Source organism: uncultured Turicibacter sp. (assembly GCF_938044715.1).
Taxonomy (GTDB): Bacteria; Bacillota_I; Bacilli_A; order MOL361; family Turicibacteraceae; genus Turicibacter; species Turicibacter sanguinis.
Map to the genome: position 1 here is coordinate 1 of NZ_CALIOS010000028.1, position 57671 is coordinate 57671.

Annotated in this window: 52 protein-coding genes and 1 pseudogene (1 of these 53 running past the window's edge); 44 read left to right on the forward strand and 9 right to left on the reverse strand. The window is 34.3% G+C overall.

All coding sequences use genetic code 11. The annotated features are described in order from the left end of the window. Window positions 1-113 precede the first annotated feature (113 nt). Window positions 114-746, forward strand: a complete 633-nt coding sequence (locus QWC74_RS02830; RefSeq protein ID WP_006783293.1) for an HAD-IA family hydrolase — start codon at window positions 114-116, stop codon at window positions 744-746. Window positions 747-792: 46 nt separating this feature from the next. Here QWC74_RS02830 and QWC74_RS02835 read toward each other — a convergent pair whose 3' ends face one another. The 4 genes from QWC74_RS02835 to QWC74_RS02850 form a co-directional block, all read right to left on the reverse strand. Beyond that, a complete protein-coding gene (locus tag QWC74_RS02835) occupies window positions 793-2826 on the reverse strand; it encodes a beta-galactosidase (protein WP_132942559.1) in 2034 nt (677 codons plus the stop codon). Window positions 2827-3050: 224 nt separating this feature from the next. Then, window positions 3051-3857, reverse strand: coding sequence for a carbohydrate ABC transporter permease (locus tag QWC74_RS02840; protein WP_006783290.1), 807 nt, complete (start codon window positions 3855-3857; stop codon window positions 3051-3053). Next, window positions 3850-4734, reverse strand: a complete 885-nt coding sequence (locus QWC74_RS02845) for a carbohydrate ABC transporter permease (protein WP_006783289.1) — start codon at window positions 4732-4734, stop codon at window positions 3850-3852. The genes QWC74_RS02840 and QWC74_RS02845 overlap by 8 nt, the downstream gene beginning before the upstream one ends. 93 nt (window positions 4735-4827) lie before the next feature. Then, window positions 4828-6132, reverse strand: coding sequence for an ABC transporter substrate-binding protein (locus tag QWC74_RS02850; RefSeq protein ID WP_006783288.1), 1305 nt, complete (start codon window positions 6130-6132; stop codon window positions 4828-4830). A 201-nt stretch (window positions 6133-6333) separates the two neighbouring features. On the opposite strand from QWC74_RS02850, the gene QWC74_RS02855 reads away from it, so the two are divergent. Together QWC74_RS02855 and QWC74_RS02860 are read left to right on the forward strand one after the other, a co-directional pair. Beyond that, window positions 6334-7887: a response regulator transcription factor gene (locus QWC74_RS02855; RefSeq protein WP_006783287.1), complete on the forward strand. Its 1554-nt coding sequence runs from the start codon at window positions 6334-6336 to the stop codon at window positions 7885-7887. Continuing rightward, the gene (locus tag QWC74_RS02860; RefSeq protein WP_155062200.1) at window positions 7884-9650 is read left to right on the forward strand and encodes a sensor histidine kinase; all 1767 of its coding nucleotides are present in this window, start codon (window positions 7884-7886) and stop codon (window positions 9648-9650) included. The genes QWC74_RS02855 and QWC74_RS02860 overlap by 4 nt, the downstream gene beginning before the upstream one ends. 33 nt (window positions 9651-9683) lie before the next feature. Here QWC74_RS02860 and QWC74_RS02865 read toward each other — a convergent pair whose 3' ends face one another. After that, window positions 9684-11651 carry a glycosyl hydrolase 53 family protein gene (locus tag QWC74_RS02865; protein ID WP_288993907.1) on the reverse strand — a complete coding sequence of 656 codons (1968 nt, stop codon included), beginning with the start codon at window positions 11649-11651 and terminating at the stop codon, window positions 9684-9686. A 217-nt stretch (window positions 11652-11868) separates the two neighbouring features. Between QWC74_RS02865 and QWC74_RS02870 the strand changes: the two genes are divergently transcribed. The 5 genes from QWC74_RS02870 (at window position 11869) to QWC74_RS02890 (ending at window position 16804) form a co-directional block, all read left to right on the forward strand. Continuing rightward, the gene (locus tag QWC74_RS02870; protein WP_009607640.1) at window positions 11869-12636 is read left to right on the forward strand and encodes a DeoR/GlpR family DNA-binding transcription regulator; all 768 of its coding nucleotides are present in this window, start codon (window positions 11869-11871) and stop codon (window positions 12634-12636) included. A 10-nt stretch (window positions 12637-12646) separates the two neighbouring features. After that, window positions 12647-13438, forward strand: coding sequence for an HAD family hydrolase (locus tag QWC74_RS02875; protein WP_006783283.1), 792 nt, complete (start codon window positions 12647-12649; stop codon window positions 13436-13438). A gap of 180 nt (window positions 13439-13618) precedes the next feature. Next, window positions 13619-14911 (forward strand): biotin/lipoyl-binding protein, encoded by a 1293-nt coding sequence (locus QWC74_RS02880; RefSeq protein WP_155222829.1) that lies wholly within the window; start codon window positions 13619-13621, stop codon window positions 14909-14911. Further along, a complete protein-coding gene (locus QWC74_RS02885) occupies window positions 14904-15590 on the forward strand; it encodes an ABC transporter ATP-binding protein (protein ID WP_006783281.1) in 687 nt (228 codons plus the stop codon). Before QWC74_RS02880 ends, QWC74_RS02885 begins: the two co-directional genes overlap by 8 nt. Beyond that, window positions 15587-16804, forward strand: a complete 1218-nt coding sequence (locus QWC74_RS02890) for an ABC transporter permease (RefSeq protein WP_006783280.1) — start codon at window positions 15587-15589, stop codon at window positions 16802-16804. The genes QWC74_RS02885 and QWC74_RS02890 overlap by 4 nt, the downstream gene beginning before the upstream one ends. Window positions 16805-16837: 33 nt before the next feature. Here QWC74_RS02890 and QWC74_RS02895 read toward each other — a convergent pair whose 3' ends face one another. Continuing rightward, on the reverse strand, window positions 16838-17338 hold the full coding sequence (locus QWC74_RS02895; RefSeq protein WP_006783279.1) for a hypothetical protein: 501 nt from the start codon (window positions 17336-17338) through the stop codon (window positions 16838-16840). Between the two features lie 291 nt (window positions 17339-17629). Here QWC74_RS02895 and QWC74_RS02900 point away from each other — a divergent pair, with 291 nt between their 5' ends. The 8 genes from QWC74_RS02900 (at window position 17630) to QWC74_RS02935 (ending at window position 24411) form a co-directional block, all read left to right on the forward strand. Further along, the gene (locus QWC74_RS02900) at window positions 17630-17851 is read left to right on the forward strand and encodes a DUF2164 domain-containing protein (RefSeq protein ID WP_006783278.1); all 222 of its coding nucleotides are present in this window, start codon (window positions 17630-17632) and stop codon (window positions 17849-17851) included. A 272-nt stretch (window positions 17852-18123) separates the two neighbouring features. Beyond that, window positions 18124-18342 (forward strand): DUF1653 domain-containing protein, encoded by a 219-nt coding sequence (locus QWC74_RS02905; protein ID WP_055163793.1) that lies wholly within the window; start codon window positions 18124-18126, stop codon window positions 18340-18342. A 356-nt stretch (window positions 18343-18698) separates the two neighbouring features. Continuing rightward, window positions 18699-19397, forward strand: coding sequence for a YoaK family protein (locus tag QWC74_RS02910; RefSeq protein ID WP_006784162.1), 699 nt, complete (start codon window positions 18699-18701; stop codon window positions 19395-19397). Window positions 19398-19492: 95 nt separating this feature from the next. Beyond that, window positions 19493-20374 (forward strand): ABC transporter ATP-binding protein, encoded by an 882-nt coding sequence (locus QWC74_RS02915; protein WP_006784161.1) that lies wholly within the window; start codon window positions 19493-19495, stop codon window positions 20372-20374. Between the two features lie 3 nt (window positions 20375-20377). After that, complete coding sequence (locus tag QWC74_RS02920) at window positions 20378-21178, forward strand: ABC transporter permease subunit (protein WP_006784160.1); 801 nt, start codon at window positions 20378-20380, stop codon at window positions 21176-21178. A gap of 97 nt (window positions 21179-21275) precedes the next feature. Continuing rightward, window positions 21276-22826: a nitrite/sulfite reductase gene (locus QWC74_RS02925; RefSeq protein ID WP_006784159.1), complete on the forward strand. Its 1551-nt coding sequence runs from the start codon at window positions 21276-21278 to the stop codon at window positions 22824-22826. Window positions 22827-22841: 15 nt separating this feature from the next. After that, window positions 22842-23390, forward strand: coding sequence for a DUF6512 family protein (locus tag QWC74_RS02930; RefSeq protein WP_006784158.1), 549 nt, complete (start codon window positions 22842-22844; stop codon window positions 23388-23390). Window positions 23391-23676: 286 nt separating this feature from the next. Continuing rightward, a complete protein-coding gene (locus QWC74_RS02935; RefSeq protein WP_006784157.1) occupies window positions 23677-24411 on the forward strand; it encodes a YoaK family protein in 735 nt (244 codons plus the stop codon). 55 nt (window positions 24412-24466) lie between these two features. Here QWC74_RS02935 and QWC74_RS02940 read toward each other — a convergent pair whose 3' ends face one another. Next, window positions 24467-25129, reverse strand: coding sequence for a putative ABC transporter permease (locus QWC74_RS02940; RefSeq protein ID WP_006784156.1), 663 nt, complete (start codon window positions 25127-25129; stop codon window positions 24467-24469). Between the two features lie 134 nt (window positions 25130-25263). Here QWC74_RS02940 and tpx point away from each other — a divergent pair, with 134 nt between their 5' ends. After that, window positions 25264-25752: a thiol peroxidase gene (gene tpx / locus QWC74_RS02945; RefSeq protein WP_006784155.1), complete on the forward strand. Its 489-nt coding sequence runs from the start codon at window positions 25264-25266 to the stop codon at window positions 25750-25752. 52 nt (window positions 25753-25804) lie between these two features. Here the strand turns inward: tpx and QWC74_RS02950 are convergent, their stop codons facing one another. Continuing rightward, window positions 25805-26458, reverse strand: coding sequence for a helix-turn-helix transcriptional regulator (locus QWC74_RS02950; RefSeq protein WP_237701264.1), 654 nt, complete (start codon window positions 26456-26458; stop codon window positions 25805-25807). Window positions 26459-26949: 491 nt separating this feature from the next. Between QWC74_RS02950 and QWC74_RS02955 the strand changes: the two genes are divergently transcribed. The 11 genes and pseudogenes from QWC74_RS02955 to QWC74_RS03005 all read left to right on the forward strand — a co-directional run bounded on the left by QWC74_RS02955 (window position 26950) and on the right by QWC74_RS03005 (window position 43299). Further along, on the forward strand, window positions 26950-28863 hold the full coding sequence (locus QWC74_RS02955) for an FAD-dependent oxidoreductase (RefSeq protein WP_006784153.1): 1914 nt from the start codon (window positions 26950-26952) through the stop codon (window positions 28861-28863). Between the two features lie 212 nt (window positions 28864-29075). Continuing rightward, entirely contained in the window at window positions 29076-33368 is a 4293-nt protein-coding gene (locus tag QWC74_RS02960; protein ID WP_006784230.1) for a 2-hydroxyacyl-CoA dehydratase, read from the forward strand. 120 nt (window positions 33369-33488) lie between these two features. Next, window positions 33489-33893 carry an alpha/beta hydrolase gene (locus tag QWC74_RS02965; RefSeq protein WP_006784231.1) on the forward strand — a complete coding sequence of 135 codons (405 nt, stop codon included), beginning with the start codon at window positions 33489-33491 and terminating at the stop codon, window positions 33891-33893. A gap of 15 nt (window positions 33894-33908) precedes the next feature. Further along, window positions 33909-34538: pseudogene (locus QWC74_RS02970) on the forward strand (alpha/beta hydrolase); the annotation flags it as partial. A 289-nt stretch (window positions 34539-34827) separates the two neighbouring features. Beyond that, a complete protein-coding gene (gene treP, locus QWC74_RS02975; RefSeq protein ID WP_006784233.1) occupies window positions 34828-36237 on the forward strand; it encodes a PTS system trehalose-specific EIIBC component in 1410 nt (469 codons plus the stop codon). A gap of 161 nt (window positions 36238-36398) precedes the next feature. Further along, a complete protein-coding gene (treC, locus tag QWC74_RS02980) occupies window positions 36399-38054 on the forward strand; it encodes an alpha,alpha-phosphotrehalase (protein ID WP_006784234.1) in 1656 nt (551 codons plus the stop codon). A gap of 145 nt (window positions 38055-38199) precedes the next feature. Continuing rightward, complete coding sequence (gene treR / locus QWC74_RS02985) at window positions 38200-38907, forward strand: trehalose operon repressor (RefSeq protein ID WP_006784235.1); 708 nt, start codon at window positions 38200-38202, stop codon at window positions 38905-38907. Between the two features lie 198 nt (window positions 38908-39105). After that, the gene (locus tag QWC74_RS02990; RefSeq protein ID WP_006784236.1) at window positions 39106-40401 is read left to right on the forward strand and encodes a TrkH family potassium uptake protein; all 1296 of its coding nucleotides are present in this window, start codon (window positions 39106-39108) and stop codon (window positions 40399-40401) included. A gap of 467 nt (window positions 40402-40868) precedes the next feature. Next, complete coding sequence (gene fucO, locus QWC74_RS02995; protein ID WP_006784237.1) at window positions 40869-42017, forward strand: lactaldehyde reductase; 1149 nt, start codon at window positions 40869-40871, stop codon at window positions 42015-42017. Between the two features lie 243 nt (window positions 42018-42260). Then, a complete protein-coding gene (locus QWC74_RS03000; protein WP_006784238.1) occupies window positions 42261-42836 on the forward strand; it encodes a putative ABC transporter permease in 576 nt (191 codons plus the stop codon). Beyond that, window positions 42811-43299, forward strand: coding sequence for a DNA-deoxyinosine glycosylase (locus QWC74_RS03005; RefSeq protein WP_155222830.1), 489 nt, complete (start codon window positions 42811-42813; stop codon window positions 43297-43299). The genes QWC74_RS03000 and QWC74_RS03005 overlap by 26 nt, the downstream gene beginning before the upstream one ends. A 44-nt stretch (window positions 43300-43343) precedes the next feature. Here the strand turns inward: QWC74_RS03005 and cls are convergent, their stop codons facing one another. After that, window positions 43344-44879 carry a cardiolipin synthase gene (gene cls / locus QWC74_RS03010; protein ID WP_006784240.1) on the reverse strand — a complete coding sequence of 512 codons (1536 nt, stop codon included), beginning with the start codon at window positions 44877-44879 and terminating at the stop codon, window positions 43344-43346. Window positions 44880-45045: 166 nt separating this feature from the next. On the opposite strand from cls, the gene QWC74_RS03015 reads away from it, so the two are divergent. From QWC74_RS03015 to nrdD, 16 genes are all read left to right on the forward strand, one after another. Continuing rightward, window positions 45046-45912, forward strand: a complete 867-nt coding sequence (locus tag QWC74_RS03015) for a MurR/RpiR family transcriptional regulator (protein WP_006784241.1) — start codon at window positions 45046-45048, stop codon at window positions 45910-45912. 132 nt (window positions 45913-46044) lie between these two features. Further along, window positions 46045-47460, forward strand: a complete 1416-nt coding sequence (locus QWC74_RS03020) for a glycoside hydrolase family 1 protein (RefSeq protein WP_006784242.1) — start codon at window positions 46045-46047, stop codon at window positions 47458-47460. 83 nt (window positions 47461-47543) lie between these two features. Beyond that, a complete protein-coding gene (locus QWC74_RS03025; RefSeq protein ID WP_006784243.1) occupies window positions 47544-47936 on the forward strand; it encodes a hypothetical protein in 393 nt (130 codons plus the stop codon). A 235-nt stretch (window positions 47937-48171) separates the two neighbouring features. Beyond that, window positions 48172-49146: a metal ABC transporter substrate-binding protein gene (locus QWC74_RS03030; RefSeq protein ID WP_006784244.1), complete on the forward strand. Its 975-nt coding sequence runs from the start codon at window positions 48172-48174 to the stop codon at window positions 49144-49146. A 1-nt stretch (window position 49147) separates the two neighbouring features. Beyond that, the gene (locus QWC74_RS03035) at window positions 49148-49858 is read left to right on the forward strand and encodes a metal ABC transporter ATP-binding protein (RefSeq protein WP_006784245.1); all 711 of its coding nucleotides are present in this window, start codon (window positions 49148-49150) and stop codon (window positions 49856-49858) included. Further along, window positions 49851-50672 carry a metal ABC transporter permease gene (locus QWC74_RS03040; RefSeq protein WP_006784246.1) on the forward strand — a complete coding sequence of 274 codons (822 nt, stop codon included), beginning with the start codon at window positions 49851-49853 and terminating at the stop codon, window positions 50670-50672. Before QWC74_RS03035 ends, QWC74_RS03040 begins: the two co-directional genes overlap by 8 nt. Before the next feature lie 391 nt (window positions 50673-51063). Beyond that, window positions 51064-51702, forward strand: coding sequence for a metal ABC transporter ATP-binding protein (locus QWC74_RS03045; protein WP_006784247.1), 639 nt, complete (start codon window positions 51064-51066; stop codon window positions 51700-51702). Further along, window positions 51703-52530: a metal ABC transporter permease gene (locus tag QWC74_RS03050; RefSeq protein ID WP_006784248.1), complete on the forward strand. Its 828-nt coding sequence runs from the start codon at window positions 51703-51705 to the stop codon at window positions 52528-52530. A 22-nt stretch (window positions 52531-52552) separates the two neighbouring features. Beyond that, window positions 52553-53023: a hypothetical protein gene (locus tag QWC74_RS03055; RefSeq protein WP_006784249.1), complete on the forward strand. Its 471-nt coding sequence runs from the start codon at window positions 52553-52555 to the stop codon at window positions 53021-53023. A gap of 55 nt (window positions 53024-53078) precedes the next feature. Then, window positions 53079-53732 carry a Crp/Fnr family transcriptional regulator gene (locus tag QWC74_RS03060; protein WP_006784250.1) on the forward strand — a complete coding sequence of 218 codons (654 nt, stop codon included), beginning with the start codon at window positions 53079-53081 and terminating at the stop codon, window positions 53730-53732. Window positions 53733-53792: 60 nt separating this feature from the next. Beyond that, complete coding sequence (locus QWC74_RS03065; RefSeq protein WP_006784251.1) at window positions 53793-54053, forward strand: hypothetical protein; 261 nt, start codon at window positions 53793-53795, stop codon at window positions 54051-54053. 45 nt (window positions 54054-54098) lie between these two features. After that, complete coding sequence (locus tag QWC74_RS03070) at window positions 54099-54320, forward strand: YeeE/YedE thiosulfate transporter family protein (RefSeq protein ID WP_006784252.1); 222 nt, start codon at window positions 54099-54101, stop codon at window positions 54318-54320. Between the two features lies 1 nt (window position 54321). Beyond that, on the forward strand, window positions 54322-54888 hold the full coding sequence (locus tag QWC74_RS03075) for a YeeE/YedE thiosulfate transporter family protein (RefSeq protein ID WP_006784253.1): 567 nt from the start codon (window positions 54322-54324) through the stop codon (window positions 54886-54888). 476 nt (window positions 54889-55364) lie between these two features. Beyond that, window positions 55365-56222: an anaerobic ribonucleoside-triphosphate reductase gene (locus QWC74_RS03080; RefSeq protein ID WP_006784254.1), complete on the forward strand. Its 858-nt coding sequence runs from the start codon at window positions 55365-55367 to the stop codon at window positions 56220-56222. A gap of 85 nt (window positions 56223-56307) precedes the next feature. Next, window positions 56308-57108: a GIY-YIG nuclease family protein gene (locus QWC74_RS03085; protein ID WP_157753420.1), complete on the forward strand. Its 801-nt coding sequence runs from the start codon at window positions 56308-56310 to the stop codon at window positions 57106-57108. Window positions 57109-57401: 293 nt separating this feature from the next. After that, on the forward strand, window positions 57402-57671 hold the 5' portion of the coding sequence (gene nrdD / locus QWC74_RS03090; protein ID WP_006784256.1) for an anaerobic ribonucleoside-triphosphate reductase. The gene runs 90 nt beyond the window's last position; only the first 270 of its 360 coding nucleotides appear in the window; the start codon lies at window positions 57402-57404; its stop codon lies off the right edge, out of view.

The following is a 57671-nucleotide window of genomic DNA, read 5'->3' on the forward strand; positions in this document are numbered from 1 at the left end:
AGATCCTGAATTAAAAGAAAAAATTAATGTGATTGTGGAGCGTAAGGATGTTAAATATAAATTAGATTTAGATCATATTGAATTAATTTAAGGATAAATGAGTAGGGACCGTGATGATGATTAAACATATTATTTGGGATTTTGACGGCACACTATTTGATTCCTATCCGGGAATGGTCAATGCCTTTTTAAGAGCATTAAAAAAGTATGAAGTTGAAGCTGAGTATGATGAGGTTTTAAAGCTATTTTTGAATTCTGAAAAAACAGCCGTTCAATATTATCAAAATCAGTTTTTATTAGGTGAAGAATTAACTGAGGTATATCAAGATGAAAAAAGTCACATTGATTTATCAAACATGTTACCATTTCCATATGCTAAAGAGGTTTGTCAAAGAATTAAAGAGGCGGGAAGATATAATTACATTTTGACGCATCGAGGGAGTACTACTTACGACATTTTAAGAAAGAATGGAATGGTCGAATTATTCACAGAGATCGTGACAAAAGATAATCAATTTGCGCGAAAACCAGATCCTGAGGCAATATATTACTTACTAGACAAGTATCAGATTCATCCAAAGGAAGCGATGATTGTTGGAGATAGAGAAATTGAAATTCTTCTAGGACAAAAGGCCAAGGTTAAAACGTGTTTTTATGAAAGTGGAAATAGAGAACCTGAATTGCAAGCAGATTATCGTGTGAAATCTCTTGAAGAGGTATTAACTATTTTAAATATTGAAAGTTAATCAAAAGGCTAGTTACCACAGGGATAGGTAACTAGCCTTTTGATATTTAGCCTTTTACAATTAAAACTTCAAATGGTTTTAAAATAAAGTTTTGGTGGATATCTTTATCAGTATCTACGACAGTGTAATGAGTTGGTAAAGCCTCCGCTTCTACTTCATGATTGTTAAAGTTTTGGATGAATCGATAGTTATCACGCGTTGAAACGATAACTCCTTTAGGAACATTGAAATCAGGGATCGTTGATAATTCAAGTTCCTGTACTAATTGAGAGTAGAAGTCATGGTAGAATGATTCTTCAAAACGAGTTGCGATATAGAACGCTTGTCCTTTACCGAAATGATTTAAGGTTAGGGCAGGCATTCCTTTGTAGAAGTCTTCATTGTATTTCATTAACGTTTGTGCGGTACTTGGGATGACTAAGTCACAAAGTTCTGATGAGGTGTAGCAGTCTTTTTCTGTTAACCAATGAGATGAGATAGAAGAAGCACTGTTGGTTTCTCCATCAAATAATCCATCAATTTCTTCACTGCGAAGACCCACAACCTCCATTAAACCGTGAGGGGTTCCTTCAAGGAAGCAAAGATCAGTTTCATTCACGATGCCACTCCAGTAAGTAGTCACGAGTGTTCCACCATTTGCAACGAATTCTTTAATTTTATTTTCAAATCCATATTTAAGCATGTACATCATCGGAGCGACAAATACTTTATATTTTGAGATATCACAGCTCATATCCACGAAATCAACTGGAATTCCCATTTCATAGAATGCCTTATAGTGTTCTTGAACCGTTTCTTTATAGTGCATTCCGATATTACGAGGTCCTTGCATATCATCGATTGCCCAGCGATTATCCCAATCGAATAAAATGGCAACCTCAGGATGAGTATTGGTTTTTAAAATATCTGATAATCCTTTTAGACGGGCCCCTAGCTCTTTGACGTCATTGAATACTCGTGTATCACTTTTTCCATAATGGTCGACTACCGCACCATGGAATTTTTCCGATGATCCACGGCTCTTACGCCACTGGAAGTATTGAACAGAGTTTGAACCGTGAGCAACAGCTTGCATAGAAGAAAGCATATGCATACCAGGTTTTTTTAGTTTCGCGACATTTTGCCAGTTTGTCATACTTGGCGTGCTTTCCATTAATAAGAAAGGTTCATTTTTAATTGAGCGCATAATATCATGCATCATGGCTGTATCGCAACTGATATTTAAATCACTTGATGTTGCTTTATGCCAAACCGGGTAGCTATCCCAAGAAACGATATCAATTTCATCTTTTAAATCGAAGTAATTAATTCCAAAGAAATAATACATCATGTTGATGGTTGTTGGTAATTTTGGATTAAATGGTTTAACACTATCACGCTCGTGACGAATAAAATCGATTGTTTGATCGCTAACGAAACGATTCCAATCTAAGTTTAAACCATGAACCATCATTTCACCATGTGGTGCGGGACTTTCGATTTGATCCCAAGATGTATAACGATGACTCCAGAATGTTGTCCACCAGGCATCATTAATAGCATCTAATGTTTTATATTTTTCTTTTAACCAATTTCTGAATGCTTCCTGGCAAAGTGGACAATGACATTCACCACCGTATTCATTTGATAAGTGCCATAAAATAACACCCGGATGATTGGCAAAACGTTTTGCTAACTCTCCATTAATTTGTGCCACTTTATCACGGTAAATAGGTGAAGTGTAACAGTGATTATGACGAAGTCCAAATAAGTTACGGACACGATTTTTTTCAACACGTAAAACTTCTGGATATTTTTGTGCTAACCAGTTAGGTCGTGCTCCACTTGGTGTAGATAAAATTGTATAAATTCCATTTTCATATAAACGATCAATGACATTAGCCATCCAATCGAAGTTATAAACACCTTCAACTGGCTCTAGCATTGCCCAAGAGAACATCCCGATACTAACGACATTACAGTTCGCTTCTTTCATTAATTCAATATCTTTAGCTAAGATATCAGGACGGTCTAGCCATTGTTCGGGATTATAATCTGCTCCGTGTAAGAAGCTAGCAACATTCATTTTATTTGATTCCATTTTTAAGTCTCCCCTTAAATGTTAACCTAACATCCTCATATTATCAGATGAAAGCGATTAAATAAAGTAAAATTGAGTAAAAAAATATTTTTTTTAGTAGATAAAAAAATAACGCTTGAAGATTTATTGACTACAGAAAATTGAATAATAAAAGATTAAAAATAATAAATATGAGATGAAAAAATTGCATGAAAGTAAGATGGAATTTTAACTTAAAGTGAATTTTACTTAACTGCTCCAACCATTCCTTCAACGAAATGTTTTTGCATTAAGAAGAAGATAAGTAGCGTTGGAATTGTTGTTATAACGATAGCGACCATAATCATTCCATAATCAGGACTGTAGGCAGATGCAAGAGAAGAGATAATTAGGGGCATTGTTTTATTGTCTTGAGTTTGTAATACAATTAAAGGCCATAAGTAACTATTCCAATAACTCATAAAGGTAATAATAGCTGCGGCTGCATAAGTTGATTTCATCGTTGGCATAAAGATGTAAAAGAATGCTTGAAACTCATTTAGGCCATCAACGCGTGCAGATTGTAATAAGTCAGTTGGAAATGATTTCGTGTTTTGTAAGAAGAAGAAAATCATAAAGACTGTTGCGACAGATGGTAAAACAACTGCAATTGCTGTATTCATTAAGTTTAGTCCGCTAAACATTTTAAAGAGTGGAACCATTAATGCTGCGAAAGGCATCATCATTGAAAGCATTAATAAAGCCATTAATCGAGATTTAAATTTTGACTTATAGATTTCAAATGCATATCCCGCCATTGAACAAAGTAAGAGTGTTGAAAATGTCCCACAAACGGAAATTTTAATAGAGGTCCATAAGACACTACCTAGATTTACTGAAGATAAAAAATTTGAAATATTAGTGATAAGTTCACTTCCGAATGTTAATTTACCTTTAACTATATCGGTTGAAGAGTTCGTCATTCCGACAATCATCCAAAAGAATGGGAAGATTGAAATAAAAGAAGCAATTGAAAGAAATACATGTGTGCAAACTGTTCTGATTTTATTCATTTTTACCACCCGCCAATTTAAATTGAATAATAGCTAATATCGCCACCATAAATACAATGGCGTAAGAGACTGTTGCAGCATAACCAAAGTTTGGTGTATAGACAAAGGATAAGTTATAAATATATTGAGAAATTGTCATGGTTGAATTACCTGGTCCACCATTGGTAATATTCATGGCTTCATCAAATAATTGAAGGGTCCCATTTGTCGACATAATCGTTGTTAGTAAAATAATTGGTTTCAATAAAGGAATTGTAATTTTGGTGAATTGTTGAAACTTTGATGCACCATCAATTTCAGCAGCTTCATAAACACTTGAATCAATATTTTGCATAGAAGCTAAATAAAAAATCATATTATACCCTGTCCATCGCCATGTGATGGCAATGATAATAACAACTTTTGCCCAAATAGGATCTAGAAGCCAAGCAATGGGTTCATCGATGACATGAATAAATAGTAAGAAGTTATTAATCACGCCATCTAATGCAAAGATACTTTTAAATAGGATAGAGTAGGCAACGAGTGATGTCACACATGGTAAGAAAATAGCTGTACGGTAAAAGCTACGACATTTTAATTTAGGAGAGTTTAATAGATTTGCAATCACTAATCCAAGAATTAGCATGATTGGAACTTGAATAATTAAGTATAGGAATGTATTTGATACGGCTTGTAAAAACATTGGATCTGAGAACAATCGAATGTAGTTATTAATTCCAACAAAACTTGTTACTAATCCCTTTCCCGAATAAAAAGATAAAATAAATGATTGAATCATTGGATAAAACGAAAAAATGAAAATCAATAGTGTTGGAATGATGATAAATAGCCATCCCGTTAAATTATTACTAAATTTAGAATTCTTTAATTTCATCATAATCACCTTAAGCTTTCTATTTAACTTAAAGAAAAACTGCTTTAAGCTGTCTTTGCGACTCACTCAAAGCAGTCTTTCTACAATGTAAAACTATTGAACTTGCTGTGTGAATAATTTTTGAGTATTTTCTAGAGAATCACTAATTGATGAACCATTAATAATGCTAGGTAATTCATTTTTTAGTGCATCTTTAGCTTCTTGTGTGTAAGTTCCAAAAGAAATACTAGGTACTTCAGTTAACCAATTAGAGAATAAGCTATAGATTTGTTGTCCACCAAAGAATTCTACTTGTTGAGCAAAAACATCGCTTTCAAATGCTGGCAAGTATGATGCCACACCACCACATTCTGTTAAAAATTGTTCGTAAAGTTCAGTATTGTTTCCAAAAGTTGAAGATAAGAAATCAATGGCAATTTCTTTATTTGCAGCATTATCTAAAACAAACCAACTTGATCCACCTTCATTTGAAGCATTTGTTGCCCCAGCGACATCGAGGCTTGGAATCGGTGCAACTCCCCATTTACCACTTTGATCTGTACCATCCATAATTGTTGCAATTTGCCATACTCCAGAAATAACCGTTGCTACATCTCCATTGTTGAAGCTATTTACAAATTCACTCCAACCTGTAACAGGTTTTACAATACCGGATGAAGCTAACTCATAATAAACTTGTAATGATTCATCCATAACAGGGTTGTCTGTGAAGTTTCCTTTATTTTCACCGGTAATAAACCAAGAACCTGCTGACTGAAGCATAATTGAAATTAATGTTTCATCATTAGGATTAATTGTACATAAGTATTTTCCTGTTTTTTCATAGACTACTTTTCCAATTTCAATAAAGCGATCCCATGTGATGTTTTGTAAGTCTTCAGCACTAAATCCTGCTTCTTCTAAATAATCTGTACGATAGAATAATCCAGCAACCCCAACATCAAATGGAACTCCGTATACTTTGTCTTCAACTGTTACACTTGCTACTTTATATGGAACGAAGTTAGAATAGTCAACAGCGTTTGTTAAGTCAGCAAATGTATTTGGATATGATTCAACATATTTTTGAGCATTTGTATCGTTAACAAGAATGATATCTGGTAATGAATTCGTTATACCTGAAGCTAGGTTAGTTGTTAATTTTTGTTCTAAGTCAGTTTTTGAAAGATCGATGATTTCTAATTCAAAATCTGGATGATCTTTTTGATAAATCTCCTCGGCAAATGATAAAGCTTTTCCGTTAAAAGATTGATCCCAACACCAAACCGTTACTTTATTTGAATTCAATGAGGTGGTTGTATCAGATGTATTATTTGAAGAACTACAACCCGCAGTGGTTGATAATAACACGACTGAAAATAAAGTAGTTAATGAAGTAAATAATTTCTTTCTATTCATTGATAAGTCCCCCTATATGATAATTAACTTATACTTGTATACTATCAGAATGAAGAAAGCGTTTATAGTAAAAAATTTACCAATAATAGGATTATATTTGGAAGCGATTTCTGATAGAATTAGAAATAGAGTAATAATTTTATAAAGTATAAAATATTAGTGATTAGATGCAATTTTAATAAATAGAGGTGGGGGATGACAATGAAAGATTTGTTCAAATTGCTTATTGTCGATGATGAATTGATTTTAAGAAATGGATTTAAATATTTATGTGATTGGAACAGCTATGGTTTTAATATAGTAGGGGAAGCAGCTAATGGGGAAGAAGCTTTGGTGCTAATTGAAGAATTAAATCCTCATATTGTGATTGTGGATATTGTGATGCCACTCATGAATGGAATAGATTTTACGAAAGTGGTACAGGAGCGATATCCGCACATTAAAGTCATTATTTTAAGTAGTTTCAGTGAATTTGATTACGTCAGAGAAGCTTTTAAATATGGTGCAGTAGACTATTTGTTAAAGCCTCAGTTAAAAAGTGAACAGTTGATTAATTTATTAACGAAAATTAGTACTGAATTAAGAGAACATGATCTTTCCCAACGACTTCCATTTAATCCATCACAATTGTTGAAATCTATTTTGATTGATAAAAACAACTCGCATGGGGATCTTGAAGAGTTATCAAGTTATATGGATCAATCTATCTTTATATTGATAAAGAGTTCACTACAAAATATCCCACAGCAAGAAAAAGAAAATGTTAAAGATAAGTTATCGAAGATAGTGGAGGCTCATTTAAATAGGTATCAGTATATTGAGGTTTGTAGTGATCGTGAATACTATCTATTAGTTAATATCTCACCCACTGTAGAAGATGATCTTTATGCTTCACTTAGCATATTAAATGATGCCCTTAACAAGGAGTTAAATTCAATTAAATTTATTGTGAGTTCAACGTTTAAAACAGTTCAGGAATTAGAAAAAATAAATGAACAACTGACTAGTAAAATAGGACGATTATTTTATTTTTGGAATGAATCTGTTGTTTTTGAAAAAACGGTTAAAATTAACGATGGTATTCAGGGAGAATTTGAATTTGATATGTCACAACTCATCAAATTAATTAAAGGAGTTCATATGGATGAGGCGAAGAAATATATTGAATATTATTTTGAGAATATTAAATTTAGAAGATTATACGATGAATATGATTTTAAACGATTAGTTCAAAATATTATTTATAATATTATCAACACAAGCAGTACATTAGGGTTTGATGTTAGTCACATTAATAGGGGAAAAATTAAATTATTTAAAGAAATTGATCAATGTCACGATGTTAATAACATCCTAAATAAAATTAATGTTTTATTAAATGAAATATCAGACCTGATGAATCAGCAAATTGAAAGAAAAAATTCTATTATTTTAGAAAAAGTTATCCAGTATGTCGAAGAACATTACAACGAGGATATTACCTTATCTGATATTGCAGATAAATTACATATCAATTATTATTATTTATCCACCTATTTTAAAAATCAAACAAGTGAAAATCTAACGACTTATATTAACCGAATTAAAATTGAGAAAGCTCAGAAACTTTTAAGAGATAGCCAAGATACGATTGCAGAAATTAGTAAAATTGTTGGATTTTCAGATCATAATTACTTTTCAAAGGTATTTAAAAAGCATGTCGGCATGACCCCATCGATGTATCGTAGAAAAGAATTAGGTTTGTTTAAAAAATGAAAAAGCATAACACGATTTTTTTAAGAATTCTATGTATTATGCTACCTGCTATTTTTGTATCTCTAATTACAATTGGGTTTAGTTGTTTATTTATTTCAAAACATGTCTTGTTAGATGAAGTCATTAGTATCGCTAAGCGGAATTTTACACAAGCTCAAAAAGGTTTATTAGATTATAACTCAAAGATTGCGATAGCAATTAGTAAAATTTCAAGTAGTAATGAATTTAAAAATTATATCTTAGCATCCGAACCATCTACGTTAGAGTCATTTAATTTAGTGACGGATATAGGACATTTTAGAGATGATTACGAGGAGTATATAACACCAGAATCATCTTATTATATTGTGTCGAGTGCATTGGGTAACGAGGGGCGTTATTATACGAGCAATCCATCAAAATGGGATACGATTCCTAATCATTTTTTTGAAAAATATCTAATGAAAGACGGAAAAGTTATTAATCAGATAGTTTATCATTCGCAAAAGGGGTTATTTGAAGAGTCATCCCCATATTTGAATAATATAATGGTTACCAAACCATTGTATAATCCAAAAGATCAGTTGATAGGTTATATAGTTGTTATTGTTGATGAAGCATATGTGGCATCAACCTATGAAGATTATGTAACAGATGGAATGACAATTTCTTTAATTACACAAGGTGGAGTTGTTCTCTCGAGCAGTGATAAGTCGCAATTATATTTGAATAAATTAGAGCTATTTGAAACCATAGATGAGATCGATGAAACTGAAACAAGTCCTATTAAGGTATTGAAAACCGTAGATAAGACAATCATTGGTTTGTATCTTCCATTTTATGATGCTTATTTAATTGGAGAAATATATCCTGAAATTGTATTTTCATCATTAGAATATTTGAGAGATTATATTATTTTAATTATTTTTATAACATTAATTTTGACTGGAATTTTTGTTTTTATTTTTTCTAGATATATTACGAATCCGTTGCGACATTTAGCTAAACACATGACTTTTACTGAAACACATGATTTTAAGAGCTATATTTTAGATAATAAAGGAAGTGAGGAAATTCAGCTCATTACAGAAGCATATAATACGATGTTAGATAATATTAATAAACATGTAACGAATCTCATCTCAGAGCAAGAACAGCGTCGTAAAGCTGAATTAACCGCATTGCAAATGCAAATTAATCCTCATTTTTTATATAATACATTGAGTTCAATTAAATATTTAGCGAAGCAGCAACGAATCGACGAGGTTGATGAAACCATTCATTCACTCATTTCTATCTTACAAAATGTGATTGGAACAGCTGATGAGATGACAACGGTTCGCGATGAAATCAAAAATTTAGGGTATTTTGTTTATATTAATCAAGTTCGATATGGGGATGGCATTAAGGTTAATTACCAAATTTCAGAGGACTGTAAAGAATTTATGATTCCTAAATTAATTATTCAGCCGTTTATTGAAAATTCCTTTTTCCATGGCTTTGCTGGTTTAGACAGTGGGACAATAACGGTATATATTAATCAGTATAATGGAGTATTGAATATTGAAATTATTGATAATGGAATTGGGATGGAATGCTCAGATACAGTGATGGGACGAAAAAAATATCATTTTACTGGTATTGGAATCAATAATGTCGATGAAAGAATTAAATTGTTATATGGGGATGACTTTGGAATTAAAATTCAAAGCGAAGTTGGAATAGGGACAAGCATTTTGATAAATCTTCCGTCAATTCAAAAAAATGAAACCCACCAAACTTAAAATTTGGTGGGTTTCATTTTTTTGAAGAATTAGTTATTTTTTCTTTTTTAATTGAACGAAAATCGTCCCTAAAATAGCAAGAACTAAAACGATACCGCCAATCACAATTGGAATAATTCCTGACGATGCTTCAAGCGATAACTCAATCGTTGTTGTTTCACTTGGGAGGACATCAACTGCTGTAATGACGGACTTGAATCCAGATTTACTTACTTTTACTTCTGAAGTTTTTGAAGATTCTACATTTGTTAAGAAGAAGCGTCCATACTTGTCAGTTGAGCGAGTGACTTTCTCTTTTCCAACGGTTAGGATAACGGTCGCATCCGTTAAAATATTACCTTCTTCATCATAGACAATACCTGAAATCATCCCTTCTGTACTTCCTTCAGATGTATCCTTAAATGATTTTAGAGCAGGCAGTGCTTTTCCTTCAAAATCAAATAAAGTCGTGTTTGAAACAACGTTGTTTAAAGCCATGTCCTGGCTTCCATCTTCTGCGGCACCGCGAATCATTGCCCAGCCAACACCCTCATGATTAATCATCACTGGGTCCCAGTATAAATCTCCAATCACCCAGTTATTTTCAATGTTTCGAATTCCATTAAATAATTCATCTAAAAATTCTTTTTGTCCTTGTGGTGAGGCATCATGACTTTCAGGTCCATTTGTAATTAATTGTCCTGGTTTTTTATCGGCCGTAACAGGGTACCATTTATATCCTGTCTCCATAATCACAATTTTCTTTTGATACTTTTCACCGAGCATCTCAAACCAAGGCATCACATCTTCAACCGTTACCTCTGACCAAAATGGGTAGTATGATGAACCAATAATATCATAGTTCACCCCATATTTTTCACACTCATCAAAGAAATAAAAATAGCGATCGTCATCTCCTGCCTCGTCTAAGTGGAGAATGACTTGTGTATTTGTCGAGACTTCTTTAACAGCTTTATAGCCGGCATTTAGAAAGCGCGCTAGATTTTGAAAATTCACAACATTCCCATACGGATATAAAATTCCATATTGCATCTCATTTCCAAGTGAAATATATTCAGGCGTCGTCCCTTGATCCGCTAACGCTTGCATCACTTCTTTTGTATAGTCATAAACTAACGTCTCTAATTTATCAACCGCTTCTTTATCTGACATTCCTTCAATCGCTTCACGCCAATCGGCAGGAATTTCTTGATTTGCAGCATTTGGCCACCAGTCACTGTAATTTAATGTCACTTCAATTGCCATACCAACGTCTTTTGCACGCTTTGCACTTTTTAATAAATCTTCAGTATTTTGATACCCATCTGGTAGATAGTATCTAGGACTTGATTGTGATAAAAAATCACGTCCGACATTATTATGAGTACGGAGCCTGGCGAAGTTAAATCCATTCTCAGCTAAAATATGAAAAACATCCCGTGCATTTCCATCTTCATCAAAGTATTCTCCTCCGAGATCTTCAATAAAGTTAACCATTGTCAGGTCTCCGCCTTTTAACATGCGATACTCAGTATCCTTTTTCTGTAGGGATACCTCATCATAGTTTGACCAAGTGCCTGGTAGACCATTTGAGTAAATTCCAATGGTTGCTTCATTATTTAAAACTTCAAAATCTAATATAACTTTAATAAAGTCATCAGAGACAGGAATGCTTGTTCGTGCACCATTATTGGCGTAAACATAGTGTTCTTCTTGACCACCACTACTTGAAGAATAAAGTTCTAAACGATAAAATCCATTTTCAAGTCCAGTGATTGTTTGTTCGGTGCGAACTTCATAATCCTGATTTGAGAAATAATTTAGACTTGATGAGTCGTTGTATCCCCATGCGTTGCTAATACTAGCAGCCGTAGAATCCCCCTCGATTTGCCAGTTGTTCAAAGCATCATTGAAGCTTGAATTGCTAACTAAATCATTTTCTGCTAAGGCTGTTATACCAAAAATAGATGTACTACAGATTGCAGCTAGCATTACTTTTTTACTCTTATTTAGTAAGTACACTTGATTTCCCCCTCTTACATTTTAAAAACGCTATCATCTTTAATTTACCATATATAGCTAAGTTTATCTACTAAAATAAATTCGTAATATTACTAAATAAATAGGTTGATATTATTAAATTTATTTTCAATATTAGGACTTGTATCAACAGATAAGATATTTTATAATAATAATCGATAATAAATGATATGAAATGGGAATGAAAGCGGGTGAGATAGTGTTTTTACAAGAGCGATTAGATAAAATTGAGGAACTATTATTGATTGAGGGAAAAGTTTTAGTTCGAGATTTAAGTGAACAATTTAAGGTTTCAGAAAGCATGATTCGAAAAGATTTGCAAATGCTTGAAAAACAGGGGCGTTTAAAGCGAACATACGGAGGTGCTATTAGCATCCGTCCACTCGTTCACGATCAGGGAGTTAATACTCGAATGCATCATGATTTAGATAAAAAAGAGCTAATTGCTAAACGTGCGATTCCATTTATTAATGAAGGAGAAGTTATTTTTTTAGATATTTCAAGTACAAACTTTGCTCTCGCTAAACAATTATCTAAATTAAATAAACGTTTAACGATTGTGACAAATATGATTGAAATCCCCCCTTTATTTTCAGCTAACATATTTGTTGAAGTTATTATGGTTGGTGGTCAATATAATGCGACACTTGGTGGGATGATTGGGGCTCTTGCCAATGAGCAAATTGCGATGTGTAAATTCGATAAAAGCTTTATCGGTGTTGGTGGAATTAATGTGGATGAGAACTTTATTAGCAATTTTAATGCGGAAGAATCGATAACGAAGAAAACCATTATTAAATCATCTAAGGAAGTTTTCGTCCTAATAGAAAATGAAAAGTTTAACCGTGATGGATCTTATCAATTTGCCACGTTACAAGATATTACGCATCTCATGACGGATGCTAAGTTAGAAGGGCGTATTAAAGAAAAGTTAGAACAAACAGGTCTTAACATTAGCTGTGAATAGGAGAGGGATTATGATTAAATTTATTGCGACTGATATGGATGGGACTTTATTAAATAGTCAAAATGAAATTCACCCATCATTTTATGAAACATTTAAAAAGTTAAAGGAAAAAGATATTATTTTTGCGATTGCAAGTGGACGCCAATACTATAACCTAGCCAAACGTTTTGAAGAATTAAAGGATGATTTAATGTTTATCGCAGAGAATGGAACGTTTGTGATGTATAAAGGTGAAGAGGTATTAATTAACGCTTTAGACAAACAAGTCGCCAAAGAATTAATTGAAGTGGGACGTCAAATTGATAATGCTTATATTATTGTCTGCGGAAAAAAGGCAGCCTATATTGAGAATACAGATGAAAGATTTGTGGAACAAGTTCAAAAATATTATGAAAGTCGTCAAGTCGTGAAGAGTTTTGATGAAGTGGACGATGATATTTTAAAAGTAACGATTTGCGACTTCTCAGGCTCAGAAAAAAATGCGTATCCATATTATAAAGATTATTATGAAACCCAACAGGTGTCGGTATCGGGCGAAATCTGGTTAGATATTACTGCTAAAGGTGCTAATAAAGGATATGCGATTGAACACGTTAAAAAATTATTTAAGTTAGAGCATGAACAAACGGCCGCCTTTGGGGATTACTTGAATGATTTAGAGATGATGCAAAGTGTTTACCATAGTTTTGCGATGGCAAATGCTCACGAACAGTTAAAACAAGTTTCAAGATTCATGGCGAAAAGTAATGATGAGAATGGTGTTGTCGAAAAGATTGAAGAATTACTTTCAATGATGGAATAAGTTAAAATCCTCTAGTTAAGCAATGATAGGTGGCATTGCGACTAGAGGATTTTTTTGTAGAAAATACAATAATCTTAAGAACTTCTTAGGTAATATCTTAAGATTATTTTGTTAAGATAAAGGTACAAAAAAAGTAAGAATTACTTTCGAAGTTAATTAGAGAATAAAGTGGAGGTTATGATGTTGAAGAAGAAAAAAATCGTTATTGGGGTGGGAGCTAGTCTTCTTACACTCATGCTAATAGTAGGCGTTATGAAATTTAATTCACAACCAGAAGTGGAACCGCAAATGCAATTTCAAAATACATATGTTGTTCCAAATCAAAAGAAAGTTATTTTATCAGGAAGTGTGATTCCATCACAATATACGACGTTCACAAAGGATGTGACGAAAGGTGAAGAAATGACGATTAATGTGAGTCATGGAGATTCAGTTCAAGTTGGTGATGTGTTAATCACTTATCATAATGCTGAAATCACGAGTCAAATTAATGATTTAAATGAACAGATTGCGACATTGAATGCTAAGAAAGCAAAATTATCGAGTGAAGGGACACCTGCAGCAAAGTCGGTGAATAAACAAATTAAATCGATTGAGGACCAAAAGTCAAAATTACAACAAGAAACTAAATCTCAAGTGAATCAGATTTTAAAGAAACTTGATGAATTAGTAAAACAAAAAAATGAGTTAAACCCAGATGATGAGAATGATGCCGCATTAGTGGCAGACCTTGACGCTCAAATTGAAAGCTGCTATGTTCAAAAGAATGAATTAGAATATAATTTACCCGGACAGGTAGCAGAATTTGATACACAGATTAGTGATTTAAGAAGTCAGCTAAGTGATGAAGATCAAGAAACATTTAATAGTTTAGAGGAGCAAATTAACACGCTAGTTAAAGAAAAAACAAAACTTGAAGAAAAAGAATATATCAAAGAAGTTGCTCCATTTAGTGGTGTTATTTCACTTGTTGAAGATTCAAGTTCAGAAAATCCAGTTATTTTAAAGTTAAAGAGCCCTGATTTTTATGTCACAGCATCAGTTGGAGAAAAGGATTATGCGAAGATCAGTGTTGGAATGGAAGCTGAGACCTTATTAATTGCGACGAATAAAACGGTGAGTGGCAAAATTACCTTTATTGATGAAGATCCACTTCAAGCGACAAATACTTCAGGTACTTCAACATCATCGACGTATCTTGTAAAAGTTAGTTTAGATGATCAATCTGAACTCGTGAATGGGTATCAAGCTCAAGTTTCTATCAAATTAGCCGATCAATTAATTAGTATTCCAACCGAGGCGATTGTAGTTGAGGGTGATAGTCATTATGTTTATGTAGAAAATGGGGGAGAGTTTGCCAAACAAAAGATTGAGGTTGCAGGAGAAGAACAAGGTTATACAAAAGTTAAATCTGGATTAAAAGAGAAGGATGAGATTTTAATCAACCCAAGTGAAGGTGAAACTAGTGAGTAATTTAATTGAATTAAGAAATATTCAAAAGTATTATGATGTGGGAAAAGATAAGCTACATGTTTTAAAGTCAGTGAATTTGAACATTGAAACAGGTGATTTTGTTGTCATTATGGGGAAATCAGGAGGTGGGAAATCGACGTTATTAAATGTCCTTGGTCTTTTAGATCGATTTGAGGAAGGTGAGTATATCTTTGATGGTAAAGATGTCACGCATTTAACTGAAGTTGAACGATCTCATTTTAGAAATCGAAATATTGGATTTATCTTTCAACAGTTTCATTTAATTGGAACGTTAACAATTGGACAAAATATCGAATTACCGCTTCAGTATGACAACAGACTTGGAAAAAAAGAGCGACTTGAAAGAGTAAAACATCAACTTCAAATGGTTGGTCTTTTAGAAAAAATAAATCAGTATCCACATGAATTATCGGGGGGACAGCAACAACGTATTTCGATTGCTCGTGCCCTAATTAATGAACCACAACTAATTTTTGCAGATGAACCAACAGGGGCTTTAGATACAAATACAAGTAATGAAATTATGAACATTTTATATAATTTAAATCAAGCAGGAAAAACAATCGTCATGGTGACACATGACCCTGATTTAGTGAAGTATGCCTCTAAAGTCATTTACCTGCGTGATGGGGTATTCAATGAAGAGGTGATGTCATGAATTTAATTAATATTATTCAAGGAGCTTTGATTAATATTAAGGCGAATAAAGTCCGCGTATTCTTGACGATGATTGGAATTATTATTGGGATTAGTTCTGTTGTTGTTATTTTAGCAATTGGTGATGGGGTAAAGGCCTACTTTGCTGAGACGACATCTGAACTTGGGGGAAATAAAATTGAAGTCAGTTTTTATCCGAATAATTATGACGATTTGGCAACGATAAAGCCAATCACAGATGATGATATCCTTATGATTGAAGAAATTAAAGGTGTTAGCAAAGCTGAAATTAATAAAGATTTTTATGGAGAATCTTCTTCAGATAGTTCTCCTACTTACCTATCAGGATCGGCTAGTATCTTTGGACAAAGTACATCGATTTTTGCCGAAGCATATGAAAATTATCCAGAGCCAGAACTTGCGGCAGGAAGATATTTTGAGAGTAGTGATGTTTTAAATGATGTTATCGTCATTACTTATCAAAATGCATTAAGTTTATTTAGCAGTCCAGAAGAGGCTATTGGAGTCGCTATCGATATAAATTCAACTATGTATGAGATTATCGGGGTACAAGCTAAACCAGCTAGTATCTTTGATTGGAGTTATGATTTAGTTCAACAGGCTTCACTTGATCGAACCCCTGTTACTTTAGTGGATGAGACAGAGTTTGCGCCTAGAAGTGCCTATATCTATATCGAAAATGGTTTTGACTACGATGCCGTAATCAGTGAGGTTATTAAGTCACTTGAAGAAGCGCATGAAGGAATTAATGGAAGCTATGAATCTTGGAATCCAGGTGATATGGTTAAAGAAATGAATGAGATGATTTCAGCGATTACCCTGTTTATTGCTTTTATTTCGGCGATTTCATTACTTGTAGGTGGAATTGGTGTCATGAATATCATGTACGTTTCGGTAACAGAACGTAGACGAGAAATTGGAATTCGTCGTGCCATTGGAGCAACTCCAAATTCTATTCTGTTACAATTTCTATTTGAAGCAATGTTTGTGACATTAATCGGTGGGATTATCGGGATTTTAACTGGTTTTGTATTATCTCAGATCGTTGGATTATTCTTACCATTTACTCCAATTTTATCACTATCTGCCTTTGTTGGGGCTTCTTCAACTTCGATTATTATCGGAATTATATTTGGAATTGTTCCAGCCCGTAAAGCTGCAAATTTAGAACCAATTAAAGCAATTTATAACTAGATATAAAAAATCAACCAGTTACTGGTTGATTTTTTATTTGATGTGTGTTCGGAAATATTGAAAGACATAACAGAGAAAACAAAATTCAATGACTTGTAATCCCATGAGTAAGGCAAAAAATCCTGAGAAGAAACAAGTGAGAATATATAAGATAAGCCCAACGATTGCTATGATTAAGTAAACTTGTTGGTATGTTTGAATATCGAGCGATTCAGTTTCATCAGCTGCTGCTTTTATAATCAGGTAGAAGATAAAAAATTGAATGAGTAGTAGAGCGATAATCAGTATATAAGCGTATGTAGAGTTGTTTCCAATTAAATTATAAAATCCTTGTTGTAACAGTTCAAAGCAGGCTAGTCCGATACAGAGATATTTAGACAGTTCAAGACCTTTATTTTGTTTATGTTGAGTCAAGAGATGGGTTCCAGTCACGATTAATAAGTAACCTGCTATGTTAACAAGCCATCCAACCAATGGTAGATTAAGATAAATGAAGACCATTCCAATTAAAATAAAAGTATAGGCTTTTTTCATTGTACTGACCCTCCTTTGTTAATGATAGTGTATTCTTATGCTAATTGATAGTTGTCAGTTATCGTGACTTTTATACCGATTATCGGCGAATTCTTTATGATTTTTACCTTCTTTATAAACTTGAGCTTTAGAGGGGAGCAAAGGCCCTGTCAAAAGTAGAACTGGTAATTGATGAATACTTTATGATATAAATAGAATAAGAAAGTTGAAGATTTAAGATGAAATGATTTAAAAGGATAAGGTTGATTGGGTATATACTATTGGTTAGAGTGTGATAAGGGAGGTTTTTTTATGAAGGACTGTATAAGTAAGAAACAAAAAGAGGAAATGATTTCAAAGCTTCAAACCTATTTTTTAAAAGAACGTGATGAGGAGTTAGGACACTTATCGGCAGAATTAATGCTCGATTTTTTGATTGATACAATGGGGCCACATTTTTATAATAAAGGGTTAGAAGATGCGCAGCGATATATGATCGAACGCGTAGATGAATTACTAGATTTACAAAAGTGAATCCCCTAGACTAAGAAGCGTTAGCTCTTAGCAATCTCAATAGCTAGGGCTTCATAGCCCCATCCTAGAGAAGCTATGTATCCACAATAGAGGGGCAATAAAAAATGAAGGCCTGAAATGATATTAAAGAAAAATGAATGTAGTTTTTAAAAATTCTTTACGACTAGGGGAGTTTCTCGTTTATAAGTAGTTGTAGGGTCAGGTATTCGATGGTTTATGAATAAGTTTGCTGAAAAATTATTAGAAATATAAATGTATTAGGAGGCATAGAGATGTCACAGACAATTCAATTAGGAAAGTATAGACATTTTAAAGGGCAGGAGTATGAAGTATTAGCTATTGCTAAACATTCAGAAACTCTTGAAGAAATGGTTGTGTATAAAGCCTTATATGGTGAATTTGGTACTTGGGTACGTCCGGCTAGTATGTGGACTGAGACTATTACAAGGGATGGTCAAACGTTTAAACGATTTGAAAAGATAGAAGAATAACCCCAGTAATTGAGGATACCTTTGCTATTCGCAAAGGCAGGGGGCCCCATGTGGACTGAGACTGTTACAAAGGATGGCCAAAGGTTTAAACGATTTGAAAAGATAGAAGAATAAGAATAAAAAGAGGAGACTTTGTTAAAAGTCATCCTCTTTTTTGTTATTGAAAACGTGTTCTGAGAAAATTGATGTATATTGTCTCATAACTTATATATATAAGTCCAGTTAAAAGTTTTTCACACTTGAAAAACTTTTAACTGGACTATAGTGACGCCTAAGGATCAAAAAGACTTCAATATTGAGACTCATTTATAATAGTGAAATACATTTCTGTTTGTATATAGGTAGGAGGGGGATTTATGAATCAGGAAGTAAAAATGCATGAAACAATGCGAGTTGGAATTTTATTAGCTTTTGTTGGAGGTTTTTTGGATGTGTATACTTATTTATTAAGAGGGGGCGTTTTTGCTAATGCTCAGACAGGGAACATGGTTTTATTGACCTTACAAATTTCTCAGGGACATTTTGTTCAAGCTCTTTATTATCTTGTCCCAATTATTGCTTTTTTTATGGGAGCAGTTGTAACAGAAATTGTAAAGAAGCATGATTATTGGCATGAATATGTTTTAGTGATTGAGATTATTCTGTTATTTGGCGTTGGCTTATATCCGTTAAGTTATCCTCCAATCATTGTTAATTCAATGGTATCTTTTATTTGTGCGATGCAAATTAGTAGTTTTAAGAAACTTCATGGTTTTGCTTATGCGACAACGGTTTGTACGGGGAATCTTCGTTCGGCAGCGGAAAATTTGACAGCTTACTGTTTGCACCATCATCAAGAATCTAAAATAAAATGTTTGAGTTATATCATTATTATTGGTTCTTTTTGTTTTGGTGCTATTATGGGTTCAACTTTGATTAGTTATTTAAGTATTTATGCAGTCTGGATTTGTAGTGGTGTTTTAAGTCTTGTGTTAGTAATCTTAATCAAAGACAATTTGGCTGATTTTTTGATGATTAATAATTTTTTTAAAAGTGAGAAGATAGAGTCTAAATGACTGTGATAAGGTTGACCAGTCTATTTAAGGAGGATATAATCTCCTTAGGAATAAAAGGCAATTAAGAAGGTGATTTTTATCAGGAGGGGAAGAACATGAGTGTCATTGAAATTAATCAATTAACGAAAGATTACGGGGGAGGACGTGGGATCTTCAATGTGTCATTATCAGTATCTAAGGGTGAGGTCTTTGGTTTTTTAGGACCAAATGGAGCTGGTAAATCGACGACTATTCGTCACTTAATGGGTTTTATTCATGGTAATTCAGGGAGTTGTAAAATTAATGGATTAGACTGTATGGAAGATCGATCACGTATTCAAAAAAAGTTGGGATACCTTCCGGGGGAAATTGCTTTTATGGATGATATGACAGGAATCGCCTTTATTAAATTTGCGGCTAGTGTACGGGGAATGAAAGATTTAAGCCGAGCCTATGAATTAATGGAAATGTTTGAGCTTAATGCGAGTGGAAAAATTAAAAAGATGTCTAAAGGAATGAAACAAAAAGTTGGGATTGTTTGTGCTTTTATGCATGATCCAGAAATTTTAATTTTAGATGAACCGACGAGTGGTCTAGACCCTCTTATGCAAAATCGTTTTATTGAACTTATTTTGTCAGAGAAAGAAAGAGGGAAAACAATTTTTATGTCATCACATATTTTTGAAGAAATAGAAAGAACATGTGATCGAACGGCAATGATTAAAGATGGACATCTGATTGCGGTTGAGGATGTGAATTCAATTAAGGCATCAAAGCATAAATCCTATGTCTTAACATTTGCAACAGAAGAAGAGGCTAGCAGATTCACAACTGACGTGACAGATGCAAAGCTTATCTCGCCTATAAAAGTTAAGGTTCATTATCAGGGGACGCTACCTCCATTTTTAAAACTCATCTCAGAGTATAAAATTATGGACTTAGATACAACAACACCAACACTAGAAGAATTGTTTTTACATTTTTATGGGAGGGGATAGAACGTGATAAATTTGACCTTGTTTAAACGAGAACTTAAAGCTAGCTACAAAGTTTTTCTTATTATTTTTGCTGTCTTAATGATGTATACAGGGATTATTACAGGAATGTTTGATCCAAAACTTGGAGAAGTGCTAGAACAATTTACACAGGTAATGCCAGAGTTAATGAGTGCCTTTGGAATGACGAATCCTGGAACAACGTTAATTGAATTTCTAGCTTCGTACCTTTATGGATTTTTGTTTCTCGTTTTCCCCATGATTTTTGAAATCATTTTGGCCAATCGTTTGGTTGCGCGTTATGTTGATCAAGGATCAATGGCTTATTTATTAGCCTCTCCTCTCACGAGAGGAAAAATTATCTTAACTCAAGCAACTGTGATGTGGACAAGTCTAGGTGCTTTAATTATGTTAATAACACTTGGTGAGATAGGTTTTGCACAGTTGATGTTCCCAGGAGAGTTAGATATGATGATTCTTTTTAGGATGAATATTGGTTTATACGTCCTACATTTAGCTATTAGCGGAATTTGTTTTTTTGCCTCTTGCATCAGCAATGAAATTAAATTATCCTATTCAATAGGAGCCGGTGTGCCTATTTTATTTTTCTTAATCCAGATGTTATCTAATGTTGGAGAAAAGTTAGAAATCTTTAAATATTTTACGATTTTTAGTTTATACCCTTCTAGTCAAATAGCATCAGGTGAAAAAAGTGCATATGGTTTTATGTGCATCTTGTTGATGATTGCACTGGCTCTATATGCATTAGGGGGATATCTATTTACGAAAAGAGATTTACCTGTCTAGCACCTGATAAGGTGCTTTTTTCTCAACGTGCTAGGAATAAAATTCCTCTATTGAGACAAATTAAAAGTAGATTATAAAAAAATAAGGTGGTAGTAGAATGAGTCAGTTAAAAGAGGTGCTTCGTAACGAAATGAAGGTTTTTCGTGAGAAGGGGCATCAATTTGTTAATGGTGAACTAAATATGATGCAATTTAAACATGTCTCAGGAGGATTTGGGGTCTATGCCCATAAAGGTGGAAAAGAATTCATGATTCGACTTCGTATTCCTTCTGGGATGTTAACATTTGATCAGTTGAATACAGTTTATAATCTGGCTACAAAATATCATATGGAACGAATTCATTTAACAACACGTCAAGCCATTCAACTGCATGGTTTATCAATTGATGAAGTATGTGATTTAATGGAAGAAGCACTTGACCATGATATTTACACACGAGGTGCTGGTGGAAACTTTCCACGAAATGTTGCTATTTCTCCACTCTCTGGTGTAAATCCACTTGAGGCTTTTGATGTGACACCGTATGCATGGGCCGCAGGTGATTACTTCTTAAAACAAATTTATACGTATCATTTACCTCGTAAATTAAAAGTCTCTTTTTCAAGCAGTAATGCGGATGAGGGACATTGTACCGTACAAGATTTAGGTTTCTTAGCGGTAACTCAGGAAGGTCAGCATTATTTTGAAGTTTATTTAGGTGGGGGTCTTGGACAAAATCCTAGACTAGCAGTTAAATATCCAACGTTAATTAATCCAAATGATGTTCTTTATCATTTAGAAGCAATGGTTAATTTATTTAAAGCTGAAGGTGATTATGAAAATCGTAATAAGGCCCGTGTTCGATATATCGTAGAACGAATGGGTGAAGAAGCTTTTATTGAAGCTTATCAAAAGCATTTAGATGAGGCAAAAAATAAAGGTGGTTTAGAATTAAATATTACACCACAAGAAATTCATAAAATTGGTTGTGAGTGTGACGTAGAATCAAAACGCCTTTTTGCACAAAAACAAGAAGGGTTATATAGTGTTTATCTTCACCCGATTGGTGGACAATTCGAAGTAGCAGATTTGAAAAAAATCTTAGATTATTTAGCTAATATTGAAGGGGTAGACATTCGTTTGGCTATGACCGAAGGTGTTTATTTTAGAAACTTAACGGGTAAAGAAGCAAAAGGATTGTTAGAATTAACTGAATCGATGGGAGGAGACACTCCGTTTGAGCATAGTGTTGCTTGTATCGGAATTCCAACTTGTCAAATTGGATTATGTAATAGTCAAGGTGTATTAAAACAGACAATGGAATATTTTAAGGAAAAACAATGTAAAACAGAATTACTTCCCGCTGTTCATTTTTCAGGGTGTGGAAATTCTTGTGGAGTACATCAAATTAGTGGAATCGGATTTACGGGTAAAAAGAAAAAGGTTGGTGCTACTGTAGAAGAATGCTTCACATTATGGATTGGTGGTAAATATGAAGTAGGAAAAACTCGTCTTGGTGAAGTCTTTGGTGAAATTCAAAAAACACGTATTCCAGAATTTTTATATGAACTAGCTCTTTTAGTTGAAGAGTCAGGACTAGACTTTGAAAGTTATATTAAGCAAAATGAAGAACAATTAAAAGAAATTACTCAAAAATACCTTGTTTAAAGGAGTCGTGATTTCATGTCATACTTTGATACTGTCCCCCCTCAAAAATGGATTTTAAAAGGGATTATCGGGCTATTTGTTTTAGCAGTTGGATTTCATTTTATCTATGATTTAACAGGACAAAATATGGTAGCGGGAATCTTCTCACCAGTGAATGAAAGTACATGGGAGCATTGTAAGGTTATTTTATGGCCGACTATTTTGTGGTGGACCATTTATTATTTTGTAAAACGTCATACGTATCGAATTGATGCTGCGAAATGGTTTACGAGCCAATTTATCTCTTTAGTCGTTGCAATACTTGCTGTTCCGGTTATGTATTACTTTTATACTGGTGCCTTTGGTATTGAAAATATGGCAATTGATATCTTTATCGTCTTTTTAGCTTTTCTAGTTGGACAGTACGTTGGATATCGAAATTATAAATATGGAAAAGGAATTCATGAAATGATTGCTTTGTTTTTGATTGCAGTCATTGTGATACTTTTTATTTGGTTCACTTTTAATCCGATTCATATCCCACTATTTCAAGATCCAACGACGGGTCTATATGGAATAAGTTGATAAAAAATGTTTGGATTTATTTAAAAAATTGAGTTTGGATATTGTTATTTTTAGGAGTTATCTTGAAAAAAGATAGCTCCTTTTTTTATTTTTCTAGCGATTTATAATGCTTTTAGTCTCTTACTTCAGCATATGATAAAACAAGAATATATAGATGAGTCTAGAAAGAATTTATCTGTATAAAAACTTTTAGGTTGAGGACAATTATGATCTTCATCAACAAGATTGAACTGCTAAGACTCATTTAAAAATATTTGGATTTATCTAATAAAAGGAGGGGAGGGCGATGGAAGAAAAAGTGTATATCCCTATTCATCAAACATTAAAAGTAGGCATGATGCTAGCTGTTGTTGGGGGATTTTTAGATGCTTATACCTATCTTTTGGAGGGGCATGTATTTGCGAATGCCCAGACTGGAAATATAGTCCTTTTATGTATAATTTTAGCAGAAGGACTTTGGTTAGATGCCTTATATTATCTAGCACCGATTTTATCATATTTTATTGGAATTTTAGTTACCGAAGCGATTCGAAAACACTATAAGGCAATCGGTCCAGGGATTTGGCGTATGCGCATGTTAACCATTGAAATCATATTACTAGCAATCATTGCCTTTACTGCTGATTTATTTCCATCAAGTATCATTAATGTTTCAATTTCATTTATTTCTGCTATGCAGGGATGCACCTTTAAAAACTTAGTTGGACAATCTTATGTGACAATGACCTGTACCGGAAATCTTCGTTCGGCTACACGCCATTTATTTCAGTATTTATCCACGAAGGATAAGGAATCCGGTCGAATTAGTGGGCGATACTATGCGATTATCGGATCATTTTGTATAGGTGCATTTTGCGGGACATTTCTAGTTCATCTCGTTTCAAAATATTCTATTTTACTTTGCTGTTTTCTTTTATTTATTGTCTTGAAAGTTTTATCACGTGCACATCATAAAAAACATGAAATAGAATCAGATGGAGATGATCAAATGTCTAATTTCCAAAATTATTTTGACTGTTAAATAGGTCTTAGTCTGACGTATCTAATAAAAAAATGCTCTTTTATAGAGCATTTTTTTATTCAATATAAACCATATTAGGATAAATTTTTTCCATGACTTCGTCAGGATAATAATCATCAAAAAATGCTTCAATTCTATTGCTTGGAGGTATTTCTAATCTTCTTTCAGATTGACGGTAAAGAGCCATAGCAGATGCCGATGTATTGAACACCATAAAGAAAACCAATATCCAAGTTAATGGAATACCAATATGATTTGGGATTTTTTCGATTAAGATAGAAGCTTTCGGGAAAATATATCGAATCCAAGCAATGGCTAATAATCCCCAAAATAATGAGTAAAGTAAATTAACTCGACCATTTAAATTGAACCAAAAATTACTATAGTCCCAAGATATAGTCCCAAAACATTGCTCTTGAAAATAGCTACAAATATATTCAAAAATACTTCCAATCACAAATCCTCCTGCTAAGATGATTCGGTCTGGTTTTTCTCTTAAAGGATAGAGGCCAGCGGTCATGCATAAAGCACCTAATCCGTAAACTAGATTAAAAGGCCCAAGAATTAAGCCAGTTCGACTCTCAATAACACCACGGGTTATCATACACCATATCGTTTCAATGACGACTCCTAAGAAGGATGCGACAAAAAAAAGCCAAAAAAGCTTATAAAAGTTTAATCCTTTAGCAAATGATGAAGGATGATGTGAAGTCACCATGATAGATCGCCTCCTACAGGACATTGTCCTAACGTATCTCTTAATAAAATATACAAAGAATAAAAAAAGGTAACATTAAAAACAGTTTTTTTAGCCATATTAAGATAGATAAGTTTAAATAAAGGAGTAGTTGTATGAATGTTAAATTTAAAGGAAATTATGTGACACTTGAAGGAACTCATGTTAAAGTAGGACACCCTTCTCCGAAATTTGTTGTGACTGATCAAGAATTAAATGCGGTTGAATCTAAAAATTTTACAGGTAAGAAGGTTTATGTTAGTGTTCCATCCATTGATACACCCGTTTGTGATACAGAGGTTCGTCGGTTTAATCAAGAAGCAGCAGCGCTTGATAATGTAAGTGTTTATGTCATTTCAATGGATCTTCCCTTTGCACAAGCTAGATGGTGTGGAGCGGCTGGAATTGATAACATACAAGTTTTATCTGATTATAAAAAACATGACTTTGGTATGAAGTTTGGAACGTATATTAAAGAATTAGGACTGTTAACTCGTGCTGTTTTTGTTGTAGATGAAACTGATACGATTACTTATGTAGAGTACTGTGAAGAAGTCACAGAAGAACCGAATTACGCTAATGTGTTACAGGCATTAAAACGATAAGTTGCTTTAGTGGTTATAAGTATCTTAATTATTTTGATGAATAAAAAAAATCCTACTCAGTAGGATTTTTTTTGTTTTGATATAAAGAAGAATACGTTTTTCGATACTGTAAAGGCGTGATTTGATAGTAAGTTTTAAAGGATTTAAAGAAATAACTTTTATCATTAAAGCCAACACAATGCATGATTTCAGTTGTTGTTAAATTAGTGGTTATTAATAACCGTTTAGCATGCTCAAGTTTAAGTGAGAGAAGTTTTTTCGAAAAGGACTGGTGGAAAAGCTTTTTAAATAATGTTGAAAAATAGGCCGGATGAAAATTGAAATATTCAGCTGTTGAAGATAGCGTTGCGGTGCAAAAATTATCACTTAAATATTTTAAAATTTTCCCTTCATCATAGCATTGCATCATACTGGAGTCATGAATAACGAGGTAGGGAATATGATTTCGATCGAGTTGTGACATTAGAATCACTAACAACAGTTTATAGTTTTTAGCGGAATGCACAGCCTGTTTATATTGTGTCAATTCAGTTAAGAACAAATGAAGGGTTGAGAGAATGGATGAATCTTTTTGATAATCAAATAATAGATACTCATTTTTTGCATCTGTTAAATTTAATAAATCGTAAAAAATAGGGCAGTCTGCAATTTGTGAAACAATGAAGTTATCAAAAAAATCTTCATGACAGTCAAAGATAAAAACCACGTCAGTTGACTGTTTTTTTTGAAGTTTATAATGGCATCCTTTTTTTATAAACATAATGGAATAAGGCATGCAAATAATGGTTTCATTACCAATTATAAGTTTACATTTATTGAAAAATATCAACATGGTAAAACAGGATGATTTAGCTATAATTGATGAGATATCATCAGGTATCGTGCAGATTTGATAATGAAATAACTTATTAAATGAATTCTTTTTGGTATAAATATTTTTTGATTCATTGAAAGTAAAACCTTGATGGTTTTTTATTTGTAATGCTTTATGAAATGGTATAAAAGTCTCGTTGTTAATGATCAAATCAATCTCATCCTTTCGCCCCCTCATTCTACAATATCAAACTAAATTAAACAACATTTCTTAAAATAAACCACTTTTTTACTTATTAGGCTCAACTTACCACATTGTGAAATTTTGTTATAATATCTGTGTAAATCGTGAAAAAAATAACATATTTAAGGGGGTTCGTCTTAATGATGAACAAAGCTTTCAAAAAGACGACATTTAGCTTGATGTCTATCATGTTAGCGGCATCAGTTTTATTTGGATGTCAGTCAAATAATGTAACGGAAGAGCAACAGAATGATGCTACAACAGGTGCAACAACAGCTAATGTGGTTGCAGGAACATACACTGGAACGGCAGCAGGGTTTGGAGGAGATGTTGTCGCAACAGTTGAGGTTGACGATGAAGGAACAATTCTTTCAATTGACGTTGATGCATCAGGAGAAACACCAACGATTGGGGGAGCAGCTGCACCTAAATTAGCAGCATCGATTGTTGAACATCAAAGTCTTGCAGTTGATACGATTTCAGGTGCCACTGGAACGAGTAACAGTGTTTTAACTGCAGTAGAAGATGCGTTAGGACAAGCTGGTTTTGATGTAGAATTAATGAAAAATCGTAAAGTAACAAAAACAGGTGTTGATGAAGAAGTAACAGTTGAGTTAGTTGTTGTTGGAGCAGGTGGTTCTGGAACCGCTGCTGCTTTAGCTGCTGCGGAGGCTGGAACTGATGTTTTAATTATTGAAATGACTAACTCAGTTGGTGGAAACTCAATGTTAGCATCAGGAATGTTTGCGGTTGAGTCAACTTTACAAAAAGAAGAAGGATTAAACTTAACGGTTGATGAAGCTGTTTCTCAACTTTTAGAATTTAATCAATATTTATCAAATGGACCATTAACACGTGCTATTGTTGAAAAATCTGCTTCAACAGTTGATTGGTTAGAGTCATATGGAATGGAGTTCTATTTACCGTCAACAACAACTCAAGCAGCGCATGAAGATAACTTATACAAATGGAAAGCTTATCACAAGTTTGTTGATTCACAAGCAGGATTTGAGAATTTCTATACTCATTTAGAAGAAATGGGAGCTGAAGTTCGTACGAATACAAGCTTAAATGAAATTTTACAAGCTGAAGATGGAACTGTAACAGGAATCACAGCAACTAAAGAAGATGGTGGAATTTTAACTGTTAATGCGGATGCTGTTATTATTGCAACTGGTGGATATGGAGCAAATACTGAAAAAGTATATGAAAATTTACATACAGATTTAGTTTATTCATTAGGTGTTGCCAACTTTGGTGAAGGAATTGATGCTGCAATTGAAGCAGGAGGAATTCCTTGGGATTCATCAACTGCTTTATTACATGCCGCTCAATTGGCAAACTCTTCAACAGGAGCTCAAGGACATTCTGAAGACTTATTAACACAAGTTTTAATGGCACCATTATTATGGGTTGATGCTTCAGGAACACGTATCGGAAATGAAGATGCTATCTATGATACAGTATTCTGGTCAAATGTTGCCTATTCAGCAGGTGGACGTTACTACATCATTGTCGATGAAGCAACATTAGAAGATTTCTCAAATGGAGCAAACATTAAATTATCTGACGCAGGACCTGGATATACAGCAGGAACGGGAGACTTCGTTGCTATGGCAGATGCAGCTGTAGAAGCTGGTTCAGCATTCAAAGGAAGTACATTAGAAGAATTAGCAGCTTCAACTGGAATGAAAGTTGAAGAATTAGAAGAAACTGTTGCACGCTATAATACAATGGTTCAAAATAAAAAAGATACTGACTACGGTAAATCAGCAGATTCATTAGTTTATGAAGTATCTGAAGGAAATTACTATGCGTTTGAAGCACGTGCTGTTTATTTGGGAACAGTAGGTGGAGTTAAAGTCAATGAAAAATTAGAAGTCATTGATTTAGATTATAATGCTATTCCAGGATTATATGTGGTTGGTTCTTCAGCAGGTGGATATTATTCAAACGGAAGTTATCCTCCATATGAAGGATTAGCATGTGGATTTGCTTATACTTCAGGACGTATTGCAGGAGAAAATGCTGCACAATATATTCAAAACAAATAATATAGTTTTAAACTTTACAAAAAAACATGTCTAAAAATACCCTATAGTAAAAATATAAAAAAGCTAACTCAAATCTTGAGTTAGCTTTTTTTAGTCTAAATTGAAAAAACCATCCATATACTGTAAATGGAAAATATGAATCGAAAATTGATAAAAAGGAGTTAAGGAAAAGTTGTATCAATAAAGGAGGGGAGCAGGTTAGCTGCGTAAGTATGACACAAAAACTTATTCATATTGGGGTTGATGTGGGATCAACAACGGTAAAAGCCGTTATCTTAAATGAAAAAGAAGAGCTTCTATTTAGTTCATATGAGCGTCATTTTGCTGACATCTTAAAAACATTAACCGTTGTTTTAAAACAGGCGTATGAACAGTTTAAAGATTATAATATTACGGTGAATATGACAGGTTCTGGTGGAATTGCAATAGCTAAACATCTAAATATTCCGTTCATTCAAGAAGTTGTGGCTTCAACAAAAGTGACAAAACGTTACTATCCTCAAATTGATGTTGCAATTGAACTTGGGGGAGAGGATGCTAAAATCACATATTTTAAAGATGGAATTGAACAACGCATGAATGGAACTTGCGCAGGTGGAACCGGCGCATTTATTGATCAAATGGCATCGTTATTACAAGTTGATACCCTTGGGTTAAATGAACTTGCAAAACATTATAAAGTCATTCATCCTATTGCTGCCCGTTGTGGGGTGTTTGCTAAAACCGATGTGCAACCTCTCATCAATGAAGGAGTCGCAAAAGAAGATATTGCTGTTTCAGTTTTGCAAGCTGTTGTCATTCAAACGATTAGTGGGCTTGCCTGTGGACGTCCAATTCGTGGAAATGTTGCCTTTTTAGGGGGACCTTTATACTTCTTATCAGAATTAAGAAATCGATTTATTGAAACTCTGGAATTAAAGCCTGAGGAGGTCATTCTTCCTAATGATTCTCAACTATATGTAGCAAAAGGAGCTGCCTTATCCTCAATGGATTCTAAAGTGATCTCTTTTTCTCAGTTTATGAACTCTTTACAAACGATTAAAGAGGTTCACACGTCTGAATCGGTTCGATTAACACCGTTATTTGAATCAGATGATGAGTATGATTCTTTTATAAAACGTCATCAAATGGCCAAAGTAGGACGACGAGAGTTATCTACTTTAACGGGCAACTGTTTTTTAGGAATTGATGCTGGGTCCACGACAACAAAAGTTGCCCTCATTGATGAAGACGGGAACCTTTGTTTTTCTTATTATGGAAGTAATGAAGGCAGTCCTTTGCAATCAACGATTAGTGTTTTAAAAACATTGTATGACCAACTCCCTTTAGAGGCTCATATTGTTAAGGCTACTGTTACAGGATATGGAGAGGCCTTATTAAAAGCTGCCTTAAAAGTGGATATTGGTGAAATTGAAACGATTGCCCATTATAAGGCGGCAGATTTCTTTTGTCCGGGTGTCGATTGTATTTTAGATATTGGTGGACAGGATATGAAATGTTTAAAAATTAAAAATGGAAATATTGAAAGTATCCTATTAAATGAAGCTTGTTCTTCAGGTTGTGGGTCTTTTTTAGATACTTTTGCAAAATCAATGAATTTGAGCATCGAAGACTTTGCGAATTCTGCTATCAATGCTTCGAATCCGGTTGATTTAGGATCGCGATGTACGGTTTTTATGAACTCAAGAGTCAAGCAGTCACAAAAAGAAGGTGCCAAAGTAGGGGATATTTCTGCAGGGCTTTCATATTCAGTTATTAAAAATGCTCTATTTAAAGTGATTAAACTTAGAAATCCTGAAGAATTGGGACAAAAAATTGTGGTTCAAGGTGGAACTTTTTATAATGATGCTGTTTTAAAAGCTTTTGAAAAGTTATCAAATCGTCAAGCTATTCGACCGGATATTTCAGGAATTATGGGTGCTTTTGGAGCTGCTTTAATTGCAAAAGAGCGTTATGTAGAAGGGGAAGTCTCAACGTTAATTAATCAAGCATCATTAGAACATTTTGAGTTAACTAGTCGAAGTGCAAGATGTGGATTATGTTCAAATAACTGTTTACTGACTATTCATAAATTTAAAGATGGCGAACGTTTTACGATGGGAAATCGATGTGAACGAGGGGCCGGTAAAATGGCAGAAGTACGTCCTATTCCTAACTTAGTTCGTTATAAATATAATCGTTTATTTAATTACAAAACCATTGAACCATCGGTTGCGAAACGAGGAACTGTTGGAATTCCACGTGTTTTAAATATGTATGAAAACTATCCATTCTGGGTCACCTTTTTTACAAATTTAAACTTTAGTGTGATTTTATCCGATCCTTCTTCTAATCAGCTTTATGAGAAAGGGATGGAGACCATTCCATCTGAATCGGTTTGTTATCCTGGAAAACTCGTGCATGGTCATATCATGAACCTCGTTGAAAAAAAGGTGGATTTTATCTTTTATCCATCGTTAACTTATTCTAAACAAGAAGATAAAAAGGCAGATAATCACTACAACTGCCCAATTGTTATTTCATATCCAGAAGTGATTAAAAATAATTTAGACGTCTTACGTGAAAAAGATATCTTATACCTTAAACCTTTTCTGCCATTTGATCAAAAAGATAAATTAGCTAAACGATTGCACGAAGTTTTTAAAGATTTTAATATCCCCTGGAAAGAAATTCGTGAAAGTGTTGATAAGGGATGGAAAGAGTTTGAGAATTTTAAACGAGATATTCGTGAAAATGGTCAATTAACACTGGCCTATTTAGAGGACCATAACATGAAAGGGATTGTATTGGCAGGTCGTCCTTATCATGTTGATCCGCATATTAATCATGGAATTCCTGAGATGATTAATTCACTTGGAATGGCTGTATTGACAGAGGATTCAATTTCTCATTTAGGTGAAGTAGAGCGACCACTTCGTGTAATGGATCAGTGGACTTACCATACTCGCTTATATAATGCCGCAAGTTATGTTGCAACTAGAGATGATTTAGAATTGGTACAATTAAATTCTTTCGGATGTGGACTTGATGCTGTGACAACAGATCAGGTACATGATATTTTAGCTGCTCATTCAAAAGTTTACACGACATTAAAAATTGATGAAGGCCATAATTTAGGGGCTGCAAGAATTCGATTACGCTCTTTAAAAGCAACGATGCTTGAGAGAGAAAAAAATCATTTTAAACGTCTTAAAGTGGATAATACTTATCATCCGATTGAATTTACAACAGAAATGAAAAAAACACATACTATTTTAGCTCCTCAGATGTCACCGATTCATTTTGGCCTCTTACAAGCTGCTTTTCAAGCATCAGGGTATCAAGTAGAAGTTCTTCCATCTCTTGACCATGAAGCGGTTGATGAGGGGTTAAAATATGTAAATAATGATGCCTGTTATCCCGCTATTTTAGTTGTTGGCCAAATGATTCACGCCTTAAAATCTGGTAAGTATAACCCAAATGAGACATCTTTATTAATTACGCAAACAGGTGGAGGATGTCGCGCAACGAACTATATTGGATTTTTAAGAAAGGCACTTCAGGATGCAGGTTTTGAACAAGTTCCAGTTATTTCATTAAGTGCCCAAGGATTTGAAAAAAATGAAGGATTTAAAATAAGTTGGCCACTGATTAACCGTGCTTTAATGGCGTTAGTTTACGGTGATTTATTAATGAGTTTATTATATCGAACACGTCCGTATGAAATCGTTAAGGGGTCAGCTAATCAACTATATATAAAGTGGGAACAGATTTGTAGTACGGCTTTAATGGCACCTAATCAAACACAATATAAAGAAAATATTGAGGATATGATTAAAGATTTTGAAGCTTTACCAATTCGTCGTATTAGAAAGCCACGTGTTGGATTAGTAGGAGAAATCTTAGTAAAGTTTCATCCAACGGCTAATAATAATGTTGTAGAATTGGTTGAGGCTGAAGGAGCAGAAGCTGTAGTCCCAGGACTCATTGATTTCTTATTATATTGTTCCTATTCCAAAGAAGATAAATTATTATTGAAATCAAAATGGTCTAAGCTCTTGGGACAATCAGTCATTCAGGTCATTGAGAAGTACCGACGTCTAATGAAAGAGGCTCTTAAAAATAGTCACTTGATTGAACCACCTAAAACCATTAAAGAAATAGCACAAGGTGCTGAATCTGTTGTTTCTTTAGGTCATAAAACAGGAGAAGGTTGGCTATTAACAGGGGAAATGATTGAACTGATTGAAATGGATGTAAAAAATATTATTTGTATGCAGCCTTTTGCCTGTTTACCAAATCATGTGACGGGGAAAGGAATGATTAAAGAACTTAAACGACTGTATCCAGGAACTAATATTGTGGCTATCGATTATGATCCTGGTGCGAGTGAGGTCAATCAACTGAATCGTATCAAACTAATGATTTCAACTGCTTTTGAGAATCTTAAGGAAACTTCAAATTTTGCTAACCAGCCAAATGCATCTCAGGAGATAAGTCAGTTAAAAGATTTAGTTACGACATAGTAAAAGGAGCTAGAAATAGCTCCTTTTTTGAAATCGTTGACAATTAATTATCTACATGTTAGACTAACGGAAATATAAAGATAGGTATACATTATAGATGATTATTTTTAGGAGGCCATCATGATTTTAAATTATCAACAATGCTTAGACAAATTATCGAAAATTAAAATGATTACGATTAATGGCGTACCAACACAAATAAAAGAAGTACCGGAATTAACGAAGGGACTTGACCCACGTGTAAAGATTCAGCGATTAAAACCAAAAGTAGAATTCTCAAAAGTTGATGATACGGTATTTGAAGGAATTGAAATTGGTCGTATCAGACAGGGAATGGGATTTGATAACTTGGATATCAGTGAAGGAATTATCGTAAAACATGAAATCTTAGATGGTGTCCCAGTTCGAATTTATTATCCTATCAATCATAAAGGGTTATTACCAGCGCTTATTTTTATTCATGGTGGGGGATTTTATGGTGGAGACTTAAATGTAGTTGAAAATCCATGTAAAGCAATGGCTTAAAAAGCGCACGTAGTCGTTGTTTCAATTGATTATCGTTTATCTCCTGAGGCTCCTTTTCCACATGGATTAAATGATTGTGACACTGTTGTAAATTATATTTTTAATCATGCTAATGATTTAGGAATTGATTCCAATCGTGTTGGAATTTCGGGTGATAGTGCAGGTGGTAATTTGGCTGCAGGTTGTGTATTAAGAGATGTCAAAAGTTTAAGAAGAATTAAGTATATGGCTTTATTATATCCAGTTGTTTCATTATCAGAAGAAGGTTATCAATTTAGTTTAGATCAGTATACATTTGAGTCTGATGATGAATTAGTTAAGCGTACGATTCATAGTATAAAAAATTGCATGCCGTTAATCAATGAGTTATATGTTCGTGATGAAATACCACTTGTTCATCCAGAATTATCTCCATTAATGGTAGAGGATTTGAGTCAATTTCCAAAAACTTTGATTGTGAGCGCAGAGTATGATTTTTTACGTTTACAGGATGAGGCATACGTTAATCGTTTAAACGCAGCCGGAGTTGAAGTTAGGTATATTCAGTATAAGGGGATGGATCATGCCTTTTTAGATAAGTGTGGCGTTTATCCGCAAGCAGAAGATTGTATGAATGAGATAGCGAAAGATTTAAAAAAATTATAGTTAAAATCATCAGTTTATGCTGATGATTTTTTTATTTTTTAAAAAAAATTTTAGGGAAAAATAATAAAAATAAAGATGATGAAAGCGTGATAATATCAATGGTTTTGTCGTGTTTTGTCGAAGGAGTTTTTTTGAAAATGTATACATAAAAAATGTAAACGGTGTAAAAACTGTGTTGACAAACATATACGTACAGGTTAGAATAAGTGTGTAGCAACAAACATATACGTACATGTTTGGGGATGAAGGACATGAACGATTCATAATAAAAAATTTAAGGAGGTACATTATGGGGAAATTTACTCAAGAGGCTCAACAACTCTTACAATTTGTTGGTGGAAAAGAAAACGTTGCCGTTGTCACACACTGTATGACACGTATGCGATTTGTTTTAAATGATCCAAAAAAAGCTGAAGTAGAAAAAATTGAAGCTTTACCATGCGTAAAAGGAACATTTACACAAGCAGGACAATTCCAAGTTATTATTGGAAATGACGTTGCCGTATTTTATAATGAATTCAAATCTGTAGCAGGTATTCAAGATGCAAGTAAAGAAGATGTAAAAGAAGCTGCTAAATCAAATATGAGTTGGATTCAACGTTTAATGGCTAACTTAGCTGAAATTTTCTCACCATTAATTCCAGCTATCATCATTGGTGGGTTAATTTTAGGATTTAGAAATGTCATTGGTGACATTAAAATGTTCGAAGATGGAACAAAGACATTAGTTGAAATCTCACAATTCTGGTCAGGTGTTCATAGCTTCTTATGGTTAATTGGGGAAGCAATCTTCCACTTCTTACCGGTCGGAATTACATGGGCTGTAACTAAGAAAATGGGAACGACACAAATTCTTGGTATTGTTCTAGGGATTACATTAGTTTCACCACAGTTATTAAATGCTTACGCAGTTGGTGGAGATGCAGTCGCTCCAGTTTGGGATTTTGGATTTGCTCAAGTTAATATGATTGGATATCAAGCACAAGTTATCCCAGCCATGTTAGCCGGATTTACTTTAGTTTACTTAGAGCGATTCTTCAAAAAAATTACACCAAATTCAATCTCAATGATTATTGTTCCATTCTTCTCATTAGTACCAACTGTATTATTAGCACACACAGTACTTGGTCCTATTGGATGGGCAATTGGTTCTTGGATTTCAGGAGTTGTATATGCTGGATTAACATCATCATTCTCATGGTTATTTGCTGGAGTTTTTGGATTTGCTTATGCACCATTAGTTATTACAGGATTACACCATATGACAAACGCAATCGACTTACAGTTAGTTGCTGAGTTTGGTGGAACAATGTTATGGCCAATGATCGCTTTATCAAATATTGCTCAAGGTTCAGCTGTTCTTGGTATGATTTATGTAAATCGCAAAAATGAAGAAGAAAAACAAGTTTCAGTTCCTGCTTGTATCTCAGCTTACTTAGGGGTAACTGAACCAGCTATCTTCGGTATCAATATGAAATACGGATTCCCATTCATTGCCGGAATGATCGGTTCGGGAATTGCAGCAGTTATCTCAGTTGCAACAGGTGTTATGGCTAACTCGGTAGGTATTGGTGGATTACCTGGTATCTTATCAATTCAACCAGCACACATGTTAATGTTTGCAGTAGCAATGGTGGTTGCGATTGTTGTTCCATTCATCTTAACTGTTGTACTAGCAAAACGTAAATTAAAAAAATAAAAATCGAGTCTCTTGATATGGAAAGGTACAATCCTTACCAGCTAGGAAATACTCGGGTATGAAATAATATTATAAGAAAATAATTTTGGGTTTAGGGTTCACTTCTTTAAGAAGTTGTTCCCTTTTCTCGCATTCTCATGAAAAATAGGAGGGCTTACATCATGAAAAACTTTAAACAAAGCGTTGTTTATCAAATCTATCCAAAATCATTTAATGATTCGAATGGAGATGGACTCGGGGATTTAATTGGGGTAGTAGAGAAATTAGATTATTTAAAAGAACTTGGAGTCGATTACATTTGGTTAACTCCATTCTATATCTCGCCACAAAAAGATAACGGATATGACGTAGCTGATTATTACAACATTGATCCACGTTTTGGAACGATGGAAGATTTCGAATTATTAGTGGAACAAGCACAAGCTCGTGGAATTGAGATTATGCTTGATATGGTATTTAACCATACCTCAACTGAGCATCAATGGTTTAAAAAGGCGATGTCAGGTGATGAAACTTATAAAAACTTCTATATTTTCAAAGACGGAAAAGAGGGGCAAGCTCCGACAAACTGGATTTCTAAATTTGGTGGATCTGCTTGGCAATACGTTGAAGAATTTGATCAATACTATTTACATTTATTCGATGTCACACAAGGTGATTTAAACTGGGAAAACGAAGCAGTACGCCAAGAAATTTATAAAGTAGTTAACTTCTGGTTAGAAAAAGGGGTTAAAGGATTCCGTTTAGATGTTATTAACTTAATCTCAAAACCTGAAGTTTTTGAAGATGATACAATCGGAGATGGACGTCGTTTCTATACAGACGGACCTAAAATTCATGAGTACTTAAAAGAATTAAACGAAAACTCATTTGGTAAACATCCTGATGTGATTACAGTAGGGGAAATGTCTTCAACATCTGTTGATAATTGTATAAGATATTCAAATCCAGAGGAAAAAGAATTATCAATGGTGTTTAATTTCCACCACTTAAAAGTGGATTATAAAGATGGAGATAAGTGGACATTAATGGACTTTGATTTTGCCATGTTAAAAGATATCTTCAAAGAGTGGCAAGAAGGTATGCAAGCTGGAAATGGATGGAGTGCAGTCTTCTGGTGTAACCACGATCAACCACGTGCGATTTCACGATTTGGAGACGATGTGAATTATCATAAGGAAAGTGCTAAGATGTTAGCATCAACGATTCACTTAATGCGTGGAACACCGTACATTTATCAAGGTGAAGAATTCGGAATGAAAAATCCTTATTTCACAACAATTGAACAATACCGTGATGTCGAAGCCATTAATTACTTTAATATTTTAAAAGAGCAAGGAATTGAAGAGGAAGAAATTTTAGAAATCTTACGTGCTAAATCACGTGATAATTCTCGTACGCCAGTTCAATGGGATGCGACAGAGAATGCTGGATTTACAAGTGGAACACCTTGGATTCCAGTAGGTGCATCATACGAAGAAGTCAATGCAGAAGCAGCTTTAAAAGATCAAGATTCAGTCTTCTATCATTACAAAAAATTAATTGCTTTACGTAAAGAGTATGACATTATCTCAGATGGTAATATTGAAATGATGTTAATGGATCATCCACAAGTATTAGCCTATATGCGTACCTTAGATAATCAAAAATTAATTGTTTTAAATAATTACTATGGAAAAGAAACAGAAGTTGAAATGCCAGTTGAGTTAGTGAGTGATGCTAAAATTTTAATTTCAAACTACAAAGATAGCCAGCAGTTAGCAGAAAAAATCACACTTCGTCCATATGAATCAATTGCTTACTATATTGAAAACTAATTAGAAAAATAATAAGTCATTTCGATAGAATTTTAATAAGAAACAATGAGTTATCCCACAAAAAGCAGTAAATTTTTTCTTTGAAAAAGTTTTACTGCTTTTTATCTTATCCGTATATGTGTTAAAATGTTTTACGGTGATGACGATGGATAAAAAATATTTAAGAGTCTATAATGACATTGTAAGTCAAATTGAAAGTGGTATTTATGAGCCAACAAGTATGTTACCTTCTGAGAAAAACTTAATTAACCACTATCAAGTCTCAAGAGATACCGTCCGTAAAGCGTTAAGTATGTTAGAACAACATGGATATATACAAAAGACAAAAGGAAAAGGGTCTTTTGTACTTGATATAAATAAATTAAATTTCCCAGTTTCGGGAGTTGTCAGTTTTAAAGAAATTACCGAGCGCTCAGGTCGTAATGCAAAGACAACTGTTGAACTTTTAGAGAAACAAATTCCACGAGAATCGATTCGTAAAAACTTGGAATTAAATGCTGAAGAACCTGTGTGGAAAATTGTCCGTTCTAGAACCATTGATGGCGAAAAGGTTATTTTAGATAAAGATTATGTGGTTTGCAAATATGTTGATCATTTAACAGAGGAAGCCTGTCAAGATTCATTATATGAATATATTGAAGGTGAACTTGGTTTGAAAGTGGCATATGCTAATAAAGAAATCACAGTTCAAATGGCAACCGATGAGGATCGAAAGTACTTAGATTTAAAAAACTTTGATATGGTGGCGGTTGTTAGAAGTTATACCTATTTAGTGGATACAAGCTTGTTCCAATATACTGAATCTCGCCATCGACCGGATAAATTTATTTTTGTTGATTTCGCGAGAAGATAGTAAAAGATAAAACTCAGTTAACTATTTATAAAATTTTTCAAAGGCTAGAGGTATACATTCTAGCTTTTTTTATAGGTCCATGATATGATAACAAAAAATGAATTTAGTAAAAATTTGGTTATTTTCGACATTTGTCAGAGTTATAATAGTGTCATATTATCATAAAAGAGAAGAGAGTATAAGTTGGAGGGAAGATTTGTGTTACGGACTAAACGTTTAGGACCGACTCAATATGTTGCTTTAGGTTTTATGTCAGTTATTCTAATAGGATCTGTTTTACTTGCCTTGCCAATTGCGCATATGCCAGGGACTTATGTCAGTTATATCGATGCTTTATTTACCTCAGCCAGTGCAGTTACCGTGACCGGTTTGATTGCCATTGAAACAGCTGAACAGTTTAATGCTTTTGGTCGTCTAGTCATTGCATTACTGATTCAAATAGGTGGGTTAGGGGTAACCTCAGTAGGTGCTATTTTTATCTTAGTGATGCAAAGGAAATTTGGAGTTTATCATCGATTATTATTGATGGAAGGGCTGAATTTTAATTCGTTGAGTGGAGTGGTTCGATTAGTTAAATCGGTCTTACAATTAACTCTGGTGATTGAGTTAGTAGGCATGATTCTTAGTTTTTTTACATTCATTCAACATTATCCGTTTTGGGAAGCTTTAGGAATCAGTGCCTTTCATGCGATTGCTTCCTTTAATAACGCGGGATTTGATATTTTAGGTGGAGGACAGAATTTAATTCCATACCGACATCATTATGTGTTGCTATTGACAACAGCTACTCTAATTGGGTTAGGAGGGATTGGATTCGTCACCATGCTTGATATCTATCATAAAAGAAATTTCAAAAAATGTAGTATGAATACAAAGATTGTCATGGTAACAACAGCCTCTTTATTAATCATCGGAACCATTTTGTTAAAATTATCAGAAGGCTTTAGTTGGTTTGATGCCTTCTTCCATAGTATTTCGGCACGTACAGCTGGTTTTTCTACCATTCCTATTGATGATTTTTCACAAGCTGGACTTCTTATTTTAATGGTCTTAATGTTTATTGGGGCATCTCCTGGTTCGACCGGTGGTGGAATTAAAACAACGACGTTATTTACCATTATAAAAACTATTAAATCTTTTGCCACTAATCGTCCTGTTACAGCCTTTTATCGCCGAATTCCAGCTGAAAGTATTATTAAGGCATTTAGTGTTTTTTTACTAGCAATCTCAGTTGTATTTGTTGGAACGTTTTTTATTTTATTGATTCAACCTGAGTTATCACTTCAGAGTATTTTATTTGAAGTGATTGCCGCAACAGGAACAGTCGGATTATCAACTGGAATTATACCGAGCTTAAATATAGCGAACAAACTCATCTTGTGTATCATCATGTTTATTGGGCGTTTAGGTCCATTTAGTATTGCCTGCTTATGGGCTTATCAAACAGCAGCACCAAGATTTAATTATCCCGAAGAACAAATAACGATAGGTTAATTAAATTTTAAAATCCAATAAGTGATTCCAATTAAATAAAAATCCTAGTCGCTTTGTGACTAGGATTTTTATTAGCTTAATTTTCTTGATATATTTTCTAATCTAGGCTTTATCCGAGAAAGACTGAGTACGTAGGTTCTATTAATTTAATTCACTCGAAGAGCGATACGTCTAAATGAATGACAGGTTCATTTCTTAACCTTTCCAATTTGATTCATTTAAAAAGAGATTAAAATAATAAAGTTGGATGTTTCCTTTATTTTTTGACGATTTTCTTTACTGAGAAAGCATTATAATAGTCTTGCTTTTAGTTGATAAGGTGATAGATTTTGATGACTTGAATATGGACTTTATTAACTAAAAAGAAGGGATAACTTTATCTTAGTGATAGAATTAAAGCATAATGAAGTTGCTAAGTATTATTTTAAGTAGCGAGAGGCTACTGATGAGAAAAGGGGAATTGGAAAATGGCAAATCGTATTGTTTTGAATGAAACATCTTACCATGGGGCAGGATCTATTCAAGTGATTAAAGATGAAGTGTTACGCCGTGGATTTAAAAAGGCATTTGTTTGTACCGATCCAGATTTAATTAAGTTTGGGGTAGCAGGTAAAGTCACAGCTGTTCTAGATGAGGCAGGATTACCTTATGAAATTTATTCAGATATTAAAGCAAATCCAACAATTGAAAATGTTCAACATGGAGTAGCAGCGTATCAGGCATCAGGAGCTGATTATATCATCGCGATTGGTGGAGGATCATCAATGGATACAGCCAAAGCAGTTGGAATTATTATTAATAATCCAGAGTTTTTGGATGTTCGTAGTTTAGAAGGTGTCAGCCCAACTAAAAATCCAAGTGTCCCAATTATTGCCGTTCCAACCACTGCTGGAACAGCGGCTGAAGTGACCATCAATTACGTTATCACAGATGTTGAGAAAAAGCGTAAATTTGTATGTGTCGATACACATGATATTCCAGTCATTGCAATTGTTGATTCTGAAATGATGTCTTCAATGCCAGCAGGTTTAACGGCAGCAACAGGAATGGATGCCTTAACACATGCGATTGAAGGATATATTACAAAGGCAGCCTGGGAGATGACGGATATGTTCCATTTAAAAGCCATCGAAATCATTGCTAAATCATTACGTGGAGCAGTTGCTAATACAAAAGAAGGTCGCGAAGGAATGGCACTTGGACAATATATTGCAGGAATGGGATTCTCAAACGTAGGTCTTGGAATTGTTCATTCAATGGCTCACGCATTGGGAGCTGTTTATGATACACCTCATGGGATTGCAAATGCAATTTTATTACCAACAGTTATGGAATTTAATGCAGATGCAACAGGTGAAAAATACCGTGAAATTGCACGTGCAATGGGAGTAGAGGGTGTTGATCATATGACACAAGATGAGTATCGCCAAGCTGCAGTTGATGCTGTTCGTCAATTATCAGCAGATATCAATATTCCAGCCGATTTAAAAGAAATCGTGAAAGAAGAAGATATTCAGTTCTTAGCTGAATCAGCAGTAGCTGATGCTTGTGCTCCTGGAAATCCAAAAGAGGCAAGCCTTGAAGATATTATTGGGTTATATAGATCATTAATCTAATTTAAAACATAAGCACACACACTAAAAAACATCTATCAAGGTGACTTGAATAGATGTTTTTTTTATTAATCACCATATTTGTTAACCTTCTTCCATTCTTTTTAATGAGTGGAAAAAACTATTTGTTACAATAAAATTCCAATTTATTTATAGTTTAACGATAAAAGGAAAAAATAAAAAGAGGTGGAGTATGAATTTAGGGGAGAGGGAACAAACTATCACTAAAAACAGGTGGTGTCTAGTATGTATTACGCATGGTACTTTTTATTTAACTTCTTTTTATATGGTGTCATTGGATGGATGATCGAACAATTTTATTCTTATATGCTAACAGGACAAATGAAAAAAGATGGCTTTTTATATGGACCTTTCAAACCGATGTATGCAATCGCAATGGCTTTGCTCATCTTAATGAAAGATACGTTTTTACTATCGCCAATTTCCATTTTAATACTGTGCCTTATCGTACCAACAACCGTTGAATATTTATCAGGACTTCTGACGCGTCATATTTTTCATCAGGACTACTGGGATTACTCTATGCTAAAATTCAATTTACAAGGACTAATCTGTCCTCAATTTTCAATCTGTTGGATGATCCTCACGTTTATCGGAGTTAACTATTTTCAACCAATGCTCGTCGATCCATTTATCAATCAACACTTTTCTTCGTGGTTCGTCATCTGTCCTTTCATTTGCGGTGCCTTCATGATAGATGAAGCCTTAACCTTAAAAAAATTCATTAGAAAACATGCTATAATAAAAGAAATTTCTAATGAAGAAGGTGAACTAGATGGCAGTCGTCGAACATATCTTTAAGCCAGTGTATGATGAAAATTCAAGAGTCTTAATACTAGGGACCATGCCCTCTCCAAAGTCTAGAAAAAATGGGTTTTACTATGGTCATCCCCAAAATCGATTTTGGCCTGTCCTAGCAGACATCTTTCATGAAGAATTACCACTTACCAATGAAGATAGACTAGCTTTCCTACATCGTCACCATATTGCCCTTTGGGACGTATTAAAAAGTTGTGACATAGAAGGAGCCTCTGATGCTAGCATTAAAAATCCAATTCCAAATGATTTAAGCATGATCCTAAAACAAGCGCCTATTCACGCCGTCTTTACAACCGGAAAAAAAGCAGCCGAATTCTATATAAAATTTTGTTACCCTAAAACAAACATTCCTTGTATCGTGCTCCCATCTCCAAGCCCTGCTAATCGCAGAATAAAAGATGAAGAACTTAAAACACAATACCAAGAAATCTTAAAATATATCTAAAGAGGATTCATAAAAAAAGGAGTTCCAAATCGGAACTCCTTTTCCTACATTAATGGGGCAAAAATTCGTAAGAAAGCATACATGAACTTTTTGTACCATTTAATATTATGGCAATCTTGTAACGTGATTAATTGGCAGACTTTCAAGGTCTCAACATAATCATCGTAAATGGTTTTAATACTACTATTTTTATATAACCAAGCTCCGCACTCATAATGTAAGTATAAACTGCGGTAATCAAGATTAATCGTTCCAACAACGGCATACTCGCCATCTACCACAAATGTTTTAGAATGAATGAATCCAGGTGTATATTCATAAATCTTCACACCATCTTCAATTAAGAAAGCATAGTTAGCACGAGTTACGGCGTGAACAAACCATTTATCACCAATATGCGGAGTCACAATTCTGACATCGACTCCACGTTTAGCGGCTTGTGATAAAGCTGTAATCATTTCATTATCTAAAATCAGATAAGGCGTATTGATATAAACATAATCTTTAGCCGAATTAATTAAATTTAAATAAACGGTCTCCCCAACCGATTCATTATCTAGTGGACTATCCGTAAACGGCTGAACAAATCCATCACTTTCAAACGATTCTTTGTGATGAATATGAGGACGGAAAGGTTCGTAATCTTCATTCGTTTTACGAAGGAAATCCCACATCGTTAAAAACATGACGGTAAAACTCCAAACCGCATCGCCCTTAATCATAATCGAAGCATCTTTCCAATGCCCATGTTTTTCATAGCCGTTAATATACTCATCTCCAATATTAATGCCGCCTGTAAAAGCAGTATGTCCATCAATAATCGCAATTTTACGGTGATTACGATTATTCATACGAAGTGTTAAAAACGGAACGAATGGATTAAATACGCAACACTTAATTCCCATTGCTTCAAGCTTTTTATCATAGCCAGAAGGAAGTAAAAATAAACAACCGAAATCATCATAAACGACGCGTACATCAACCCCTTGCGCCGCTTTTTCTTTTAAAATCTCTAAAATCGTATCCCACATCATCCCTTCATCAATGATGAAGTATTCTAGGAAGATATAATGTTTTGCTTTTTTTAATTCTTCAAGTAAACGTTCAAACTTTTTTTCTCCGGGTGTAAGGTACTCAGTTGTGGTGTTTTCATAAATAGGCCCCTGTGCATAATCTAAAATATATCTGGATTGATTAAAGGCACGTTTATCAAGAGTTTTAAGTTTTTCAGTAATGTCAACATCCTGTATTAAACATTCTCTCATCTTCTCATTGATAGGCTTCATTTCATTTAAAAACTTTTTACGAGTTTGATCACTACTAAAGAGAATATAAAATAATCCCCCAAAAATCGGAACCAGCATAATTGGAATAATCCAAGCAATTTTGTAAGCTGGATTTAAACGATTATTTAAGATTCCCATCACAACGACTACACTCAGTAAGACACAAAAAGCATAAAAGTAAACAAAGTATTCTTGGAACCGCCAAATCACAACGATTAAGATTAAGGCTTGTAGGGCGATCAGCATTCCACAAAAGCCAACACGTCCAAGTAATATTCTTAATGTTTTTCTCATTCATTCAACTCCCCTTTAATTGGTTGAAACTATTGAAAATTAACACCTTATGGAAAGATATTATAGCAAAACTTAAGACTCCCGTAAACAGATATCAGATGAGATAACGTTGTCAGCCAGTCATCATTTCAGTTAAAATAAAGAGAGAAAAGAAACGGGTGAAATCATGAAGCTAGTAACGGAATTAAAAGAACTAAAGCAACTCAACAAACTAACGAACTCCGAAATTCAAGTGGTCGATTACCTCCTTGACTATCCACAAGAAATTGCTAAACTATCATCACGTCAATTAGCCACTTTAACGCATACCTCAGCTGCAACCGTTGTTCGAGTTTGTCAAAAAGTCGGCATGAGTGGTTATGGGGAATTTAAATTAAAATACCTTCAAGAAATTAGTCAAACCCCAAGACACATTAATCGAGAAAATCCAATTACCTCAAATGAGTCCATTCATACTATTTTAAACAAAGTAGCCGCCTTAAAAATGACCGCTATCGAAGAAACCAAAAAAGGAATTGACCTTGATCAATTGACACGAGTGGCTAAACTTTTAAATCACTCAACTTTTATCGACCTTTATGCTTTTGATAACAACTTGCATCTAGCAAAATATGCAGCTGCCAATTTTCTTTATGCAGGGAAAAATAGCGCGATTCAAGACGGAAGTAACGCTCAGTTCATGCAGGCTATGGTGTCAAGTGAAGGTCATGTTGCCATGATGATCAGTCGGACTGGAGAAAACGTCATGCTCGCTCGGATAGCAAAACTTCTTCAAGAAAAGAATATTCCAATCATCATGATAACAGAATCTAAAAATTCAACATTAGCGGGTTTAAGCACTGAACACCTTTATGTGTATAACGTTCACCGTTTTTCAGATATGGGAACTTTACTTTTTCAAACGTCAGCTGAATATATTTTTGAGTTATTATTTGCGATTCTTTTTTCGCAAAATTTTGAAAATAGTATCAGACAAAATAAAAGATACGAAGAGATTAATGAATATCACGATTTATACAAAAAGTTTTTGTAACACTGTTTCAGTTTTAAATCCTATTTAGTTGATGATTTTGAATCATTCAACCAGGTCTTTTGACATCTATTGAAACGAAGGAATTGGGTGTGATATAAGGGAAGCATCACAAAAGTAAAGGATGTGTCAGACATGACGAAACGTTTCCCAGACGGGTTTTTATGGGGAGGAGCGACAGCTGCTAACCAATTTGAAGGAGCTTATAACGAAGACGGAAAAGGTCTTTCAACACAAGACGTCGCACCTAAAGGAATCATGGGGCCGATTACAGAAGAGCCAACTGTTGATAATATGAAGTTAGTGGGAATAGACTTCTATCACCGATATAAAGAAGATATTAAACTGTTTGCTGAAATGGGATTTAAAACCTTCCGTTTATCAATCGCTTGGTCGCGAATTTTTCCGCAGGGGGATGAGGCAACGCCAAATGAAGCGGGATTACAATTTTATGATAACGTGTTTGATGAATTAGCGAAGCACGGAATCGAACCATTAGTCACTATTTCTCACTACGAAACGCCATTACACTTATCAAAAAAATACGATGGATGGGTGAGTCGTGATTTAATCGGTTTCTACGAAAATTATGTTCGTACGATTTTTACACGTTATAAAGATAAAGTAAAGTATTGGTTAACATTCAATGAAATTAACTCCGTGTTACATGCGCCATTCTTAAGTGGTGGAATTTACACAGATAAATCAAAATTGACAAAACAAGATTTATACCAAGCCGTGCATCACGAATTAGTGGCTAGTGCCTTAGCCGTGAAAATTGGTCATGAAATCAATCCAGATTTTAAAATTGGATGTATGATTTTGAGTATGCCAACTTATCCACTGACACCCAATCCAGATGATATGATTGCGGTGATGAAAGCAGAACATATGAACTATTTCTTCTCAGATGTTCATGTGAGAGGGGTATACCCAGGTTATATGAAACGCTATTTCCGTGAAAATAATATCGAAATTAAGTTTGCAGAAGGTGATGAAGAAATCCTTAAACATACGGTGGACTTTATCTCATTTAGTTACTACATGAGTATCTGCGAAACCGCTGATCCAGCCAAAAAGGTAGTTGGTAAAGGAAATATTATGGGGGGAGTTCCAAATCCAACCCTTAAAGCATCTGAATGGGGATGGCAAATTGATCCTCAAGGATTACGCTATGTCTTAAACCAATTCTACGACCGCTATCAATTACCATTATTCATTGTTGAAAATGGATTAGGAGCAGTCGATGTGTTAGTTGAAGATGAACATGGAAATAAAACAGTTATGGATGACTACCGTATTAATTATTTAAACGATCACTTAGTTCAAGTACGTGAAGCCATCGAAGATGGAGTAGAGGTAATGGGCTACACATCTTGGGGATGTATTGATTTAGTCAGTGCCTCAACTGCTGAACTAAAAAAACGTTACGGATATATTTATGTGGATCGTCATGATGATGGGTCAGGAACGTTAGAACGTTATAAAAAGAAATCGTTCTATTGGTATAAAGAAGTGATTGCGACAAATGGTGAGAGCTTGACTGAATAAAAATTAAAACCGCGAAAAAAATCGCGGTTTTTTTAACATGATAGGTGTATAATGATTTTAAGTGAATAAAGTGAGGTGTTATTGTGGAGTGGTTTAAACGATTTATGGAAGGACGAACAGGGGTTGATCATTTCTCGATTGGACTATTGTTTTTAAGTATTTTTATCACGTTAATTGGTCAATTATTAGGATGGAAATGGCTAATCATCTTAGCTTGGATTCCATTAGTTTATTGTTATTATCGTATGTTATCTAAAAATAAAATGAAGAGACACCAAGAAAATATCTTGTTTTTAAGATATTGGTATCCGATTCAGACGAAAATGATGAATAAATACCGCCAATTTAAAACAAAGCGTCAGTATCGATATTATAAATGCAAGGAATGCGGACAAGAATTACGTGTTCCAAAAGGAAAAGGAAAAATTGAGATTACTTGTCCAAAATGTCATCATTCTTTTATTAAGAAAACTTAAAATGATATAAGTCCAGATTAGTTTTGGACACTTTAAAAAATTAACGCGACTTATCTATTTCATCGGTAAAAATATTTCTGTTTCAAACTAGGAAGCTAATTTCCTAGTTTTTTTTGACGTTGTATGAGTGATTGCACATATATTCATTTAATTGATAATGGCTATCATTTGAATGAAGTTATGCTATAATAGACATAACATAGAGAGTATGACTTTTTTTAGGAGGTATTTAAAGTTGAAGAAATTGATATATATGATGTCTATCATGATGAGTTTAATTTTAGTCGGATGTAGTGGAGAGTCTAAAACCACGTCAACATCAGATACTGATCAATTACAAATTGTCACGACGTTATTTCCACAGTACGATTTTGCGCGTCAAATTGCGGGTGATAAAGCAGAGGTAACATTATTATTACCTCCAGGGATGGAGTCCCATTCTTATGAACCGACACCGGCGGATATTATTAAAATCAATAAGGCAGATTTATTTATTTATACAGGGGAATCGATGGAGACATGGGCTCATAAAATTGTTGAAAGTATTGACAGTCAGGATGTTTATGTTTTAGATGTTTCACAAGGTGTGACTTTACTTGGAACAGGAGTTGAGGAAGAAGATGATCATGATCATGAAGCAGAAGATCACGATCACGAGGAAGAAGAACATACGGCAAATGATGGACATAATCATACGTATGATCCACATATCTGGACAAGTCCTAAGAATGCAAAAGTGATGGCAAATAATATTTTAGAAGCTTTATGTGAGATTGATCCAGAGAATGCAGATTATTATGAAACAAATGCAGAGGCTTATCAATTACAATTAGATAAATTAGACCAGGAGTTACAAGATGTAGTAGCGAATGCTAAACGTACAACGATTTATCATTCAGGACGATTTGCCCTGCAGTATTTAATGAAAGACTATGGAATTGATTATGTATCAGCTCCATTTGAAGCAGAACCAAGTGCAGCATTAGTGGCTCAGATGATTAGTGAGATTAAAGCTAATAATATTCCGGCTATTTATTATGAAGAATTAATTGATCCAAAGATTGGTCAGATGATTAGTGAAGAAACAGGTGCGCAGTTGTTATTACTTCATTCTACGCATAATGTTTCAAAAGAAGATTTTAATAATGGGGTAACGTATGTCTCATTGATGCAACAAAATATTGAAAATTTAAAAGTAGGGCTTGATTAAGATGAGTATTTTAACCTGTAAAGAGCTTAATGTTTCGTATGATCAAACACAAGCTTTAAAAGATGTCAGTTTTGAATTAAATGAAGGGGATTATCTCTGCATTGTTGGGGATAACGGATCTGGTAAAAGTACGTTAATGAAATCAATTTTAGGATTGGTTTCTCCTAAGTCAGGAAGTATTGAGTTTAGTTCTTCGTTAAAGCAAAATGAAATTGGATATCTTCCACAACAGACGATTGTACAACGTGATTTTCCTGCATCAGTTTATGAAGTCGTGTTATCAGGTTGTTTAAATAAGCGCGGATGGCGTCCCTTCTATTCAAAAGCAGATAAGCAACGCGCGATGGAGAATTTAAAGAAATTGAAGATTGAAAATTTAAAGAATAAGTGTTACCGCGATTTATCAGGAGGTCAACAGCAACGTGTTTTAATTGCAAGGGCGCTTTGTGCTTCTGAGAAAGTGTTATTACTTGATGAACCGGTGACGGGACTTGATCCAATCACCACCGCGAATTTGTATCAATTGATTGAGGAATTGAATAAAGAGTATGGCATGAGTATTATTATGGTCACACATGATATGAATAGTGGACTTAATCATGCAACAAAGATTTTACAATTGAAAAAAGAAGTATTATTTTATGGGACGCCGGCAGAGTATTTGTGTCACACGAATGCGTGCCGTCATGTAGGAGATATTAAGCATGATTAGTATTTGGCAGGAAATGTTTTCGTATAGTTTTATGGTTCGTGCGATTATTGTTGGGAGCGCGGTGGCACTATGCTCAGCTTTACTTGGGGTGAGTTTGGTGCTAAAGCGTTATTCAATGATTGGTGATGGATTATCGCATGTTGGGTTTGGAGCCTTATCCATCGCAATGGCGATGAATTTAGCGCCACTTCAAGTGGCAGTACCGGTTGTGGTCGTGGCAGCCTTTTTCTTACTTCGTATTAGTCAAAATAGTAAGATTAAAGGGGATGCAGCCATTGCATTGATTTCGAGTACATCCATTGCGATTGGGGTAACGGTAACGTCGTTAACAACTGGTTTGAATGCAGATATTAATAGCTATATGTTCGGAAGTATTTTGGCAATGACGAAGAATGATGTAAATATTAGTATTGTGTTATCAGCAGTGGTATTTATTTTGTTTGTGGTATTTTATGATCGTATTTTTGCAACGACATTTGATGAAAACTTTGCTAAAGCAACAGGTGTTAAGGTAGAACTTTATAATATGTTGATTGCTTTTTTGACGGCTATTACGATCGTATTAGGCATGCGTATTATGGGAACAATGTTGATTTCTTCGCTTATTATTTTCCCGGCTTTAACTTCAATGCGTGTGTTTAATAGTTTTAAGTCAGTGATTATTTCTGCTGGATTTGTTTCAGTTGTTTGTTTCTTTATTGGAATGACATTGTCATTTTTATACTCACTCCCAGCAGGAGCGAGTGTTGTCATTGTGAATGCCGTTGTATTTATTCTATTTTCATTGATAGGATGGGTAACAAAACGTATATAAAAGGATTGCCCTTAAAGGGCAATCCTTTTTTTATGAAGGGGGGGAGAGCTTATGATGAGACAATATAAAGACAGATGGGCGTTTTTAATATGTCTTTTTGTTTTGTTTTCTTATCTAATGGTGAGTTTACATCTGTCTATTGAACCAAATCACCACTGTGAGGAAGTCACTTGTGTGGTCTGCTCCTTAACAAAAGATAAGATGGAATCGCTACTGCCCCCAAATCCTCTTCTAAGGGTTACGCTACTCATTGTTTATTTCTTGCTGATGAGGGGGACTATAGATAACCAACTTATCAAAGTCTTTACTCCTATTACATTAAAAGTCAAGATGCTAAAGTGAGCATGATTTTAAACTGATAAATGTGATTAAAAAGGGAGGTATTAGACACGTGGAATTATTACATGTTGAAGGTGTTTCATTTTCATATGATCAGTATACAGTCATTAAAAATCTTAGTTTTAAAGTTCATGAAGGTGACTATGTGTGGGTGATTGGAGAAAATGGAACAGGGAAAAGTACGTTGATAAAGGGGTTATTAAATTTAAAGAAACCAAGTAGTGGGCAGATTATATTTAATGAGACATTAAAACAATCTGAAGTAGGGTATTTACCTCAACAAACCGTGATTCAAAAAGAGTTTCCGGCTAGTGTTTGGGAGATTATTTTATCAGGATGTTTGAATCAGTGTGGATGGCTACCGCTGTATAAGAAATCAGATAAAGAGCGAGCTGTAAAGTGGATGAAAGAGTTAGGAATTTATGAGTTGCGTGATTGTTGTTATCGTGAATTATCAGGCGGACAACAACAACGTGTCTTGTTAGCAAGGGCGTTATGTGCAACGAAGAAATTATTGATTTTAGATGAGCCGGTAGCTAATTTAGATCCGAAGGCAACGCAAGATTTTTATCGCTTAATGCATCGAATTAATCAAGAAAATAAGATTGCAATTGTGATGGTGTCCCATGATATAGAAAACAAAATAGAGCATGCAACACAGGTCGTTCATCTGAAAAAGGGAGAATTCTAAATGATTGAGATTTTAGTTGAGATGTTTTCGTATCCCTTTTTAGTACGGGCGATGGTTGTCGGTCTATTGGTTTCACTTTGCTGTGCGATGCTTGGAGTAAGCTTAGTTTTGAAACGCTATTCGATGATTGGGGATGGATTATCGAATGTTGGATTTGGGGCGTTGGCTGTTGCCTCTGTTTTAAATGTGGCACCCTTATCATTTGCGATTCCGGTTGTGGTAGCGGCAGCATTTTTCTTGCTGCGAATGAATGAAAATAGCTTAATCAAAGGCGATGCTGCGATTGCATTAGTTTCAACAGGCTCATTATCTATTGGGGTTTTGGTGATGTCTTTAACGACGGGGATGAATTTAGACGTGTGTAATTATATGTTTGGAAGCATTTTAGCAATGACACAGTCAGACGTCTATTTGAGTATGGTTCTTTCAGCTTTAGTCTTACTTTTATTTATTTTGTTTTATCATAAAATGTTTGCGATTACGTTTGATGAAACATTCGCGAAGGCAACGGGGATTAGGGTTGGCTTTTATAAAATGTTACTTGCTGTGTTAACAGCATTAACGATTACGCTTGGGATGCGCTTGATGGGAACTTTGTTGATTTCTAGTTTAATTGTATTTCCTGCCTTAACAGCGATGCGATTATGTCGTTCATTTAAATGGGTCATGATTCATTCGATTTTTATTTCATTTATTTGTTTCTTTTTAGGGTTAGTGATGTCTTATTTAGCCGCAACACCGCCAGGTGCTAGTGTAGTTGCGATGAATATTGTGATGTTCTTTATTTATTCGTTACTATCTTTTGTGAGTAAAGGGGTGAAAAGGTAATGAAACGATTGGTTTTTTTTTAATGTTGACGATGATTAGTTGCTCAGGATGTAGTCGTATAACTGAGACACTTGAATTTGTTGAGCCAGAAGTATTAGAAGCTGATTCTTTAACTTTAGGAACTGAGGTTGAGGAAAAAGGAATTTTAGAGATTCGAGAAAAGTATTTCTTACTTCAGATTTCTGATATTTTCTTTAATTTTGATTTGTATAAGGATCGTGTTGTCAAGGTAGAAGGTCTTTATGGTGTTGATTATGATAGTGATGAACCAGAATTTCATGTTGTGTATCGATTCGGACCTGGTTGTTGTGGGGATGATGGCTGGGGTGGCTTCTTTTTAAATTATGAGGGAGAGTGGCCAGCAGTGGATGATTGGATTGAAGTGATTGGAACGCCAAGAATAGAGGAAGGAGAGTACAGGGATTATTTGTATTTAGATGTCATCAGTATAACGGTTAAAGATGAAGTCGGTGAAGTGTTAGTTTATCAATAAAAGGTATATAATAGGATTGCAAGGTGCAATCCTATTTTGTTTAGGAGGGGTCGAGATGTTAGAGTTGTTAAAAAAGGATTATCCATTTTTAAAGAAATTAGATGAAGAGGCTCTAAACCAAATTCAAAAACATCTTAACGGACGTCAATTTAAAGCGGGTGAGATGTTAATCAATGGAAGTCAGGCTTGTTGGGGATTTTCATTTATCCTAAGTGGGAAGCTTCGTGTCTATCGATTGAATGAGGAAGGGCGTGAGGTGACGCTTTATCGTTTAGAAAAAGGGGATAGTTGTTTTATGACCGTGATTTGTGCGTTAGCTAAATCACAGACATATGCGTATGTGAAGGTGGAGGAAGATTGTGAGTTGGCGATTATTCCAATGCCGATTTTTGAGAAGTATTTAATGAATCATCCGACTTATTTACAGTTTTTATTTCAAAATTTATATGGCAAGTTTACGAGTGTGGTCACGACGCTTGAGCAGATTAGTTTTTCAAGCGTTGAGGAACGGGTACTTGGTTATTTGAAGCAAAATAGTCATAAGCAATCGGGGCGTGTGACGTTTTATAAGACGCATGAGCAGATTGCATTTGATATTGGGACGTCACGTGAGGTCGTGAGTCGGACGTTAAAAGCGATGGAGCGTAAAGGATTGATTCAACTAGAGCGTGGAAAAATTGTGGTACTAGAGATGGAGAGCATTCTGTGACTTTGTCACGGAATGTTTTTTTTATTTTGTATATACTAGATTCATAAAGGAGTGATGAAGATGCCAAAATGGATGAAGGCAGCTATAATTTTAGCTTTATCGTTTTTCTTAGCGATTTGGTTGGTAAAGCCAGTCGGGGTTTCAACTCAGTTTAGTGTACTAAGTGGAATCATTCATACCGCGATTAATCCTGACGCCTTAGAGGAAAATGCATACTATCAAAAGGACAATGGGAAGATTGCAGAGGAAATTCAACATCCCTGGAACTATAATTTTGTGTTTGTATTAGCGATTCCGGTGGGAGGATATATAGGTTATTGATTAGATTCAAAACGTCGTGAGATTAAAAAGGACGCTTCTTGTTCAGTGAAGCAAAATGTATGGCGTACTTATGTGCTACCGTTTATTGGTGGAATCTTATTGTTATATGGAGCGCGTATGGCAGGCGGTTGTACGAGTGGTCATATGATGAGTGGGATGATGCAAGGAAGTGTGAGTGGTTATGCTTTTGCGGCTTCAGTATTTGTGGTTGCCATACCGACAGCACTGATTGTGACTCGATTACGTCAAAGAAAGGAGAGCCTGTAAGATGATGATTGTCTTAGCTATTTTATTAGGTGGATTTTTTGGATTTGCGTTATATAAAGTGGGAGCAGCTAATATGGATAATCTAATTTCAATGTTGAGTTTTCAAAATTTAACTTTGATGAAAATTATTGTGTTTGCAATTGGATTGGCGAGTGTTTTATTATCTATTTTTTATGGATTCGGATGGTTTGATGTTTCTCATTTAAGTGTTAAGCCACTTCATTTAGGCGTTGTAATCGGTGGTTTAATTTTTGGGCTTGGATTTGGATCAGTTGGAACGTGTCCTGGAACTTGTGTTGCAGGTGCGATGACCGGTGGATTTAAAAAAGCAATCAGTGCCATTTTAGGTGGACTAGCTGGAGCTTTCTTATTTTCAATAAGTTATGGATGGTTAGCCAATCAAGGTTTCTTTGAAATCATGAATTTAGGAAAATTAACACTATTTCACGTGTCTGAACAATATCCAGCCGTTTTTAATATAGGATATATTGGACTGGCTATGGTTGGAGTAGTATTTATTTTAGTAGCAACTTTCATCCCAGTTTATCCGTTTAACAAAAAAAGCTGAGACAACCGTTTTGATGCTTGAAAAAATGCAAGAAAGTAAATAGGGTTTCGATGTGTGAAACCTAAGTTGCTTTCGATTTTTCTCAAGCGTTAGGTTGTGGAAGCTAGATTATACAAAAAAGGCTGAAAGAGGCGATTAACATCCGCTGAAATTTGATGAGAGTCCGTAGTGGCATAGGCACAAGTGACTATCGAGAATTTGCCAGGATGTTGCCACTTGAAGCTAGATTAAAAAAACATAAAATTTAGGCTATTTGTTTTAGCTCTATAACATGAATTTCTTAAAAGTAAAGGAGTAAATGTTTTCAAATTTAATGAAAATAATGTCCTGAATTTACATAAACATCTTGCTTGAATAATCTGTTTTTTTCTAGTATTATATGAGATATTAAATCTTCATCTTTTTGTTTTTTTCGAGCATATTGGACAAACGAAGGGATGGAGATTTTTATGTCTAATGGTATAGGAGATGGTCTAATGCGTGAGGTAATTAAGCGCGATGGAAGTCATGTAGTGTTTGATGAAAATAAAATTTATCAAGCCATTTTAAAAGCAATGAAGTTTGGAAGCGGGGTAGTTGATGAGGAATTAGCACAGAAGATTGCCCATGAAATTAATTTAATTTTTGATACATTAAATACCACTCCAACGATTTTTCAGATTGAAACGTTTGTCTATTTAAAGTTAATTGAAAATGGACATGAGTTAACAGCTAAGGCATATGAAGGTTACCGTGCGATTCAACAATTTAAGCGCGAAACAAATACAACGGATGATAGTATTTTAAGTTTAATTGAATTAGATAACGAAGAGGTTATGAATGAGAATTCGAATAAGAATCCAATGATGGCCTCAACTCAACGTGATTTAATTGCAGGAGAAGTTTCAAAAGATATTACACGTCGTAAGAAGTTGCCGGCTCGTATCGTTCAAGCTCACGATGAGGGAGTTCTTCATTTCCATGATATGGATTATTTCATGCAATCTATTTTTAACTGCTGTTTAATCGATATCAAAGATATGTTAGATAACGGAACTGTAATTAATAAGCGTATGATTGAAAGTCCTAAGTCATTCCAAGTCGCTTGTACAGTAATGACTCAGATTATTGCTCAAGTAGCAAGCAGTCAATATGGTGGACAGTCAATTGATATTCGTCATCTAGGTAAGTATCTGCGCCGTAGTAAGATGAAGTATTATAATATGTTAAAAGAGTGTATCTCATCACAAGTAGAGCTTGACCAAACGGTAGAGGCTTTAATGAAAAAAGAACTCGCATCTGGAGTACAAACAATTCAATACCAAATTAATACATTAATGACAACAAACGGTTAAAATTGGCCGCGCTTATTAGGAATAATAAGATGAACAGGTGGTGAACCTACAAATGTAGGGTGTGTTTCGTATAGAAATGCTAACGATGAACGCTAAGTTACTCTATAATAACTCATTAAGGAATATTCAAATGTATATCTATAAACTTACCAATAAATTAAATAATAAAGTTTATATAGGTCAAACGTTAAAAGATTTAAATAAAAGATTATTAGCTCATAAAAACTCACCAAACTTTAAACATACTAAAGATTATCCTATTGCTAGAGCTATTAAAAAATATGGATGGGATAACTTTGATAAAGAATTAATAGATATAGCTAGTTCTGTTGAAGAATTAAATCAAAAAGAATTAGGTTATATTCAAAAATATAATTCTTTAATTGAAGGTGGATGGGGATACAATGTTAAAGGTGGAGGAGATTCTATAGGGTCTCATTCAGAAGAAACTAAACGTAAAATTGGTGAGTCTCAAAAAGGTGTGTTGAATCATGCGTATGGAAAGACGGGAAAGTTGAGTCCTACTTCTAAACCAATTATTTGTTTAACTAATAATCAGATTTATGAGTCTGCAATGGAGTGTTCTAAAATACTTGATTTAAATTTTTCACATATTTCCGCTGTATGTCGAGGTACACGAGGGAGTACAGGGGGATTGGTTTTTAGATGGTTAGATGAGAATAATAATATTATCGAGCCAGAAAAACCTTCAAAAAGAAAGGTGAAAAAAATAATTAATTTAAATACCGGTGAGGTTTTTGACTCAATGAAACTTGCAGAAATTTCAGTTTCTAAAAATGGAAAATCTAATGGAAGTTTATGTCGATGTATGAAGGGTAAAACAGAGTGTTGTTATAGAGGAGTTTATTTTAAAGTTATAGAGTAATATGCCAATATCGTGCCAAGTCCTAAAAAGTTGAACCATGCGAATATTGCGACGTAAAAATGAAGAGAAAGCCGGTATGAGTGTTTTTTACTCATATTGGGTTAATCTAATTTTATAGTTGTAATATATGGGAAAGCTAGATTAAATAAAGATGATGTTATTTGATCAAGGAAAGGTGTATCGACTATCCCGTAATGGGAGTAGGTTAAAGGTGAAAGTCCTTTTTCCGAAGCGCCACCCATCCAGACCGGATGAAGAGATAGTCAGTCCCCTTAGAAATAAGGCGGAGGGTAATGCAGAGCCCATTTGTTACATTATTTTTAAATTTAAATGAAGATGATGAGTATGCTGAAGAGGTTGCTTTAATTATCGAGGAAATCTTGAAACAACGTATTCAAGGAATTAAGAATGAAAAAGGTATTTATACGACGCCAACGTTCCCTAAATTAGTTTATGTGTTACATGAGCATAACTGTTTAGAGGGTGGTAAGTATGATTATATTACGGAGTTAGCGGTTGAATGTAGTTCTAAACGTTTATATCCGGATTATATTTCTGCTAAA

Bases quoted from the DNA above. Each gene is read 5' to 3' on its own strand.
- QWC74_RS02830 (WP_006783293.1), top strand. From the start codon at position 114: ATGATGATTAAACATATTATTTGGGATTTTGACGGCACACTATTTGAT.
- QWC74_RS02835 (WP_132942559.1), bottom strand. From the start codon at position 2,826: ATGGAATCAAATAAAATGAATGTTGCTAGCTTCTTACACGGAGCAGAT.
- QWC74_RS02840 (WP_006783290.1), bottom strand. From the start codon at position 3,857: ATGAATAAAATCAGAACAGTTTGCACACATGTATTTCTTTCAATTGCT.
- QWC74_RS02845 (WP_006783289.1), bottom strand. From the start codon at position 4,734: ATGAAATTAAAGAATTCTAAATTTAGTAATAATTTAACGGGATGGCTA.
- QWC74_RS02850 (WP_006783288.1), bottom strand. From the start codon at position 6,132: ATGAATAGAAAGAAATTATTTACTTCATTAACTACTTTATTTTCAGTC.
- QWC74_RS02855 (WP_006783287.1), top strand. From the start codon at position 6,334: ATGAAAGATTTGTTCAAATTGCTTATTGTCGATGATGAATTGATTTTA.
- QWC74_RS02860 (WP_155062200.1), top strand. From the start codon at position 7,884: ATGAAAAAGCATAACACGATTTTTTTAAGAATTCTATGTATTATGCTA.
- QWC74_RS02875 (WP_006783283.1), top strand. From the start codon at position 12,647: ATGATTAAATTTATTGCGACTGATATGGATGGGACTTTATTAAATAGT.
- QWC74_RS02880 (WP_155222829.1), top strand. From the start codon at position 13,619: ATGTTGAAGAAGAAAAAAATCGTTATTGGGGTGGGAGCTAGTCTTCTT.
- QWC74_RS02890 (WP_006783280.1), top strand. From the start codon at position 15,587: ATGAATTTAATTAATATTATTCAAGGAGCTTTGATTAATATTAAGGCG.
- QWC74_RS02895 (WP_006783279.1), bottom strand. From the start codon at position 17,338: ATGAAAAAAGCCTATACTTTTATTTTAATTGGAATGGTCTTCATTTAT.
- QWC74_RS02900 (WP_006783278.1), top strand. From the start codon at position 17,630: ATGAAGGACTGTATAAGTAAGAAACAAAAAGAGGAAATGATTTCAAAG.
- QWC74_RS02905 (WP_055163793.1), top strand. From the start codon at position 18,124: ATGTCACAGACAATTCAATTAGGAAAGTATAGACATTTTAAAGGGCAG.
- QWC74_RS02910 (WP_006784162.1), top strand. From the start codon at position 18,699: ATGAATCAGGAAGTAAAAATGCATGAAACAATGCGAGTTGGAATTTTA.
- QWC74_RS02915 (WP_006784161.1), top strand. From the start codon at position 19,493: ATGAGTGTCATTGAAATTAATCAATTAACGAAAGATTACGGGGGAGGA.
- QWC74_RS02925 (WP_006784159.1), top strand. From the start codon at position 21,276: ATGAGTCAGTTAAAAGAGGTGCTTCGTAACGAAATGAAGGTTTTTCGT.
- QWC74_RS02930 (WP_006784158.1), top strand. From the start codon at position 22,842: ATGTCATACTTTGATACTGTCCCCCCTCAAAAATGGATTTTAAAAGGG.
- QWC74_RS02935 (WP_006784157.1), top strand. From the start codon at position 23,677: ATGGAAGAAAAAGTGTATATCCCTATTCATCAAACATTAAAAGTAGGC.
- QWC74_RS02940 (WP_006784156.1), bottom strand. From the start codon at position 25,129: ATGGTGACTTCACATCATCCTTCATCATTTGCTAAAGGATTAAACTTT.
- tpx (WP_006784155.1), top strand. From the start codon at position 25,264: ATGAATGTTAAATTTAAAGGAAATTATGTGACACTTGAAGGAACTCAT.
- QWC74_RS02955 (WP_006784153.1), top strand. From the start codon at position 26,950: ATGATGAACAAAGCTTTCAAAAAGACGACATTTAGCTTGATGTCTATC.
- QWC74_RS02960 (WP_006784230.1), top strand. From the start codon at position 29,076: ATGACACAAAAACTTATTCATATTGGGGTTGATGTGGGATCAACAACG.
- QWC74_RS02965 (WP_006784231.1), top strand. From the start codon at position 33,489: ATGATTTTAAATTATCAACAATGCTTAGACAAATTATCGAAAATTAAA.
- treP (WP_006784233.1), top strand. From the start codon at position 34,828: ATGGGGAAATTTACTCAAGAGGCTCAACAACTCTTACAATTTGTTGGT.
- treC (WP_006784234.1), top strand. From the start codon at position 36,399: ATGAAAAACTTTAAACAAAGCGTTGTTTATCAAATCTATCCAAAATCA.
- treR (WP_006784235.1), top strand. From the start codon at position 38,200: ATGGATAAAAAATATTTAAGAGTCTATAATGACATTGTAAGTCAAATT.
- fucO (WP_006784237.1), top strand. From the start codon at position 40,869: ATGGCAAATCGTATTGTTTTGAATGAAACATCTTACCATGGGGCAGGA.
- QWC74_RS03000 (WP_006784238.1), top strand. From the start codon at position 42,261: ATGTATTACGCATGGTACTTTTTATTTAACTTCTTTTTATATGGTGTC.
- QWC74_RS03005 (WP_155222830.1), top strand. From the start codon at position 42,811: ATGGCAGTCGTCGAACATATCTTTAAGCCAGTGTATGATGAAAATTCA.
- cls (WP_006784240.1), bottom strand. From the start codon at position 44,879: ATGAGAAAAACATTAAGAATATTACTTGGACGTGTTGGCTTTTGTGGA.
- QWC74_RS03015 (WP_006784241.1), top strand. From the start codon at position 45,046: ATGAAGCTAGTAACGGAATTAAAAGAACTAAAGCAACTCAACAAACTA.
- QWC74_RS03020 (WP_006784242.1), top strand. From the start codon at position 46,045: ATGACGAAACGTTTCCCAGACGGGTTTTTATGGGGAGGAGCGACAGCT.
- QWC74_RS03035 (WP_006784245.1), top strand. From the start codon at position 49,148: ATGAGTATTTTAACCTGTAAAGAGCTTAATGTTTCGTATGATCAAACA.
- QWC74_RS03040 (WP_006784246.1), top strand. From the start codon at position 49,851: ATGATTAGTATTTGGCAGGAAATGTTTTCGTATAGTTTTATGGTTCGT.
- QWC74_RS03050 (WP_006784248.1), top strand. From the start codon at position 51,703: ATGATTGAGATTTTAGTTGAGATGTTTTCGTATCCCTTTTTAGTACGG.
- QWC74_RS03055 (WP_006784249.1), top strand. From the start codon at position 52,553: ATGTTGACGATGATTAGTTGCTCAGGATGTAGTCGTATAACTGAGACA.
- QWC74_RS03060 (WP_006784250.1), top strand. From the start codon at position 53,079: ATGTTAGAGTTGTTAAAAAAGGATTATCCATTTTTAAAGAAATTAGAT.
- QWC74_RS03065 (WP_006784251.1), top strand. From the start codon at position 53,793: ATGCCAAAATGGATGAAGGCAGCTATAATTTTAGCTTTATCGTTTTTC.
- QWC74_RS03075 (WP_006784253.1), top strand. From the start codon at position 54,322: ATGATGATTGTCTTAGCTATTTTATTAGGTGGATTTTTTGGATTTGCG.
- QWC74_RS03080 (WP_006784254.1), top strand. From the start codon at position 55,365: ATGCGTGAGGTAATTAAGCGCGATGGAAGTCATGTAGTGTTTGATGAA.
- QWC74_RS03085 (WP_157753420.1), top strand. From the start codon at position 56,308: ATGAACGCTAAGTTACTCTATAATAACTCATTAAGGAATATTCAAATG.